This is a genomic window from Pseudoalteromonas sp. 1181_04 (assembly GCF_052850545.1).
In genome coordinates, this window is the sequence record NZ_VXCS01000014.1 from 115,344 (window position 1) to 156,721 (window position 41,378).

Here is a 41,378-nt window from a genome sequence, read left to right on the forward strand (position 1 = left end):
GTCCCCGCAGGGATTGATTTTATGCTTTTGGATGGCGCAGTACAGCACGGCTCACCCGCCATGACCCAATTAACCCAGCGACTAGTGAACTCAAAGCCTGATGGCCGCATGGGACCAAAAACCTTAGCCGCTATCCTACAGCTCCCAGCGCTTAGCCTGACTGTATTATTCAGCGTAAACCGTGGTCGTAAGTACGCCCGTATTTGCGCGAATGACCCAAGCCAAAAACCAAACTTAGAGGGCTGGTATAACCGCTTGGCTCACGCCTCTGAATACGCTGTTAAACAGCTGTTAGAGGTGAATTAAATGGGCAGCAATTGGGAGTGGTCATATCGCAAAGGCCGCGATGACCGTATGAAACAAGAGGTTGATGCACGTATGCACAACATGCCATTCGATCCGAGCAAAATCCCCCTGCATAGCCACTGCGGCACTATGCAAAGCAACTTTAACAAAGGCTGGCAATCAGTTAGAGCCATCGATGTTCAGCTGCGTGTAGATGGTCAGCAAAGTTACAACAATGCCCGTGCAGCGCTTAAGCAACGTTTTGGAGAATCCAATGGCAATTAGCAACTGGTTTAACGTGGTCGAGCCTGTCACCAACTTAATTGATGATCTGTTTACCAGCGACGAAGAACGCCAAACCGTTACCAACGAACTTAAGCGAATTGAAAACACAGCGCAAAGCCAAGTACTAGAGCTTGAGGGCAAAATAGTAGAGCTACAAGGCAAAGTGCTAGAGGCGCAATCGCAAATTATTACAGCCGAGGCCAAAGGCGAAAGCTGGTTACAGCGTAATTGGCGGCCTATTACCATGCTGACTTTTTTGATTTTGATTTGCCTTGATTCCTTTGGTGTGCTGGCGTTTCGCTTATCTGAGCAAGCTTGGGACTTACTGCAATTAGGCATCGGTGGCTATGTCATTGGCCGCAGCGTTGAAAAAGCTGCACCAGGCGTTAAGCAAGGCATTAAAAACGTTATCGAAAAAGTAAGGAAACCAAATTGAGCAAATTTGACGACGCGCAAAGAATAGAACAACACCTGCTAGATGCTGCGCTATCCATGCATCGAGAAAAATCAAACAAACCAGGTGCAGAGTTTATGCACTGCCAAGAGTGCGGCATTGACATACCCGCAGCACGGCGTAAAGCGGTTAAAAACTGTAGTACCTGTGTTGAGTGCCAATCACTTATTGAAATACAACAACAGCATTACAGGGCTTAGCATGGATTTTATTTTGGAGTGGTACAAAGCCATTTTAACGGTAGGTATTGCCATAGTTGGGGCCGCTGCATTGGCTTGGCTGCGCAGTACCTTTGTTACTAAGAAAGCACATGAAGATATTTCAAAAGCGTTAGAAACCCGTTTAAGCGCTGTCGAGAAAACCATCGAAGACTTGCCCAACTCAGAAGATCTACACGAGCTAGATAAACGCTTGATCGAAGTCAGCGGCAAAATTGACGGCTTAAATCCACAGCTAACCGACCTAAAACGCCTAACTGATCTACTAATGGAAAACGAACTTAGAGGCGCGCGCAGCAGCGATAGCTAAGCCAACAATAATTTACTACAGGAAAAAACCATCATGGCAATGTTACAAGTTCAAGCCGAACATCAACGAATTAGCATTTTAATTGCCCTTAAAGAATCCGCCGATTACGGCGCTAACAGCAGTATGTTAGCTGATGTGCTACAGCGCTATGCGTTGGGTTGTAGTCGTGATCAGCTTAAAACCTTACTTAATTGGTTAGAGCAAAATGGCTATATAACACTCGATAAACTCACAGAAAACACATGGGTTGCCCGTATTACGCAATCAGGCATAGACGTAGCTGAGGGTATAAGTGTAGTGCCAGGCATTAAACGCCCAGGGCCACGAGGTTAACTATGAGTGAGTCAATCCGTAGAGGCCAACCCAGCAAAGTTGATTTACTGCCCGAGGATATTAAAAAGCAGCTCGATTCAATGCTGCGCGACAAACGCTTTAGCCAAGGCGAAATTCTTGACGCGGTAAATACCTTGATCATCGAGTCAGGCTTAGACGAGGGCGCAACCATTAGCCGCAGTGGCCTTAGTCGCCACGCCCAAAAAACCGAAGCCATAGGCCAAAAGCTACGCGATTTACGCGAGTCAACCAAAGCACTTACCGCCGAGCTTGGCGATAAGCCCACAGGCGATACCACCAAGCTTATTTTAGAAATGGGCCGTTCTCAGCTGTTCCGCGCTATGCAGCAGCAAATGATGAACCCCGACGAAGATGCAGCGGTAGACATCGACACCATAAAAGACGCCATGCTCGCAGCTCAGCGCCTAGAGCAAACCGCTATGGCCGCCCACAAACGCCAGCAAGAAATAGAAAAAGCCTATGCGCAAAAGCTCGCTAAAGACCTAGACCAAAAGGTTAAAAACGAAAACTTACCGCAAACCGCAGACGACATGCTGGCCTTTTTCAAACGCGATATATTAGGGCTAAAGCATGACTAGCACCGCGCAAAGTATTACCCAAACTAACGAACTACCGCTTAGCAAAGTCGCAGGTTCTTTAGCGGTTGCCATGGGCACAGACATACTTTTTGGTTATCAAAAAGCATGGATGGAAGACGATGCAATAGTAAAAATTGCCGAAAAGTCTCGCCGTACTGGGTTAACCTTTGCCGAAGCGCTAGACGACGTATTAAGCGCAGCTGCACCCGCAAACGCACAAAACACCTATTACCTTGGCTCAGATAAAGAAATGGCTAAGGAGTTTATAGATGCCTGTGCATTTTGGGCGCAAAAGCTCAACATGGTTATGGGGGAAGTCGAAGAGGGCATATTTGAAGAAAAAGACCCAGACGGCACCAAGCGATCAATCAACACCTTTGAAATTAAATTCCCAAGTACCGGTAAAAAAATAGTAGCGCTAAGCTCAAACCCGCGCAACTTACGTGGTCGCCAAGGTAACGTAGTAATAGACGAAGCCGCATTCCACGACAAGCTAGATGAAGTACTAAAAGCCGCGATGGCGCTTACAATGTGGGGCGGGCGAGTACGTATTATTTCGACCCATAACGGCGTAGATAACCTATTTAACACCCTAATAACCCAAGCTCGGCGCGGTCTTAAAAAGTATTCCGTGCATCATATTCCTATTGATAAAGCGCTTAGGCATGGGCTTTATAAACGTATTTGTTTAGTGAGTGGGCAAGAGTGGACGCAAGCAAAAGAAGACGCATGGCTCGCTAATCAAGTTGATTTTTACCCAACCCAAGATGCCGCTAACGAGGAGCTTTACTGTGTACCAAGCCAAGGCGCAGGCCAATACCTAAGCCGCCGTCTGCGCGAACGTGCCTTAAGTGATGACTGCAAAGTACTACGTTATGAAGCGCCCACCGACTTTGAAAGCTGGACCGAAGAGCAGCGCGTAAAAGACGTAGCGACTTGGTGTAAGCAAAATATTGATGATTTAATCAGTGGGTTAAACCCTGATCTAACCCACGCATTTGGTGAGGATTTCGCCCGTAAAGGCGATTTAACCGTGTTCAGCATCGGTGAGATAAACCAAGACACCAGCCTAACCGTGCCGTTTATAGTAGAGCTGCGTAACGTTACTTACGAACAGCAAAAGCAAATCATGCTGTATATTTGTGACCGTTTACCAAAATTACGTGGCCTTGCCTTTGACGCCACAGGTAACGGTGGTTACTTAGCGGAAGCTGCCAGCCTTAAATACGGCACAGAGTTAGTTGATAGCGTGCATTTATCACAAGCCTGGTATCGCGAGTGGATGCCAAAACTAAAAGACTATTTTGAAACCGACAATATAACGCTACCAAAAGACCAGGACGTATTAGACGACTTAGGCCAAATCAAACTTAAAAATGGTATTGCTCAAGTTGATAAAGGTAAAAACACCGGTAGCGATGGCAATAAACGCCACGGCGATAGCGCGGTATCAATCGCTATGCTAATACGCGCCGCTGAAATGGACGGCAGCGCAATCGAATTTACACCACTACCCAGCAAAGCTGAGCAAAGCGTAAATTGCATGCGGCCAGACCACAGCAGTGATACAGCAAGCGCGCGTAAAGCAGCATGGTAGCGCAGCGCTTTAGGGTGTTTTATCAAGAGATATTCACCGCCCAAACACAGCAATTAGATATAACTGCCGCCAGTTTAGCCAAGGCCCACCAACACACATTAACGCTTGATATATATGTACTAAGCATTAAGCCCATCATTACAGTTAGAGTAAAACCATGACCCAAATAGTAGATATTCACGGCAACCCGATTAAATCAACCGACTTTAAGCAAACTCAAACCGAGCAAGATAGCCGCGTGGGCATGCTAATGCGTCAATTTGCGGAGCATCCAAGCGAGGCGCTCACCCCAGCAAAGTTAGCGCAATTACTAAAAGATGCCGACGCAGGTAACTTAGCGGCCATGGCCGACTTAGCCAAAGACATGGAAGACAAAGACGGCCACTTGTTCAGTGAGCTTACCAAACGCCGCCGAGGCTGGCTTAAATACGATTGGTCAGTAGAACCGCCACGCAATGCTACTGAGCAAGAAGAAAAAGACGCCGCTGCAATCCAAGAAATATTAGAAGATGCCACTTGGTTAGAGGATCTACTTTTTGATTGTAGCGACGCAATACTAAAATCGTTTTCGTGTAATGAGCTGAGTTGGGCGTTTGATGGCGGCGAGCATATTATTACCGGTTATGAATTTCGTGATCAAAACCTTTTCCAAACTCATCCAGATAACCGAAACCAGTTAATGCTGCGCGACAACAGCTACACAGGCCAAGCACTAAACCCGTTTGGCTGGTGCGCGCATATTCACCGCAGTAAATCGGGTTATATTCACCGCACTGGGTTAACCTCAACGGTGGCATGGCCGTACTTATTTAAAAACTATTCAATCCGTGACCTTGCTGAGTTCCTAGAGATTTACGGCTTACCACTGCGTTTAGGTAAGTACCCCAATGGCGCAAGTGATGATGAAAAAGCCACATTGTTACGTGCTGTGCTTAGCATCGGCCATAACGCAGGCGGCATTATCCCGAAGGGCATGGAGATTGAATTTCAAAATGCCGCTAATGGTCAATCAGATCCATTTGAAGCTATGATCAAGTGGTGCGAGACCACTCAAAGCAAAGCGGTATTAGGCGCAACGCTTACCAGCCAAGCGGACGGTAAAACCAGTACAAACGCGCTTGGTAACGTACACATGGACGTACTAAATGACATAACCGAAAGCGATTTAAAGCAAGTAGCGAACACCATTACGCGCGATATAATTTACCCAATGCACGCGCTTAACTCTAAAAGTTACTCAGGCGCACGCCGTATACCGCGCTTTAAATTCGACACCAGCGAAGCCGAAGACATTGCCCAGTTAGCCCCAGCTCTTAAAATACTCACCGAAGTTAATTACCCAATTCCTGCAAAATGGGTGAGCGAAAAAACCCAAATCCCACTCCCTGAAAAGGGAGAGGCGATACTCAGCCTTACCCCAACTGAACCACAAACCGCTTTAAAAGGCTTTGCCGCACTCAAATCAGTACCGCAAAAAGACAACGCCGACTTAGTGGCCGAGCAGCTTGCCGCACAAGCACAAACACACTTAAATAGCATGAGCGATGCGGTAACTGAGCTGGTCAAAAATGCCAGCAGCTTAGAAGAAATACGCGACGGCATACTTGAATTAGAGCCACAAATAAGCACAGAGGGCCTTACTGAGATAATGGCAAAGGCAATGGCAGCAAGTGAGTTGTTAGGCGCACTAGAAGTGGATGAGGGCCGTTAGATGGCTGTTAGATATGGCTCACTGCCATTTGACGATGGCATAAACTTTTTTCGGCAAAAGCTAAACACACCTAGCAGCAGCTGGGATGATGTATGGCAAAGCGCTCACAACCGCGCGTTTATGGTTGCAGGCGTAACCAAAGCCGACATGCTAAATGACTTTTACACCTCGGTTGATAAAGCCATAAGCGAAGGTAAAAGCCTGGGCTGGTTTCAAAAAGAGTTTGATAATATCAAAGCGCGTTACGGTTGGGAGCACAACGGCCAGAGCGCATGGCGTAGCCAATTAATATACGAAACCAATATACGCCAAGCTTACAACGCAGGGCGTGAAGGGCAAATTCAAGCGCTTAAAGCCACACGCCCTTATGCGTTATACAAGCACGGCGATAGCGAAACCCCGCGCATAATACATTTAAAATGGAATAACATGGTGCTACCGGTTGATGATCCATGGTGGGACACCCACAGCCCCAGTAATGGCTGGGGCTGCAAATGTAAAAAATACAGCTTAAGCGAGCGGGAGCTAAAACGCCGAGGCCTAACCGTAGGCACAGCGCCCGATAACGGTAGTTACAGCTGGACTAATAAAAAAACGGGTGAAGAGTTTGAGCTACCATTGGGAATTGATCCAGGCTTTGACTACACCCCCAAGAATACCGCCCAACTTACCAGCCAAGTTAAAAAACAAGTAGCCGAAAAGCCACCGCTTGCTAAGCGTATAGAGGATTACCAAGTAACCCGCATTGTACCATCGGCTTATAGCAGTGCTAAAAACGTCACAGCGCTAAAGCTTGATCCGCTATTAGCCCAGTTAGACAGTGAAGTACTCGAAGGCTTAAACAGCTTTTTAACAGCCAAACAAACCAAAACCGTATTTGTCAATCAAACCCAAATGAGCGCAGGCTCTAAAGCAAATGCAGCAATTCGTAGCGAAGTGGGGGAGTACTTAGGCGTAGATGAATTTTACGCGCGCATGCAATACAGCATTCGTGGCGCTAAAAACTGCGGGGGTTTTACTTCTGTAGGGTATGAGCACATAGTTGTAAAAGTGAAAAGCGCCCAAAACTTAGCTAAAGTTGATATGCAAGCGCTAAAAGACAGTGCTGCACTTACCGTGCAGCGCTCAGCAAACAACAAAGGTGAATACCCGTATAATTGGCACGGTGAAACAATAAAACGTGATCACACTATTTCGCATAATGCAGATTCACTAGATAAACACCAAGCACATAGTTTAGTGTCAACTTGGCTGCACGAACTCGGCCACCAAGTACACTATTACGCAGGCGCACCAGAGCTATTAAAAAATGCGTTGCCTGTTACCTATTACGGTGCAGTGAATAAGTACGAGCAATTTGCGGAGGCATTCACCGCCTGGGCGCTTGCTCGTAAAGAGCTTAAAAAATGGCAACCAGAGCTTGTAAGCTGGATAGACCAACTAGTAAAAGATGCCGCTAAATCACAGGATAAAAGACGATGACATTATTAACCCAAGCACAGCAGCTGCTACAGCAAACCCCGTACACACTACAAACATGCCGTGAATTTGCAAAGCTAGAGCAACAAGCAAAAGGGCAAGAGGCTAACCAAATTGCTGATCTACTGCCCGCACTAATTGCAGGGCTGGACCAGCAAACTCACATGCAAGCATTTGACGAAGGGCTAGTGTAATGGCTGGTGCGCGTATTGAAATAAGCACAGAGGGCGCAACCGCTGTAAGCGATGTGCTCACCCAGTTGGTAAAGAACCTAGATAACTTAGCCCCCGCACTTGGCAATGTAGGCGAACATTTAATGTTGACCCATCGTGATCACTTTGATGAGCAACGCAGCCCAGATGGCGACCCGTGGCAGCCACTAAGCCCAGACTACGCCAAGAGTAAAAAAAAGAACAAAGATAAAATACTCAGGCTAAATGACATATTACGCGACACGCTCGCTTATAACGTAGGTGACGAATCGTTAGAATTTGGTACAAACATGGAATACGGCGCTATTCATCAATTTGGCGGCACTAGCGATATGATCCCGCGTTTAGCTGCTATACCCGCAAGACCGTTTTTGGGATTGTCGGGGGATGATGAAAAAGAAGTGATTGAGATATTAGGTGAATTTTTAATTATTTAGAGTATATATTTGTGTAGAATGAAAAAGTATTTATAGGTTATTTGGAAGGGAATCATGTTAGTAGAAGAAGCTTTTGAAATAATAAAATCAATTAATAAAAACTTTTCTGAAATAAAAGAAGGGCTTAATGAAATAGAGGCTTACGATAAATTAGGAAAAGGGACAAAGCTAATAGCCCAGATTGAAGATTGTTTGAGGGATATTGATATTGAAGTTTCTGAGTTAATCAACGCTATAGGGGACTCATTTTTAACTCAGTATGAAGTGGGCACTTATCGCACTGAAAATTCTTTAATTCAGCCTGATTTAGGCTTATCTAAAATTTCTAACTGTTTTCATAATTTAGATGTTATTTATGAAGATTTTTTTCACTATTACCAGAGTTTTCCTGAAATATCTAAGCGGGATAAAAAGCTTGTTGAATTAGTTTATAAAGAGATAGCTATACTTATTAAGGCTTTCAATTCAACACATGTAGAACTGATTAAGTCTGGTGACCCAGAGACATCTAATTACTCTAAATTACAAAAAAAACTAATAACAGAATCCATGAACATTATTGGTAAAAAATTGGATTCCCAACTAAGTGAACATAAAAAAGTTGTAGATAAATCATTTTTACAATTTGAAAAGGATATGAACAATGTAGATGCCGCAGCTGAGCGTGAATTTAAAGAGTTAAACGCTAAGCTTCAAACTATTAAAAAATCATACGAAGACACTTTAGCTTACCTTGAAGAAAAGAAAGAGCAAATGGATGAAGTTCTAGGACAGACAGCCAATAGAGTAATGGCTCAAGATTATGATTTAAGCGCAGTTGCTGAAAAAAAGGCTGCTAATTGGTTACGGGGGGGCTCTATAACGTGCATGGCTATTATTGTGAGTATTGTTTGCTATTCATTTTATGACTCAACTCACTCTGGCTTTGATTGGGAAAGCTCAATTTTCAGAACAGTGCTAGTGTTTATTCTATCAATACCAGCTGCATACCTTTCCAGAGAATCCACAAAACACCGCGAACAGCAATATAACTATCACCACACAGCGTTAGATTTAAAAGCAATTACACCTTACATTGCATCGCTCCCCGAAACAGATCAAAATCGTATTAAAATTTCAATTGCAGAGAGAATTTTTGCTTCAAGGCAAACCAATGTATCCCGGCAAGAAAGCTTCCCATTAAATACGCAAGACTTGATGATGGAATTAATTAAAAAAGTGAATATTAGCTCTAAAGATGAAGAGCAATCGAAATCAAAAGGTCAAAACTAAATGTTAAGAAAAATAGATAAATATTTAGATGATGTTGTCTCTCCATATTGGGAGTTTCTTCTTTATTTGTTGTTAGGGCTTTTCATGGTTACAGGGCTGATTGTTATTTTCTTTTGTGATAAATCGTTAGCAGATAAGTTTTCTAGTTTTGGAAGCTTTGCAGGTTTATTTGTCGCAACAGCTGCTTTCATATATGCAAGAAGAGAATACTTAAGACAAAGGGGTTTGAATGAGCGAATAGGAATGCAAACAGCATCTCTACCAAAGTTAAGGAATTATTTGGCGAGTAACTTTGTTATGATTGCATCAAACTATCACTCAGTTACAACAGGGTTTAAGGACGAAAATGGTAAGCTATCAGGAGGCCTCAATGAATTGGATGAGTTAGAAAAAAGTGAAATAAGATTTGAAAATGATAGATTAGAAAAAGAATTAGATGAAATCTGGCAAGAATTTGTGGCTCAAAGAGAAAAAGCCTTTTTTCATGAAGCTAAATTCAAATCTAGTTTTGCAGATAAAAACAAAGAACTAGAGAATTTGATATCCAGTCTCCAAGAAGTTTTATTCTTAATTACTTTCAAACTCAAGAAATTGAAATATCGGAGTAACCAAACTGAACTTTTAGCTGAACGTTTAATTGAAAATACATATTATAAGTTATTCATTGAAGATAAATTCAATGTTTGGAGCCAGTTAGATAAATCAGATTATGATACACTACAGATAAATCTCCGTACTATTGTTAATGACGTTATAGAGGCTCTTAAATTTTAGTCATCCTCTTGGTCAAGGCTCTTCTGAAAAGCCTTTAAAGCCGTTTTTAAACAGCGTTTAAACAGAGTTTCATTGCTAATATTGACTCGTGTTTTACTGTGATAAACCAAAATCCTCATTTTAAACTGTAAATACCCCTTATAAATTCCCGAAACACCGCACGGCCAACAATTCCAAATCTAAATTCATACTGAGCACAGATTATTCAAACTGTGCTCAGCCATGAAAAAACCATTTACCAAACAAAGCTTACTTGAAACCACCATAGGATTAGCTGTTTTATCAGCAAACCAGCCGGCTGATTTAGGTTTTGCTGCGTGCCGCTTTGCAAGCGAAATAAACGAGCAGGGTATCAGTGAACGCGTAATGGTGATGCCAGATGGTTATTTTAAATCACACGATGGCCGCCCATTCGATGTGCCAGCCAATGCCTGGTTACTTGACCAAGCCGCATTTGAGCTACTTAAAAGTACAGCCAGCACCCGCACTAACGATTACCATTTTGATTACGAGCACCAAACCCTACACGCCGAAGAAAACGGCAAGCCAGCCCCAGCCAGCGGTTGGTTTAATCCTGCTGATTTAGAGTATGTACCAGGCGAGGGGCTTTATGCTCTTAACGTTCGTTGGACACCCAACGCACGCGCACACCTAAAAAGCGACGAATATCGATTTATCAGCCCTGTTTTTCATTACGACAAACAAACAGGCCGCCCAACCAAATTACGCCATTTTGCCCTTACCAACGACCCAGCGGTAGACGGTATGGACAAAGTAGCCGTTTTGAAGACTTCTAAAACCCATGTTAACAATGGAGATACACCCATGAACGCAGCTCAAAAATTGCTGAGCTTGCTAGGTGTCACTGTGGATGGTGATAACGTCACCGATGCAGATTACACCCAAGCAACAACAGCACTCGCCGCTTTAAAGGCCAAGGCCGACGAAGCCGACACGCTCACCACCCAATTAAGTAACGCTAATGACGCCGTTGCAGCACTTAAAGCCAATAGCCCTAATGCTGAGGTTAATTTAGCTAAGTACGTGCCTGTAGAAACTTACAACGCTTTGCACACTGAAATGGTGGCTCTTAAAAGCAGCAGCGCCACGCAATCGGTTGAACAAGAAGTAAATAAAGCCAAGCAAGACGGCCGCATTATTGCGTCAGAAGTTGAATATTTAACATCGTTAGGTAATCAGCAGGGCGTTGCAGCGTTAAAAGCGGTGTTAGATGCGCGTTCACCCATTGCCAGCCTTACAGCTCAGCAAACCACCAATACACCTAAGCCAGAGCAAGACAAAGACGGCTTAGCAGCACTCACAGCAGAAGATAAGTATGCAGCAGACCAATTAGGTCTAAGCCATGCTGCCTTTGCAAAAGCTAAACAGGAGCAAAACTAATGGCTTTAGTGACCCCAGCAATTTTACAAGCGTTATTTACTGGTTATAAAAAAGAATTTGAAGACGGTAAATCAGAAGCCGAGCCGCAGTATCAAAAAATAGCAACTGTGATCCCCTCAACCTCAGCAAGCAATACCTATGGCTGGTTGGGTAAGTTTCCAACCTTAGCGAAATGGGTTGGTGATCGTAACGTACAAAGTATGAAATCACATGTTTACACCATCACCAATGACGATTACGAGTCAACCGTAGGGGTTGAACGTAACGATATTGAAGACGATAACCTCGGTGTATATGCACCTATTTTTAAAGAGATGGGCAGTGCGGCCGAGATTCACCCCGATGAAATGTGCTTTCCACTGTTAGCTGCGGGATTCACTACCCCATGTTATGACGGCCAATATTTCTTTGATACCGACCACCCAGTTGCAGAAAATGCAGACGGCACTGGTGCAGTCGAATCAGTTTCAAACATGACAGAAGATGCAGGCTACACAGGTGAGGCTTGGTATGTACTTGATTGCAAAAAGGCCCTCAAGCCTCTTATTTTCCAAGTACGCAAAAAGCCAACTCTAGTCGCTATGACCAAGATTGACGATGAGGCCGTGTTTACCCGTAAAGAATATCGCTACGGTGTTGATTGTCGTGATGCAGCTGGCTTTGGTTTCTGGCAGTTAGCTTATGGCAATAAGCGTGAACTTAATGCAGACAATCTATGGGACAGCATTGAAAAAATGCGTGGTTTTAAAGCCGATGGTGGCCGTAAGCTTGGTGTGAAACCTACTTTACTAGTTGTTCCTAGCGGTATGGAAAAGAAAGCTACTCGCTTGTTAGAGCGTGAGCTTGACGCGAATAGTACAAACGAACTTAAAGGCCGCGTAGAGCTGTTAGTCGCTGATTACCTTTAATCCCATCAATAGTTAAACCCTACTAAGTATGGGGCGTTATAGCCCCATACTTTGAAACCAGGAGTAATAATGAAATGGCTAAAACGCTTAAACTCAGCCTTATCTCTGCTGTCATTGTCAGTTGCATGCAGCCAACAGGCTACCGCCGAGCTGGTCTCAGTTTCAACCAAGGTAAAAATGAAATCCCCGCCGATGGTCTTGATCAAGAGCAGCTTGATGCAATTGAAAATGATCCACGCTTATCGGTGCAAGCTATACCGCTCGATGCGAGTACTACGCCGCAATCACAGCTGGACGCAAATAACCTGGGTGCAGATTTAGACAAACCTTTGCTCTATGCAAACGTTGATTACACCCAAGCCCCAATTGAGCTACAACCCGTTATTGCATTGATGATTGATGCACAAATGGAACGTATCCCCGCTTGTATTGACTTGACCTACGAAGCGCCAGGCGAAAACGAAGGTGAAGTTATTAAGGTTAAGGTATCAGCTGCTGATCGTGATGCTGCTTGGTATTGGTTACAAGATGAATTAGCCAAAGCAGGCGAGGGCGAGTAAATGGCTTACGCAACAATAACCGCAATGCAACAGCGCTTTGGCGAGCGTGATCTTATCTATTTAAGTGAGCGCGAAGATGGCCCCGTTGGTGTAATTAATACCGCAGTTATTGAGCAGGCTATAAACGATGCAAGCGACGTGATTAATGGCTATTTAGCTGGGCGTTATGAGCTGCCGCTTGTCACCGTTCCGAACCTACTTGAGCAGTTTTGTTGTGATATTGCTCGCTACAAGCTCGGCACTAACGATGTACCTGAGCATGTAGAAACCCGTTACAAGGACGCAATTAAATTTTTAATGTCAGTAGCAAAAGGTGAGCTAAGTATAGGCGTTGACGCACTAGGCCAAGACGCCAAAGTGCAAGACACCGCCACAATACAAAGTGCTGGCTCAGTATTTGCGCGTGAAAAAACAAAGGGATTTATCTGATGTTTGAAATTACCACTGACTACTTTGCAGCTCAGCACCCGCTTAAACAGGCGCTTGAACAAGTGCCAGGCATTAAGCGCGTTTACTTGAGTGATGAACTAGCAGACATCAAGGAAGACCGCCAAACAACACCCAGCCTTCACTTAATGTATTACGGCGATAATTTACCAGAGAGTAAAAACGCCGGCTATTTAATGAAGCTAACGCAAACATGGATAGTTGTATTAGTTGTTCGTAAGCAAGATAACGCAGGCGAGCACTTAACAAATATTATTCGCGCTATGGCGGGCAAAGTACTTAACGGTACGGGGCCATGGCTTAGAGTAAACACCCCAGCTAAACCTCAATTCACCAGTGGCCACGCGTACTACCCGCTGGCTTTTACATGTCAAATGACTCTTAAAGGAGCGCTTTAATATGAGCGACGGTATTTTATTAGCGGGCAATATTTTTGTTGATCGCTTAAACGAACAAGGCGTAAGCACAGGCCAAATTTTTGGCCCAATTAACACCACTAAGCTTGGTATTAAAACTGAGGCTGATTCAGTAGTCCGTACATCAAATAAAAAGGCCAGCAAAGGCCAAGTGCTAGACAATGTGACAATTGCAAAGCCAGCGGCCATTACATGGGAGTTTGATGATCAACCAGCCGAAATGGTGGCTTTAGCACTAATGGGCGAAGTTGCAGCTATTAACGATGCGGCGGGTACGTTAACAGATAAAGAAGTGATATTACCTGATAATCAGTCGTGGGTTGCCGTTGGTGGTAAAAACTTTACTAATGACGTAGTTGTTAAGCAAGCCACTGAAACCAAAGTCGCAGGCGTTGATTACGAGTTTAATTATGCCCTTGGCATGATCCGTTCAATCAAAGGTGGTTCATTAGCCGCTGGTGGCAGTATTACCATTACGGGCAGTTATAACGCGCGCAGTGGTAAGCGCATTAAAGGCGGTACTAAGTCACAAACACGTTTACGTATTTTTGGTGAAGGCACCAACTTAGCCAATGGTAAGCAAGTCAATTTTGAAATTTACGACACCTCAATGATGCCAACTAAAGAGCTTGATTTAGCCGGCAGTGAGTTTGTAAGTGCCGCACTTGAAGGCACAGCAAAGCTTGTAAATGGCAAAGACGAACCATTTTACATTGACGAGCTAGACGCTTAATCAATTACCTCGTACCAAAAGGCTCAGCCCCTGAGCCTTTTATCCCCCATTTAAACACTGTTTAAACTGAGTTGAACCCATGGCAGATAAAAACCTCGAACTAGCCCTACGCATCGTTGCTGAAGCCACAGGCAAGCAAAATATTGAGCAGCTGGTAACAGAGCTTAAAAATATTGAGCAAAGCGCCGATGCCGCTAATCCTGCTGCTGATAAACTCAGTGAATCACTAGACCAAACCGATAACAGCGCCAAGAAAACCAGCCAAACCGCTGGCAAGCTTGCCAACGAATTAGACGGGTTAGCTAATCAAGCTGATCTAATACGTGCATTTGAGCAGTCAAAACAAAAACTAGAACAACAAGAAATAGCCACAGCGGCGGCAGCTCAAGCCCTCGAGCAATTACAAACCGAAGCCAAAAACACTGATAAGCCATTTGTGCAACTCGCGCGCTCATTAGAAGCCGCTGAGAAAGATTTAACCCAAATGCGCACCGGGCTTACCCAGCAAACCAGTAAGCACGCAGCACTACAAACAGCCCTTAAACGCTCTGATGTTGATACTAATAACCTACGTGCGGCCAAGCGTGATTTAGCAGCCCAGTTTGATAAATCTGGCCGCTCTGTCGATAAGTTTAGTAATGAGCTGCGCACTGGCACTACAGTACAACGCGCTCAAGCACAAAGCCTTGACGGCGTAATTGGCAAAGTTACCGCACTGGCTGCCGCTTATGTGGGGTTTGATCGGGTAGCCCAAGCAGTAAGCCAAGTATTTAGCACCGGTGATAAATTTGAAAAGCTTGGCGTGCAAATGCAGGCGCTTATGGGCGGCATTGCAGGCGGTGAAAAAGCCACAGCATGGGTAAAAGAATTTACTAAAAACACCCCGTTACAAATGGGTGAAGTAAGCCAGGCGTTTGTAAAACTCAAAGCTTTTGGCCTTGATCCAATGGATGGCACCATGCAGGCCATTACCGACCAAGCATTAAAGCTCGGCGGCGGGTTTCAAGAGGTTGAAGGTATCAGCCTGGCGCTCGGCCAAGCGTGGGCAAAACAAAAGCTCCAGGGCGAAGAAATCCTACAAATGGTGGAGCGCGGTATACCTGTGTGGGATTTACTTGAAAAAGTCACGGGTAAAAACACCGTTGAGCTGCAAAAGCTATCAAGCGCAGGTAAGTTAGGCCGTGATGTAATTAAAGGCTTAATAGATGAAATGGGCCGCGCAAGTGCTGGCTCTGCTGCTGCACAAATGGCGCTTTTTAGCGGTCAAGTGTCTAACGCTAAAGACAATATGGAGCAGTTTTATAACCTTATAGCGCAAAGCGGCGCTATGGATTGGTTAAAAGCCAATATTACCGCGCTTAATACTGAATTTGCAGCAATGGCGAAAGATGGCCGTTTGCAAGAGTGGGCGCAAAAAATTAGTGACACAATCGTAAGCACAGGTAATGCAATTAAAGGCGCAGCCACCACGCTTTATGAATACCGCGAAGAAATAGCCACTGTTGCTAAAGTGTGGCTGGCGCTTAAAGTGGGTAACTATTTTAGTAGTGTGATCAGCGGCGCAACCACGGCCATTGCATCATTAAGAACCTACACCGCAGCTATTGGCTCTACCACAGTTGCAACTAACGCCGCAGGCATTGCAGCAACTAAATGGAGTACTGCACTTAAAGCCGTGGGTAAAGCAGGTTTATATACTTGGCTAATTACCGAGTTAATCGACGTTGGTTTACTGTATAAAGATTTACTCGTGGCTGAGGAATCACTCAGGAAGTCGCAACAAGCAAGTGCAATACAAGCCAAAGCATTAGCAGATGAATTACAAATGCTGGCTAACTCAACGGGTTTGATCATCCGTAATTCAGCCGAATTAGACGCATTGATAGAAAGCGGTAAGCTAGTTTGGGACGAAGCCACCCAGCGCTATATAAACCTAGACTACCAACAACGTAAATTAGCCGAATCCACAGCAGCTGCAACAGAGGCCGAGCGCCAGCGCCAAGAACTGCTTACGCTCTCACTGCCCGAAGCTCTTAAAACGATTCAATCATTAGAGCAGCAGGCCACAAGCTTAGATGGTGTAAAAGTCGGCGTTGATGGCTTTATTCAAAGCATAGAATCTGCCCGTGTTGCAATTGCCGGCGCTGGTGAACAGTACCAGGGCCAGTTAGCCATTTTAGATGCGCTAAAAGTAAAGTTTGAAGAACACGGCGCATTACTCGAGCGTCAAAAAATATTTGCTGGTGATGTAGAAAAAGCCTATGCCGAACTAGGCTTAACATCATCAAAAGCGCTCGATGATACCGCTAATAAGTTACGTGCAGCCTATGAGCTAATGCAAGAATCAGAGCAACCATTAGCCGTACAACGCCAAGCCTATTTAAAATGGGCTGAGGCTGCCATTGCCGCCGCAGACGCAACAGATCAAACTGTGCCCTCAAGCATTCAAGCCGCCGCTGCTGCACTGGGTTTAACTAAAGAACTCGATAAACTCATTGAAAAAGCAAATGCTTTAAAGCCAGTTACTGACACAAACAGTGACGCAGTAAACCGCTTTACCCGCGAGTTAGAGAAAACCCGCGACGCAATAAAAACCAATCAGCAAGTAATGGCGAGCAGTACCGCCACCGCTGAGCAAAAAGCCCAAGCGCAAGCCGCGCTGAACATTCAACAACAGCGCTTAACTAACCAAACAAGTGATTTAACATGCGTTCAGCAGCTAGAGCTTGCAAGCTTAGGTGAATTACAACGCGAACATAGCCGTTTAACAGATGAACTTGAGCGCTTAAATGATCGCTATCAAGCAGGCAATTTAACAGCGCAGCAATACAACTATGAAAAGCAACGCTTAGGCGATGTGTTAAGTGTTGTAAATAATCTACTAGGTGATTTTAAAGGCGCACAAGATGCGGCCACTGCTTCCACTCGAGCTGGTACGCAAGCCACTAATGATCAAGTTAAAGCGAACGAATCAGCATCAAAAAGCCTACGTGAGCAAAAAGAAGAATTAGAACGTGTTGCAGCCTCTGCAAATCGCGCATCAAGCAGTGTAAATAAATACAATCAATCGCAACGTGCCAGCGTAAGTGACGTAGTAGATTATCAGGAAGAGAACGGCCGCAGCCCTTACGATTTAGACTCAAAAGAGATCAACGAAGAGCGCGAACGCCGCGCTTATGCTGACACCCAAAATACCCAATTTAATAAGTTTAGCGGCCAAATTGATAACGCCAGCAGTAGCAAAGCGCTGACTGAGTTATACAACAAAATCAATAAGCAGCTTACATACCTAACCCGTGAGCAAAAGAGCACATTAAACGCAGCTATTAGCGCACAACAGCAAGCGATAAAAGCGCAAAGCACAACTCAAAAAGCTGTTGAACAAGTGCAGACGTATACGCCTGCATCAACGCCAAGTTATACGCCGTCAACAAACAATTATACGCCCAGTAATAACGCATCTAACGCCGATTTAAACAGCCTTACAGCTGCTGTGCGTGAATTGATCACCGTGCTTAAAAGCCAGCAGACTTTTACTAGTAACACCAATGGCAAAACCGTCCGGTTAGAACTTGCATTGCCTGGCGGCCAATCCGCCAATTTATTAGCTCAGTTTGAAGAGCAATTTTTACAAAAACTTGAACAGTTGAGTAACACCCAATGATTTTAATAAATGCACAAAGCCTGGATAACTTTGTTTGGCTCAATGAGTTTGATTATTTGCCAGTAGCCGAGCAAACCGAACGCGCATTAAACGGCGCTCAGCACATTGAAAAAACACCGATACCCGCAGGCCGCCCAATCTATTTATACAGTGATTTTGAAGACGCTAGCATATTTACACCATTGCATGAGCATGCACAAACAACCCTTACAGCGTTTGAAATAACCATACGCGGCACTGTGTTTAATGTGGTGTGGGACCACAGCCAAAAAGCCGTAGAAGCCGTGCCGCATACGCATTTTGCAGATGCCGGCCCAGCCCACTTTCAAAACATTAATTTACGTTTAAAAACCGTTTAAAGGTCCGATAATGAAAAGAACCGATTTAAAAATATTTGAACCGCAGCGCATTGGCAACGAGCCACACGCAGGCGGCCACCGCACAAGCAATGCAATTGTTAGCGGTAAATTAAACGCTGTGTTTAGCTCAATCAGTGACATTGACCATGCGCGATCATCATTTGATCTCGTTAAATTATATCCAGCGCTTAGCACAGACGATTCAAGCCGCTTGCAAGACGCGCATATATTTCTAAGCGATCAACCAGATGACCCGCTTGTAAACGTGCTACTGGTAGAAGCTAAAGACCTAAAAGACACCGACACAGTTGCAGAAATGCTGCCGTATTTGGGGCTTGCTAGCACTAAATTTCACGGCACTAGCTTAATGACTGGTGCAGTTGACGCACAAGGGCAAGAGCTAACAGTAGAGTCAATCACACGTACGCTAACGCCAAGTATTACCACAGTTAATACAAAGATAGGACTTAAACCAGATTCAGAGCCATTTAGTATTTACCGTACCCAGCGCATTTTAAGCTACGGTGAAATTACAGAAATAAACCTGAGCGTTGAGGACTTCTTAGAAGCTGAGCCTACATTTTATGGTGAGTATCAATACACCTGGTATTACGATACAAGCTACTTGGATCAGCCAAGCAACGTGATAAGAGGTGTTAAAACACTTAAAATTAATGCTGGCACTGGCGAACTTAATTCACTGCTTTATAAAAATGGTACATTCTCTTGTGCAAAATTGAACCCCGCCGTGGCTAAAGACCAATACTTCACGCTTTACTATGTATCAAATCAAGATTTTAGGTTTCATTCATTTACAACGAGTACAGTAATCACCTTGGGCGCTGGTGAAACCGTTTTAAAAGGCTCGGCTAAGCTCAAAAAAACGGGTGACGAAACAGTCTATAAAGACGATAGCCAAGGCCGTTTTATCTCAGGCGGTTATGTGTTTGCGACAATTGATTATGATACTGGCGTAATCACAGAAATTGATAGCGTTGATTATAACGGCACAGTAACCGAAAACCTTGGCGCATTAATTCAAAAAGGTGCGTTAACAATCAATGCTAAGCGCTGGCAGTTACCGAGCAGTAACTTTGCGCGTGACTCGGTTTATATTACGTTTGAAACCGCAGCGGGTGCCACGTTCTCAGCGTCTAGCGATTTAAGTGGTAATATCACAGGCACTAACTGCACGGGTACAGTAAGCGCAACGGGCTATGTAGATTTAGCATTTAGTGAAGATGTTAAGCCAGACTCAATTCGCTTTGACTATGACGAAATTGAAGTAACCACAGTACCCGCGCCGCCGGGTGGCTTTGATACATCAACGCTACCGAATAACGGCACGGTGCGTATATTCCATACGTTCAACCCAATCAGCGTACAAAACCGCGAGCGCACAGCCGTTGCAACGTTATCAAGCGGCCAAACGATTAACGTTTTAGCTGATGCTGATTTTATCGATATTGTTGACAGCTTAGGTGCTAGTTTGTGGTCTGTAACTGATGATAACTACAGCTACGATGCTGCAACAGGTGACATCACAATAAACGCGGGAATAAGCGCATTTTCACCGCCGTTTATTATCACTGCAATACAATCAGAATTAGCGCTAATTGACGCAATCGACAGCAACACATTAAGCCTACTAACACCGTTAAACCGCGCTTATCCCGCAGGCGCAACGGTTAGCAGTGTGCAAGTGCTTGGTGACTTTCAAGCCCAAACCAAAGACGAGCGCACATTAGCCGCTTGGCAAAACAATTTTGGTGATTTTGGCGCAGCTGCATCAAGCGCAATAAACACCACTCAATACCCAATCGAGCTTACAAATATTGGCGCAATAGCCCAGCGTTGGGCAATCGTTTTTACGTCAACCACTGCGTATAACGTGATCGGCGAATCAGTCGGTAACATTTACAGCGGCGACACGCTAAACGACTGTGCGCCGATTAACTCATTCGCAGGCGCGCCGTATTTTATATTACGCGCCGATGCGTTTGGCGCAGGACTAAACCCGGGTGAAGCGTTTTTATTCGAGACTCTAGCGGCTAGTAAACCAACCATGGTTACACGCTCAGTATCACCTGGTCACTCTGAAATAGTGCGTGACAATTCAACACTCAGTTTTCGTGGAAATAAGGACTAAATAATGGCAACACCAGTAACAGTATATCGTTGGGATGATGTGGGCGCACCGCAAATAGTCGATGGCAAACCTAGTGAATACATGAATGTATTAAAAAAATGCTTAGTTGAAGGTTACGGCACGAAAGCAGGGCTTGGTTGGAGTGTAGTTGAGGAAGTTGCCAGCCCACCATATTTGGCTGTAAAAAATGACATTAATGTTGGCAGCGGTGGTGTTGCTATATTATCTGCATCCAATGATGCCGCTGGTCAAAGCACAAAAGTATATGGGGTTCAAGATTACATTGATCAAAATACACAATATAGAAGCAGCCCATTTTCAGGATTTGACCGTAATTCGACTAGCATATATATGATAAATAAATGGATCTTAATTGGTACCGGCAGAGCGTTTTACTTTTTTGTATATTCAGAATATACAATGGGTTCAAACGCAACGGGTGCACGTTCTGTAATCTCATTTTTTATGGGGGATTTTGATTCATTATACCCTAATGATCCCGCTACATTTACTCATATTGCAGGGGCAATAGATTCAACATCGAACCAGTGGAATTATTCATTAAATAATAAAATTTCAGAGTCCAACCTGTCATCAATATCCCGAATTCACCCAATTGATGGTACAGAACAACCCTTAACGTTATCTTTAGTTAGCTTATTTGGCACATCTGCGCATGTAAATGGTGCATATAATAATCAACCTAATATAACCATCTTATCACCTTGCTATCTTATGATGGGAAATGGTTCTATCAATAGCTCTGCTTCTTATCAAAATAACATTAAGCCCTATGTTAGAGGTATATTACCCGGTTTGAACATAGCAAATTCGGCCGGTTATAGGTCAGATGCTCAGCCAGTTATTAAGATCCTGAATAATGCTAATCACTATTTAATACCGTCGACTCAGTCTTACACTGGATGCGCATGGATTAACTTGGAAGAATGGTAATGCATAAACCTAGTTTCATACTACTCATACCCGACAGTTTACCCCTATCATTTATTGATATTGATTGTGATCCAAGTGCTGAACGTATAATTATTGTTAACAGAAAAAATTTTGAACTGATTGCACATAAACGTATAGAGCAAAGCCGCTTTACAGCAATTCTTAAGTTTGAATATTCGATATCTAACGATTTAATGTGCATCATGTTAGATGATAATAACGAATTTAGCGCAGCTATAGCAGATAACGTACAGCCAATGTTGATAAACTTAATCACATTTGACCCAACTAACCCATTACCCTACGAGCCGCCACCCGCATGATTGAATTACGTTTTATTAATCCATATCAGGTTAATAAATCGCCACTAAAAATGCGTTTTGGTGATGACACTGGGCCAGTTGATCCACCGCTACCAATCTTACAAGCTAACATTGGCATCGAATCAAGTTTAAGCTGGTTAAACCCACCATTAATCACGCAAGTTAAAAATTTAGCATGGCAAACACTTTCAGTTAAAACAGAGTTTGAAACTACGTTTACCAATGCTGAATTAACCCTTATTAAATTTAGTCTGGACTGGCAAACCACCGCATTAGTTACAGCACAAAATAGCGTTACATGGGGCAACAGCGGCTATGTATCAAACCACATTCAAATGCCGTATAAAATCATCACAGCAATTGAATATAACGAAAAGGATTTTAACTGGTTAACTCAGCTAGACGTTGAACATACCGAGCTTAAACAACAGTGGAACAGTTCAGAGCTATTAAAAACAGCTCGCGAACTGCATTGGCATGTTAAGTCACTTTTAGAGTCGCGTGAGCTGGTAATACACTACGGTGAAACTGATAAAGAATACATTTGTTATTGGCGTAACCATCCGTTTAAAGGCTATGTCAATTTAGAGTTCACAGAGCCAGCAGCGGTACACAATGGCCGCTTAGTCATGCGCTTTAACAACCCCGACAAAGTTTGCTATTGGGGCCTGCCCGGCGGCTTAGTGCGCGGTGATGATGACGTACCAACCATTGATCGCAAAATCCCCATAGAACCCCAGCTAAGGAATACATATATCATGCAGCCAACCATTAATTGTGTGCGTGTTTCAGACGATTTAAAAATACTGATCAACAGCGTTAATTACTCTGTATCTCGCGGTCAATTTAGCGCAACAGCTAATATTAAATTTTGCTCACGCATCGACTTTGAACGCGCACTGGGCCACGAACTTAAAATCTCGTTAAATGGCTATGACTTTTATGTGATTTGTGAACAACCAAGCACTAGCAACCGCTTTGCTAATCAAAGCTATAGCGCAAGTTGTCGCAGTCGTTTTGCGTTACTATCTAACCCGTATGCCCGCGCTACAAACTACGCTAACCCAACCGCTAAAACATTAGCGGGGATCATGTCTGACATACTCGTTAATACGGGGTGGTCACTCGATAATAAAATGATTGATTATCCAATCCCTACTGGCGCGTTTACCTACACCAATTTAACCCCAGCAGCGGCAATGTTAAGCGTTGCTAAATCAGTCGGCGCAATACTCGATATTAACGACGCAACTAAAACTGTCTCAGTCGTCCCCGCATGGCCCGTAATGCCATGGGACACAGCCAATGCAATATGTGATGTCATTTTAAATGATTCAATCATACTTGAGCACAGCACTAGCCAAACAATAAACCAAGAGCATAACGCGGTATTTGTGCGAGGTGAACAGCAAGGCGTAGCGTGTAAAATCAAACGTGCAGGTACGCTTGGCGATCAGTTTGCTAATGATGTTGTAGACACGCTAATCACCCACAATCAAGCTGCACGCCAACGTGGAACGTGTGAGATGGCTAACAGTGGTAAGAAACAAAATACAACGATAAGAACCAAGCTTTTAGATGACTTACCGCCAATTCGCCCAGGTATGTTGGTGGGCATTACATACGCAGATTCAGTATTTAAAGCCACATGCGACAGCATGACTATTAATGCAAATATCAGCGACCAAGGCGCTATTACAGTTAGCCAAACAATACAGGTGGTAAGTAATGTCTAATACATTAAACCGACTCGGCTCAGTACTCGATAAAACCCAGCGCACCATAGCAACAATAGTCACAGTTAACACAAACGGCACAACACTAGTCGAATACAGCGACAGCAGCCAAAGCGTTGTACTAGGTGATAGTGTTCAAACAGGTGCGGTATACGTAGAAAATGGGCGCATAGTAGGCGCTGCACCTCTACTACCTTTTACTGAAATTGAAGTGTAAGTTTGCGAGGTTGTTGTAAAAATAGAAACGTTAATGTAGATTTTGCGCGCGTATTTAATAATAAAGGAGTTTAAATATGAAAATAGATAATTCAATCAACCTATCTAATGCGAAAGAACTAAATCAGAATAATAAACCACAGCAAAAACCAGCTATGGATCAGAAGGTGGATTTTGCCGCAGTCCTAGAGTCAGAACAAAAACTGATGAATGGCGGCGGTGGACACCCAGTCAAAGATAAAAAACCTCAATAATGGAGCTGCCAACTATTGGTGTGATTTTAAGTTATTCATTCAATAAACTTGAGTTAATCGCTTTTATAGTTGCGTTTATATTGGCGTTCTATCGAAAACCTAAAAGTTATTCTATTGCTATTTCAGCGGGAGTTATGTCTGCTGGATTGGCATTAGGTGATTACCTGCACAGCAATGTATTAAGTCTGTTAGTTATTGATGACCAAATTTACTATTGGTACTTAGTATGGGCAGTATTCTCGCTTTTTCAGGCTTTTACGGTAATAGGTTTTCATTGGTTGTTTGGTGTAATGTTTAACGAACTGGTTAAACTGGTGTTTATTACTATGGCCATAAACGCATTTTTAAACACTTTAATGTTTATTGATCGCAACATTATGGGATTGAATCTTAGTGGTAGGCCAAATGAATACAGTGACGATAGTTGGTTACTTTGGGATGTTTACAGCATAGGGATTAACGCAAATCTTTTGTTTCTTGCACTAGCGTTGCTATCCCGAGGCGAGTTGAAAGGTAAGTTAGTATGGATGTTCTTATTGTATTGTTGTTGCTTTGCGGCATTGTCGCTTTAGGCGTTTTTTCTTATCGTTTCTATATGCTAGAGGCGATGGTAAAAATACCCGAGAGGCATTTGCAAAAAATTACTGATGAATCGTTATCAGAGTTATGCAGTTTATTAAGTCAAGAAGGTGTGCCAAAGGATATTGTAGATTTAGTACGTAATCGTAAGCTAGCGAGCCGTACGTCCCATTTAAAGCACTTTACTAATAACCCTCACGGTGAGTTCATCGAGTTGATTAGAGGTGCTGAGGAGCTCATAGACAGGCAATATGAGACAGGTGAAGACCTATCACAACCTATCTCTGCACTTCTCAAGTTGGCCAAGACAAATACCGAATAAAAAAGCAGCGAAAGCTGCTTTTTTATTGTCCGCCTTTTATCGCCTAGCCCCGCGCGGCGTATATGATAAAAAAAGGTTTATCATTTTAACCCGTGTTAATTATCAGTTTAGGTCGGCGGCTACAGCTATTGTAACTAACAGATCTAAATGATAAACAGGGAATAGATAGGAATAGATGGGAAAACGCGGGAGAAATAAGGGTTTAAGCCCAGTTTAAGTAAAATTAAGTGCGATCTTAAAAAGTGCGAAAAAGTGATAAACGAAAGTGCGAAAAAATGATAAACACGGCTTAACATGAGTAAATAAATAACTGATAAATCTTGCCATTAAATCCTAGAGCAGGCTTACAGAGTACGTTTGCAAAGCCTTTTAATGTAATTAAAACAGCTTTAAAAGCCTTGTTTTTTAAAGTGCGATCATTCGCAGTTTAAAGCGCGAAGTGCGATCAAAAAAATAAAGTGTAAAATTTAATGTTAACCCTTTTCAAATCAATTGTTTAAATTTAATTTATCTGTTTTTATTTATAATTGGATGCATACATAATTATGCATGCAAAATAATTATGTATGCACTTAATTTCGCGCTTTAAATAGGTACACTACAAGCGCTTAAACTCCCCATAAATACAAATTTGTATGCTTAATTATGTATTTATTTATTGACAAGTATTAGAGCTTACCACCATACTATAAGTCTCTCAAAATCCAAAAGCGGTTTCCGCACCCGTTACATAAGCGGTTTTTTTATGTCTAAAATTTGGCATAGATCTAATTAAATTATGACGGGATGACAGCTGAAAATACAATACCCTCGTGGGAATATTGGCGGCGGTATCTTTTGGAACCGAGAGTGAGTCCCGTCACTCCTCATGTAATGGTGGCACCTCTTAAAAACCAAAAGGAACTACCATCATGTCAAAGTCAACAACATTACCATTTGAAATAAAATCTTTTGATCCAATTCAGGATGTAATTCAAAATTCGTTAGGGTCATACTCAACTCCGCCTGATTTAATGCAGTTAAATCAAGATGTAACAAAGCTATCAATGGCTTTGTCTGAGAAGTTACCCGAGTTTTCAAGTGAAGAAGTATACACACTAATGCTAGCTATAAACTTAGTAAGAGATGTTACTTTTGCTAAGGCTATCTCTCTCTCAAGCCACTAAAAACAAACCCCGCGAGGTTTCGTGCTTTCTGGAAACCTCGCGTATTACATACATTCCATCTAATCAGTAATATCACATTAAAATACAAACAAGTGATATTTTATTGTGAATCAAATACAACTTTCCTCAGAGATTAAACTATCTCAAAATACATTGCCTTTATGGGTTCAGTTACTCCCAATTGGGCCAGAAATAAGCACCGCTGATGGTCGTGAATTCACATTAAGTGAACCCGAATTAGTTATACAAAACTCTATGCGTGAAAACGTTGAAATGAGCGTAGATTATGAGCACAGCATTAGAGATGAAAACCAGCATATAAAGCCTGCTGCTGGTTGGGTTAAGGCGTTAGAGCTACGTGACGATGGTATCTGGGGTAAGGTCGAATGGACAAAGCCAGCTACGCAATTGATTGAAAATAAAGAGTATCGTTACCTTTCTCCTTTGCTTAGCCTTTCAAGTGACACTGCTGGTAATAAAGTTATTACTAAAATTGTAAACGTTGGCCTTACTAATACCCCCGCGCTCGAAATGGCTGCATTTTGTAGCACTAAAACAGAAAAACTAAAGGTAGATACCTCTACTTTTGCACATGAAATTGCAAGTTTAATGTCTTTAGATACAAACAATCCGAATGAAATATTAGCTGCTTTACGGCAAAAAAATGAAGCAAGCGAGTTAGCTAGTTGTTCGCTGGATGTTGAGGAAGCAATTGGTAAATACGTATTTCCTCGCTCTTGTGAACTTGAATTTCTCTCAATGAGAAAAGTGCTAGGTAAACAATGCTTTGAATCAATCGTAAGCAAACTTAGCTTAAATGGTTTTGGCTTTGTCCATTTAAACTCGCACCAAACAAAATCCCTTCCCAAGCTACAACATACAAATAACTTAGGCCTATCAAATGGCGAGCTTGAAGCTTGTAAATTGGTAGGTGTAGAGCCTGAACTTTATAAAAAAATTAAGGAACAAAAATGATTGCTGGTACAAACTTAAAAGAAGCATCTACAGCCTTTGCATCACGATTCGATAAAGGGCTTTCACACAATGAAGAGCCATTTTATATGAAGGTGGCAACGGTTGTTCCGTCAAAGTCATCATCAACAGGCTACGGCTTTTTAGGCCAAATTCCCGCAATTAAAGAGTGGGTAGGTGACCGTCAATTAGCAAAGCTTAATGAATATGAATACGAAATTAAGAACAAGCTATTTGAAACATCAATAGCAGTTAAACGTACTGATTTTGAAGATAATGACTACGGCAAATACGGTATCTTATTTGAAGACTTAGGGCGTGAAGCGTCAGAGTTCCCAGATGATCATGTCTTTGCATTATTAAAAGATGGGCACACCAGATTGTGTTTAGATGGTCAGAATTTCTTTGATACCGATCATACAACTGGAGAACAAGTAAACGTATCTAACTACGATCATCCTACTGAGCCTAGTGAAGTGTTTGAAGCGTGGTATTTACTTGATACAACAAGAGTTTTAAAACCTTTTTTATGGCAAGAGCGCATTAAACCTGAAATACAAAATGCAGGTAATCATTTTGATTCACATGTGTTTTTAAAAGATGAATACTTATACGGTATTCGCGCTCGTGGTAATGCTGGTTATGGTTTTTGGCAACTGGCCTCTAAATCAAATGAAGCATTAACACCTGAAAATTTCAATAAAGTTTACCAAAGAATGCTAGGGCTGAAAGGTGATTCAGGGCGCACTTTGAGAATCAAACCTAATGTATTGGTTGTGCCTCCATCATTACGCCAGCTCGCCCATGATGTGGTAAAAAAAGAACGCTTAGAAAATGGTGAAAGTAACATTAACTTTGACTCTGTTGAAATTCTTGTTTGTCCTTACCTTTAATTTAAATTAGGTGTGTAATGCAAAATTCACAAAGAATCGACATCAAACAATCGGCTACTAATTTAGGTGAATTACCTGAACAGCATCGCGCAGCTTGCATGAGTAAGTGGCCTGCAAATTTACTAGCGTTTCACTGTGTTATTGATGAAGCATTGAAGGGCTTTAATCTGAATGAACAGGCTAGTGTAGTAAATGCTGTATTGCTTAGTTTAAGTCATTATATGGGCGGCAGAGACTATTATTTACCGCAGCCAACACGATTAACTATTCCTTTGCGTAATATAGCGATATGGAAAAATTTTGACGGCTCGAATACTAATGCTTTAGCGTTAGAGCACGGACTTTCCACTCGCAGAGTTCAGGAAATTATAAGTAATCAACGAGAGTTACATCGAATGTTGCGGAAGCAAGGTGTAGAAATTAGTTGATACTCATAAATTTAATTAATTTTTTTATTGTTTACAAAGCGTTTTTATAATGAAAATATGCAATTGAAATATAATTAATTAAAGGGATATAAAATGAGTGACGTTAATTCAGATATTAAACTATTAATTGACAAATTGGAGTTGCAACGAGGTGAGATAATTGAATCACTAAAGGTATCCATTAAAGCTCAGACTGAAAGTTGGATGAGGGGGGCAATATCAAGAAACCCTGAGAAAGTTTCTAGTCTTGGAGTTGAGGGGTTAAAGCCAATCAAGGAAAAGTTCAACGACCTTTTGGCTTCACTTGATTCTGAATGTGAGACTATATTACAAGATGATTCGATTTGGTGTTACGGGGATGAATTTCTAGATGGCGATGATTCCCCTTCATTCTTTATGTCTGGTAATCGTGTACCAGACCCTTTGAGTAATGCGGTTAAAAAGCTTTTCCATCCACTAGGCTCGCTACTTTTAGAATACGATTTAGATGATACTGATACTTGGAGTCGAGAGGGTGGTATTGTTAAATATAGATATGCAACCCCAATAGATGGAGAGCCCCTTGCTTTAATAAAAGGCTTTTCTAAAACACACGGGGTTTATGAGAAGAAAGTAAGGGAAATCAAAGAAGCGAATAAAGCATTAGTCAAAAAAGGTGCTCTTAATTTGTGGGATGAAGCTTAGGCATTAGCTCTGACTTATGCACTCGAATGTGTGCATAAGTTGTTTTTTTATGCTATGTATAATTACACATATGTGATTAATTTAAAGTGTTTCTATGTCTAGCTACATTGTAATTTCTGGGTTTAATATTCCAACAGATAAGAACGATTATATTAGTCTCAATGCGTTATATAATCTTAGTAGTGCTGCAAAGCACAAAGCCCCTAATAGATGGCTAGAACAAGAAACAGCTAAAGCCTTAGTTAAACAGTTATCTAATGACCTTAACTCTAAAAAGGGTCAAGATTATGACCTTAAAAATAATCATGATGTCATCGTTCAATATAGAACAGGCATTGATAGAGGTACTTATGGGCATCAGCTAATTGCTATCAGCTATGCTGGTTGGATAAGCCCGAGTTTCCAACTTGAAGTTAATCAAGCGTTTTTGAATACAAAGATATTACTTAGCGCGGAACGTGAGAAAATCAATGTTGATAAGCACTCATATATGAGTTTGATTCATGAAAATCTTGCCTATGAAAAAGTTATTAATGAGTACAAAGATAAACTTATAAGCTCTTTAACACATAATAACGAACTACTTAGCTCTTATTTTACAATTACCTCTAAAGAATCAGACTTTGATCTTGATACTGTAAAATTAATAATATCTCTCCACAATAAAGGGCTAAGTGATAAAGAAATTTATAAAATAGTTTTCGAAAAGTCTCTAAATTAATAGCTTTGCGTATTTTTTGTGCATAGCGTGATGAATTTGGAACTGTATGAGATTTTAAGCTCTTTGTTTATTTAGCCTTAACATTGCTTGTAATTAAGGAAATATTAGCTCTTAGAGTGTTTTTAGGTTGTTTAAATGTAATTTAAGAACTGTTTATCTGGTTTGGGAAACTAGAAACAAAAAGCGCCTTTTGAGCTGGCGCTTTTTTATTGACCACCTTTTATCATCCTACTTCGCGCGGGGTAAATGATAAAAAAGGGTTTATCATTTAAATCCGTGTTAATTATCAGTTTAGGTCGGCGGCTACAGCTATTTAACTCAAATTGTCTAAAGTTAGTATTTGCCAACATTGCCGTTAGCGTGTTTAAGCCGTCCCTTTGCACGCCTTTATTAACGTGGCTTTGCAAGAGTTATCCACGGTTTCTGTGGATAACTCTGTTTATGAAACTTTAAGAACGTTGGCAGAGCCATATTTTTAGGGCACTGTGAGGATATCAAGCATTTAAAACAGTTTTTTTATCTCATTTTAAAACAATGACTTGAAAAAATAAGCTGAAAAGAGCTTCGTTGATGAGTAAATTTATTCGTAACGATTCGATTAGCGCAATTTTTGTGTAAAAATGCAGCACCAGTCGCGATGTTTTTGTGATAAAGGTTATAAAAATGTATTTTTATTGTTTTTAGTAGAGGTTCGAAGTGAAATCGTCGCTAAACACGTAAAAAGAACACTTTTCTATGCTTTTTTAGGCGTTTTTGTAATCAATTTATAATCACTTGATAAATGCGTGGCTTGAAAAGCCCTGATGCTTTAAAATACCACGCTTAATAAAAGAGGTTTATTTATTCCCATGCGCGCAACTTTGCAGAGCAGCTCAGCTCCCGATTTATTAAACGATCCAATAGTACCGACCTTGAAGAAAATGACTGTGCCGATGATTTTCGGCATGATCACGTTAATGATGTTCAATATTGTCGATACATTTTTTATTAGCTTATTGGGAACTGAGCCATTAGCTGCTGTCAGTTTTACTTTTCCGGTAACCTTTACCGTGATCAGCCTAGCTATTGGTTTGGGTATCGGTACGTCAGCGGTTATTGCCAAGGCATTGGGTAGTAATAATATTGAAGAAGCACGCTTTGATGCCAGCATCGCATTATTAATTGCAGTGGTGATGGTGGTATGTTTATCGCTATTTGGTTATCTGTTTATTTCCCCGATATTTAAATTGCTGGGAGCAGGGGAGCAAGTGTTGCCGCTGATCCATGAGTATATGAGTGTGTGGTTTTTAGGCAGTGTATTTTTAATTACCCCTATGGTTGGTAACTCAGTGTTACGTGCCAGCGGTGACACCAAAACACCTAGCATAGTGATGGGTGGAGCGGGGCTTATCAATGCCGTACTCGACCCAGTATTGATTTTTGGCTTTGGGCCAATTCCTGCATTTGGCATTAAAGGCGCTGCGATTGCCAGCGTCATCGCATGGTCGGTAGCCGTTGTCATTATTTTATATTTGCTAGCAGTAAAAAAAGGCTTGCTGAGCCTAAATGCAAATAACCAAACCCCATTAAGCTCTATTCGAAAAATTCTTAAAATTGGTTTGCCAGCGGCAGGTGCAAATATGTTAACACCAGTTGCAATGGCGGTGATGATTGCCATGGTTGCTCATCATGGACCTGAGGCTGTTGCTGCTTTTGGCGTAGGCAGTCGTATTGAATCAATTGCCAGTCTGGTGGTGTTAGCTTTATCGATGACGTTACCGCCGTTTATTAGTCAAAACTTTGGTGCTGGTAAACTTAACCGTGTTAAAGAGGCGTACACCACAACATTAAAATTTGTGATGATTTGGCAGTTTATTATTTATTTACTGCTCATTGCATTTTCAGGAGTGATCAGTGAGTTGTTTGGTAAAGAGCAGATGGTTATCGATGTGATCAAATTATTTATTTTTACCTTGCCGTTAAGTTACGGTTTGCAAGGGATAATTATTTTGTCTAATTCATCGTTCAATGCCTTACACAAACCAATGAATGCATTAATTCTAAGTGTGATCCGATTATTTATTTTTTATATTCCATTTGCTTATGTCGGTAATTTATATGCCGGTTTACCAGGCTTGCTGATCGGCGCAGCGCTGGGTAATTTATTTACTGCAATAATAGCTTATAAATGGTTTATCAAAGAGCTGAATATGATCAGTAACCAAGCTGTACAGGAGTGCCAAGCATGAGCGACCATTTTCAACTGGTATCTAAATTTAAACCTGCGGGGGATCAACCCACCGCGATTGCGCAGTTATGTGAAGGGTTAGAAGCCGGACTTGCTCATCAAACATTATTAGGGGCAACAGGTACTGGTAAAACATTTACCATGGCTAATATTATCAATGATTTAAATCGCCCAACGATTATTATGGCGCATAATAAAACCTTAGCAGCGCAGTTATATGGCGAAATGAAAGAGTTTTTTCCGCACAACGCGGTTGAATATTTTGTTTCGTATTATGATTACTATCAGCCAGAAGCGTATGTTGTTGCAAGCGATACCTTTATTGAAAAAGATGCCTCGATAAACGAACACATAGAGCAGATGCGCCTAAGTGCTACCAAAGCGCTATTAGAGCGTAGGGATACAATTATAGTGGCATCAGTATCAGCCATATATGGTTTGGGCGATCCAAAATCATACATGAAGATGATGCTGTTGTTAAAAGTGGGCGAAAAAGTTGATCAACGCGATATGCTGCGCCGACTAGCCGAAATTCAATATACGCGAAATGACATTGATTTTAGCCGCGGTACGTATCGGGTTCGCGGTGAAGTTGTGGATATATTCCCTGCTGAGTCAGACACTTTTGCAGTGCGTGTAGAAATGTTTGATGACGAAATAGAACGGCTAAGTATTTTTGACCCGCTTACCGGCGCGGTTGAAAAACACATAGTCCGCGCAACTATCTACCCTAAAACGCACTATGTGACACCCAGAGATAAAATTCTTGATGCGGTTGAGCATATTAAAGCTGAATTAAAAGACCGTCGTGCGCAGTTACTCAGTGCTAATAAACTGGTCGAAGAGCAACGCGTGGCACAACGTACACAATACGATATTGAAATGATGACCGAGCTTGGTTATTGCTCTGGCATCGAAAACTACAGCCGATATTTATCTGGTCGCACGCCGGGCGATCCACCGCCAACCTTGCTTGATTATCTTCCTGAAGATGCGTTAATGATTATTGACGAATCTCACGTTACGGTATCGCAAATCGGCGCTATGTATAAAGGCGATCGTAGCCGTAAAGAAAATCTCGTGGAATACGGTTTTCGTATGCCGTCGGCGATGGATAACCGGCCACTACGCTTTGAAGAATTTGAAGCCATAGCACCGCAAACAATTTATGTATCAGCAACCCCGGGTGATTTTGAACTTGAACGTTGTGGAGATGATATTGCCGAGCAGGTTATTCGCCCCACAGGATTACTCGATCCACAAATTGAAGTACGCCCAGTGGCAACTCAAGTTGATGACTTATTGTCAGAGATATATAAGCGCGTAGCAATTGATGAACGCGTGCTAGTAACCACACTTACTAAGCGCATGGCTGAAGATTTAACGGATTACTTATCTGAACATGATGTAAAAGTGCGTTACCTGCATTCGGATATCGATACCGTTGAACGGGTCGAAATTATTCGTGATTTTCGCGCTGGGGTGTTTGATGTGTTAGTGGGTATTAACTTACTGCGTGAAGGTTTAGATATGCCAGAAGTATCGCTAGTTGCAATACTCGATGCTGATAAAGAGGGCTTTTTACGTTCAGCTCGCGCATTAATTCAAACCATTGGTCGTGCGGCTCGTCACTTAAATGGTCGGGCAATTTTATACGGTGATCGAGTCACTAAATCAATGGCCAAAGCTATTGATGAAACTCAGCGTCGCCGCGATATTCAACACGCTTACAACATTAAGCATGGCCTTGAACCACAAGCCTTATTGAAGAAAATTACTGACATTATGGATGTTGGTGAGCGAGCCGGCCCACAAGATAATTTACAGCTGATCCGAAAACAAAGTAAGCAAGTGCTCAGTGCAAAAGAGATCGCAGTGCAAATTAAGCAACTCGAAACCAAAATGCATGCATACGCTAGTGATTTAGAATTTGAAAAAGCCGCATCCGTTCGTGATGAAATCCATGAATTACAACAACAGTTAATTAAAAATGCATAATTTTACGCCCCTTATTACAGCACTTGAAAGTGCGCCCTTAGCAGACAATGAACTTTGTCGTGTGTTTCATGGCCGCGGTCACACTACCGAGCATTTGAGTCATCTAAATATCGACTTTTACCCACCGTGTTTATTTTTAGTGTCGTACGACGAAGTTGACGCACAAACGCTAACGCAATTAAGTGAGCAGCTTTGGCAATGGGCACAACAACACGCTAAAGAATTAATCACCTCGTTGGTATTTCAACAACGCGCCGGACAACAAACTGAAAATAAACTGTTATTTGGTCAACTACCGAGCCCGCATAGTGTTAAAGAAGGTGACAGTGAGTTTTTAGTGGATTTAATGAGCCGTCAAAATACCGGTATATTCCCGGATATGCGCCGTGGTCGGGAGTTTGTGCAAGCCCATAGTAAACACGCTAAGGTATTGAATTTATTTTCATATACCTGTGGTTTTTCGGTTGCTGCAATGCGTGGCGGTGCCGATAGTGTGATCAACATGGATATGAACAAAGGGGTACTGCGCACCGGTAAGCAAAATCATCAACTTAATGGCTTTGACCGTAGTGTGAGCTTTTTACCGCACGATATATTAAAGTCGTTTGGTAAACTTAAAAAGGCTGGCCCTTTTGATTTAATTATTGTTGATCCGCCAAGCTTTCAAAAAGGCAGTTTCATTTTAACTAAAGATTATCAAAAAGTGCTGCGCCGCTTACCTGAACTGCTCAATGACCATACTCAATTGCTGTTATGTGCTAACAGTCCAGAGCTAAGTGAAGCGTCATTTAAAGCGCTGATAGACGAACACACTCAAGGTGCGATTGAATTTGTAGAGCGCCTAGCGCCGACCCATGGTTTTGTTGATGTTGATAGCGACCGTAGCTTAAAAGCATTGATCTATAAAACGGCTCAAGTTTAGCTTTAAATGAAACTAAGTAGCCGCCTCAGTGCAATCGATTCGTTGATCTGCGCGCCGTATGATGTAATTTGGGACTGTTGTTGTGACCACGGTTTGCTTGGTATGGCGCTTTTAAAGCGGGCAGCCGCCAAGCAAATAAACTTTGTTGATATAGTGCCTACGTTAATGGACGAGCTTGAACACACGCTTACGCGTTTTAGTGATCAGCAAGCAGCTTGCCAATGGCAAGTATTATGTCAGGATGTAGCTACAATTGAGCTGCAGCCATCAGCCAAACAGCTGATCATTATCGCCGGAGTCGGTGGAGAATTACTGCTGAGGCTAGTACAAAAAATGGTTGCTAATTGTCCTGAAAAGCTTCGTGAACAACTCAGTTTTATTGTTTGTCCGGTGCATCATACCTATACCTTACGACAAGGTTTACAGGCGTTAGGTTTAGGACTTATCAAAGAGCAACTGGTGCAAGAAAACAACCGTTTTTACGAAGTGATACAGCTAAGTTTTACCAGTAACACTGCATTGAGTGTTACTGGCAGTCTGATGTGGGACAATGCTGAGCAAATGCACGAATTGTATCTGCAACAATTAGTTGCGCACTATACTCGGATGTTGAACAAAGACCGTACATATTTTCAACATGTGCTCGATGATTATCAAAAAATATCGCTAAATTAAACGCAGCACTGTGATCTATCGACTAGCGTTACAGCGTAAATAACTCATCTTTAGCGCTTTGTGTTAGCGAGTTTACTTGGTTTAGTTATGTCAGATAAAAATAACCACTTTACATCAGTCAAATATACTCATAATGAGCTGCTATATAATTGTGAGCAGCCAATTGCTTATGCACCCATCGTGCAATTGAGTAACGCGAGCTGGGTAGTGCCGCAACATTTTTTACGTTATCAACATACCCTCGAAAGCGTGAACGAAACCCTTGATAAAATTGAGTTTTCAACTCACTTTCGGGTGCTCGCCGCAAAGCAGAATGAGCAAATTTATTTACAAGTGGCCATTCTTAGTCCAGATAATTACCGCAGCACCAAGGCAAAAAAGTTATTATTTGGCCGGCGCTGGTTTGTGGAAGAAAACTTACCTACCTCGGAATTGATCCAAACCGCTTTTTTAGCGTTAAAAATAGCCCGTGAACACGAAGTAAGAGAACTATTTCAACTCAATAGTGAGCAGGGCAGCAGCACGCCGTTTAATAACCATCATGATTTACCTTTATTAGCACAAAACCCGCAATTAACCATGGCTGCTGATCATCAACCGCAAAGTGTCATAAAGTTACTTGCTAGATGTTTATTTGCTGGAGCCGCACTGACTTTAATTGCACAACAAAAAATTGCCGATGAGCACATACTTTACACTCTGCGACTCAATTGTACTGACTGTCAGTTAAGCGAATTTAACGCAAAAAAAGTGATTTTTTTAGCCGCAGATACATCTGCAAATGCTTTTTTGCATGGCTTGATGACCGCGTTGGTAGCGATCAGTAATGATTATGTGAATGAGCAATTTAAATATGCAGGTTTTGCGCGCTTTAGTAAAAACGTTAATGTAGAGCAAATCGGGGCATTGAGTATTGTGTTGCGTTCGCAGCATGCGTTGCAATTATGCGAACTTGGCAAACAACATGCCGATCAATTAAATTTTGAAATTGACAGCTCTCGTGCTCCACAAGGGTGCGGGCAAGTGATCTGTGGGTTTTTAGCCGCTCATGGAATTGAGCAGCCAGAAAACGCGCATTTATATCCAGATTACTTGCAAGCGCTTTAAACGCGGCAAATTTACAGTTTATTGATTTCCTGTTTTACGCTGTAACTTGGATCAGTCACGATAGCTTCTAATGTTTGTACACGCTCTTTTAACGCAAGCATTTCAGCATTAACAGCAGCAATTTGATTATTCGACTCTTTATTATCGGTGAGTGTGCGATGTTTAAACTCTAAATGTTTTTTATACATATCGTACATTACCCCAAACCCAACAGAGATAAATACGATCATGACTACCATAGTAGTTCCTGACATGGTGTATTCCTTATTATTTTATATAGTGTGTAAAGTATAACCAGAATGCGCAAATGATGAAGCTGACAATTGTAACTTTATTTGTATCAACATGACCCTCTGCGGTATATTCATCAGCGATACAGTGTGATGAGTGTTTAATTGCATCAACTAATTTTAACAACAACAGTGAGTTACTATGCTAAATAATAAAATCCCTCCGATTATTATAGTGCTTTTTTTTGCTGTGCTGATGGCGGTAATTGCCCATTACAGTGTGATTGATTTCACCACATTTATTTTTTATGTTGCGGTTATTTTACTCACCACAGGCTGTATTTTTTGTATTGCTGGGGTGGTTAGTTTTCGCTTAGCAAAAACCACTGTAAACCCAAATAAACCAGATCAAGCGTCAGCACTGGTTACCACGGGTGTGTACAAAATTTCACGTAATCCAATGTATGTTGGTTTTGCTTTTATACTGGCAGGTTGGGGAGTGTGGTTAACATCACTGTGGGCGTTATTGTGTGTGCTGGGCTTTATTTGTTACTTAACTTGGTTTCAAATTATTCCAGAGGAGCGGGCTCTATTAAAAATATTTGGTCAAGGGTACAGCGATTACAAGTCTCGGGTAAAACGTTGGCTGTAAACTTATTTCAGTTAATAATAAAAAGGCTATCGCGATGATAGCCTTTTTTAATGTGGGTTATTCGTACTCGATTGGATCGGTAATGTTATTAAGGCTAAATGCCTCTAAGCGCTCTTGGCAGGCACCACATTTACCACAGGCTTTTTCACGGCCATTATAGCAAGTCCACGTTTGGCTGTAGTCCAAGCCCATTTTTAAACCATCAGTAAGAATGTCAATTTTGGTGTCATTTAAATACGGGCTGAAAATTTCCACCGCGTCGTAATTAGCAATACGACATAAATCATCCATCTTTTGCACAAATTCAGGACGGCAATCAGGGTAAATAGCATGATCCCCAGAGTGAGCACCGTAATAAACTTGGCTTGCTTTGAGTGATACAGCGTAACCCACAGCCAGTGATAGCAAAATCATGTTGCGATTAGGCACTATGGTGCTTTTCATGTTTTCGGCTTCGTAGTGGCCTTCTGGGACATCAATATCATCAGTTAACGATGAGCCACCAATTAACTGATTGATCGCAGAAATATCAACTATCTTATGCGGTACGCCAAGCTTTTCACACACACTGGCTGCAACTTTAAGCTCTTTTACATGACGCTGACCATAGTCAAATGACAGGGCATATACCTCGCGGCCTTGCTGCAGGGCTTTATTTAATACGGTAAATGAATCCATACCGCCGGAGTAAATCACAACTACTTTTTGCGTCATAACTGTTTTGCTCTTAGTTTTAATAGAGGTTTATATCAGGGCGCGATATACTACACGGCTGGGGCATAAATAACAATTTTCGACCGTGTTTTTTGATTTTTTAAACTATGTTTATGCTCGTAATTAATGCCAAGTAGTGAGTGAGACTCTTTTGTACAAAATTAATGAAATATTTGAAACCATTCAAGGCGAAGCGAGCTTTACCGGCACGCCTTCAATATTTTTACGTTTACAAGGCTGCCCCGTAGGTTGCGCTTGGTGTGACACTAAGCAAACGTGGGAAGTTGATAATGTGTATAAAGTATCACTGGACGACACGGTTGAGAAAAAGGCTGATTCAGATCACTGGGCGGACGCATCAGCTGAGCAAATATTTAACTTGTTTGTCGATCGTGCTTATCGTGCCAAGCATGTAGTGATCACCGGCGGTGAGCCATGCATGTACGACTTAAACCCGGTGTGCGAATTACTTCATGCTAACGGCTACAGCACACAAATAGAAACCAGCGGCACTTTTGAGATTTTAGCCCCAGCACAAACGTGGGTGACGGTATCACCGAAAATTAATATGCGTGGCGGCTACGACGTACTTACTTCAGCCATGCAACGCGCCGATGAAATAAAACACCCAATCGCGATGCAAAAACACGTTGTAGAGCTTGAAGAGTTATTTGCAAAAACAGGCGTTACCCCCAAGCTTGTTTACCTGCAACCAATTAGCCAAAAAGTCTCTGCAACTAAGTTGGCTATTGAAACCTGTATTGAAAAAAACTGGCGCTTATCAGTGCAAGTACATAAGTATTTAGGGATAAACTAAAGTAAAGCTCAGTGGTAAGCTTTAAGTAATTTGCCATTTAAATTGAACGTTGGGTTGAGTAAAACAAAACCCAACAAACCTCTTACTTTCATATCTGCTTCGTTAATGGTGATAATTAGTTTATTATGCGCGACTTAAAATACTCTACTCCAAACCACTAGGCTGATATGTCCGCGAACGCTCTATACACAGACCTTTCTGATTACTATGACTTAATGTGCGCAGATATAGATTATCAAGCCCAAAGCTATTTTATTCACAGGCTACAGCAAATCTTTGGTAATAAGGGAAATACGCATCTTGATTTAGCGTGCGGCACGGGCCCACATGTTCGTCATTTTATTGATTATGGTTATCAAAGTAGTGGGCTTGATATAAATCAACCCATGCTAGATAGAGCAACCATTCGTTGCCCAGAAGCGCAATTTTCATTGCAGAATATGAGTGAGTTTGTGATCCCTGAGCAAGTTGATTTAATTACCTGCTTTTTGTATTCAATCCATTACTGCGATGGCATTAATAAATTAACAGACTGTATTAAAAGCGTACACCATGCACTAAAAGCCGGTGGTATATTTTGCTTTAACGTTGTTGATAAAAATCACATCGATAACGATTCATTTGTAGAGCATAGCGCTGAAAACGCGGGCAGCCTATTCACATTCCGCTCTGGTTGGAATTACAGTGGCAGTGGCGAAAAACAGTCATTAAAGCTCAGTATAAATAAAGCAACAGCAGACGAAACATTCATATGGCACGACGAGCACCCAATGGTCGCTGTTAGTTTTGCCCAGTTAAAAGAAGCCCTAAAACCTTATTTTGAAATACATGTATTTGAACATGACTACGAAAAAATAACCCCATGGGGTGAAAGCTCTGGCAATGCCGTTTTTGTGTGCGTAAAAATTTAAATTAGAAAGTTAAGACAATGATTCACAAAAAGATTAAGGGTTAAGAGACGCCGCGTTTTAGAAAAATTCATATAAAGCAAGGAGCTTACAAATAAGCATTGTCCTGTTGAGTGACTCGCTCGTGAGACTGATCAGGCAGCTGATATATATCCCTAGCTAAACAATCAGGGAGTGCTCTGCGGTCTATTTTTTTGCCCTTTTAACAGCAGCAATTCCACATAAGATTATTATCGGGTTTTTTGTATTCCCCAAACGCGATATTCCAATAGATAATAAGAACCTAAAGTAGCTGCGACAACGGGCTTTTTACGCCACTGGCACCACTGTTAAGTACATGCGTATAAATTTGCGTGGTGCGAACATCGCTATGGCCGAGTTGTTCTTGCACGGTGCGTATATCTGCACCGGATTCAAGTAAGTGGGTAGCGAACGAGTGCCGTAGTGTATGGCAGGTAACATTTTTTTGAATTTTTGCCAGCTTTGCTGCCTGCTTAATTGCTTTACGAACCGTTGTTTCATCAATATGGTGGCGTCGCAGCTTTTTACTTTCTGGGTCCATGCTTAACTGGGCAGAAGGAAACAAGTATTGCCAGCTCATTTCATAAGGAGCCGCTGGGTATTTTCTAGCTAGTGCATTCGCAAGCCAGACACCGGCATAGTCTGTTGCTTGTTTGTCTCGTTGCCAGTAGTCATTTACCAAGTGACTTTGGCTGCGCAACAACGGCAGTAGTTCGAGTGCTAATGTTACTCTGCGGTTTTTATTGCCTTTGCCCTGCCAAATCATTAATGAGACATAGTCATAATCGACATCTTTTACCCGTAGCCTTACAGCTTCCATTAAACGTAGACCACTACTGTAAAGTAACTGAGCGATAAGTTTATACTTTGGATCCATTGCCAATAATAAACGCTGCATTTCTTCACGGGTCAGTACTACAGGTAATTTAGGTGGCACGAGTGATTTATTAAAATTCATCTCAAGTGATAACGGCCGCTGAATAATATGACGGTATAAAAATACTAAAGCATTTAAAGCCGTTGCCTGAGTTTTCATTGCAACATTACGCTGATTACTTAAATAAGATAAGAATTGCTCAACCTCCGACTCTGCCAATTGCGCTGGATGTTTTTTAGCATGGTATAAAATATAAAATTTTATCCAATATTGGTAAGTGTCTATAGTGCGTTTGGCATAACGACGCGTTGTCATAAAGTCACGGATGGATTCTAAAAATACAGAAGCCATGATCTGCTCCAGTTCTGGCTGTATATAT

Annotated in this window: 47 protein-coding genes (1 of these 47 only partly in view); 44 read left to right on the plus strand and 3 right to left on the minus strand. The window is 42.0% G+C overall.

Annotated features, from left to right (window positions below):
• From FW757_RS13345 to FW757_RS13545, 41 genes are all read left to right on the plus strand, one after another.
• Nucleotides 1–306 carry the 3' portion of a glycoside hydrolase family 108 protein gene (locus tag FW757_RS13345; RefSeq protein ID WP_446441298.1) on the plus strand. The gene continues 282 nt to the left of window position 1, outside the view, so only the last 306 of its 588 coding nucleotides appear in the window; the start codon falls outside the window, past its left edge; its stop codon occupies nucleotides 304–306.
• On the plus strand, nucleotides 307–570 hold the full coding sequence (locus FW757_RS13350; RefSeq protein WP_446441299.1) for a hypothetical protein: 264 nt from the start codon (nucleotides 307–309) through the stop codon (nucleotides 568–570).
• Nucleotides 560–1,006, plus strand: a complete 447-nt coding sequence (locus FW757_RS13355; protein WP_446441300.1) for a 3TM-type holin — start codon at nucleotides 560–562, stop codon at nucleotides 1,004–1,006. Before FW757_RS13350 ends, FW757_RS13355 begins: the two co-directional genes overlap by 11 nt.
• Complete coding sequence (locus FW757_RS13360) at nucleotides 1,003–1,224, plus strand: TraR/DksA family transcriptional regulator (protein WP_446441301.1); 222 nt, start codon at nucleotides 1,003–1,005, stop codon at nucleotides 1,222–1,224. Before FW757_RS13355 ends, FW757_RS13360 begins: the two co-directional genes overlap by 4 nt.
• A 1-nt stretch (nucleotide 1,225) precedes the next feature.
• Nucleotides 1,226–1,552: a DUF2730 family protein gene (locus tag FW757_RS13365; protein WP_064668437.1), complete on the plus strand. Its 327-nt coding sequence runs from the start codon at nucleotides 1,226–1,228 to the stop codon at nucleotides 1,550–1,552.
• 33 nt (nucleotides 1,553–1,585) lie between these two features.
• The gene (locus tag FW757_RS13370) at nucleotides 1,586–1,885 is read left to right on the plus strand and encodes a VpaChn25_0724 family phage protein (RefSeq protein ID WP_064668436.1); all 300 of its coding nucleotides are present in this window, start codon (nucleotides 1,586–1,588) and stop codon (nucleotides 1,883–1,885) included.
• Between the two features lie 2 nt (nucleotides 1,886–1,887).
• Nucleotides 1,888–2,484, plus strand: a complete 597-nt coding sequence (locus tag FW757_RS13375) for a DUF3486 family protein (protein ID WP_064668435.1) — start codon at nucleotides 1,888–1,890, stop codon at nucleotides 2,482–2,484.
• Nucleotides 2,477–4,081 carry a terminase large subunit domain-containing protein gene (locus FW757_RS13380; protein WP_446441302.1) on the plus strand — a complete coding sequence of 535 codons (1,605 nt, stop codon included), beginning with the start codon at nucleotides 2,477–2,479 and terminating at the stop codon, nucleotides 4,079–4,081. Before FW757_RS13375 ends, FW757_RS13380 begins: the two co-directional genes overlap by 8 nt.
• Before the next feature lie 157 nt (nucleotides 4,082–4,238).
• Nucleotides 4,239–5,792: a DUF935 domain-containing protein gene (locus FW757_RS13385; protein WP_446441303.1), complete on the plus strand. Its 1,554-nt coding sequence runs from the start codon at nucleotides 4,239–4,241 to the stop codon at nucleotides 5,790–5,792.
• Nucleotides 5,793–7,274, plus strand: coding sequence for a phage minor head protein (locus FW757_RS13390; RefSeq protein WP_446441304.1), 1,482 nt, complete (start codon nucleotides 5,793–5,795; stop codon nucleotides 7,272–7,274). It abuts the gene before it with no gap.
• On the plus strand, nucleotides 7,271–7,465 hold the full coding sequence (locus FW757_RS13395) for a hypothetical protein (RefSeq protein WP_446441305.1): 195 nt from the start codon (nucleotides 7,271–7,273) through the stop codon (nucleotides 7,463–7,465). Before FW757_RS13390 ends, FW757_RS13395 begins: the two co-directional genes overlap by 4 nt.
• Complete coding sequence (locus FW757_RS13400; RefSeq protein ID WP_446441306.1) at nucleotides 7,465–7,920, plus strand: phage virion morphogenesis protein; 456 nt, start codon at nucleotides 7,465–7,467, stop codon at nucleotides 7,918–7,920. The genes FW757_RS13395 and FW757_RS13400 overlap by 1 nt, the downstream gene beginning before the upstream one ends.
• A 54-nt stretch (nucleotides 7,921–7,974) precedes the next feature.
• A complete protein-coding gene (locus tag FW757_RS13405; protein WP_446441307.1) occupies nucleotides 7,975–9,192 on the plus strand; it encodes a hypothetical protein in 1,218 nt (405 codons plus the stop codon).
• A complete protein-coding gene (locus FW757_RS13410) occupies nucleotides 9,193–9,966 on the plus strand; it encodes a hypothetical protein (protein WP_446441308.1) in 774 nt (257 codons plus the stop codon).
• 222 nt (nucleotides 9,967–10,188) lie between these two features.
• Complete coding sequence (locus FW757_RS13415; protein WP_446441309.1) at nucleotides 10,189–11,367, plus strand: phage protease; 1,179 nt, start codon at nucleotides 10,189–10,191, stop codon at nucleotides 11,365–11,367.
• Nucleotides 11,367–12,275 (plus strand): Mu-like prophage major head subunit gpT family protein, encoded by a 909-nt coding sequence (locus FW757_RS13420; RefSeq protein ID WP_170174360.1) that lies wholly within the window; start codon nucleotides 11,367–11,369, stop codon nucleotides 12,273–12,275. Before FW757_RS13415 ends, FW757_RS13420 begins: the two co-directional genes overlap by 1 nt.
• A 74-nt stretch (nucleotides 12,276–12,349) precedes the next feature.
• The gene (locus FW757_RS13425; protein WP_446441310.1) at nucleotides 12,350–12,835 is read left to right on the plus strand and encodes an HI1506-related protein; all 486 of its coding nucleotides are present in this window, start codon (nucleotides 12,350–12,352) and stop codon (nucleotides 12,833–12,835) included.
• Nucleotides 12,836–13,264 (plus strand): gp436 family protein, encoded by a 429-nt coding sequence (locus FW757_RS13430; protein ID WP_446441311.1) that lies wholly within the window; start codon nucleotides 12,836–12,838, stop codon nucleotides 13,262–13,264.
• Complete coding sequence (locus FW757_RS13435) at nucleotides 13,264–13,680, plus strand: phage tail terminator protein (protein ID WP_446441312.1); 417 nt, start codon at nucleotides 13,264–13,266, stop codon at nucleotides 13,678–13,680. Before FW757_RS13430 ends, FW757_RS13435 begins: the two co-directional genes overlap by 1 nt.
• Before the next feature lies 1 nt (nucleotide 13,681).
• A complete protein-coding gene (locus FW757_RS13440) occupies nucleotides 13,682–14,431 on the plus strand; it encodes a phage tail tube protein (protein WP_446441313.1) in 750 nt (249 codons plus the stop codon).
• Nucleotides 14,432–14,510: 79 nt separating this feature from the next.
• On the plus strand, nucleotides 14,511–18,095 hold the full coding sequence (locus FW757_RS13445) for a tape measure protein (protein ID WP_446441314.1): 3,585 nt from the start codon (nucleotides 14,511–14,513) through the stop codon (nucleotides 18,093–18,095).
• Nucleotides 18,092–18,454, plus strand: a complete 363-nt coding sequence (locus tag FW757_RS13450) for a hypothetical protein (RefSeq protein WP_446441315.1) — start codon at nucleotides 18,092–18,094, stop codon at nucleotides 18,452–18,454. The genes FW757_RS13445 and FW757_RS13450 overlap by 4 nt, the downstream gene beginning before the upstream one ends.
• A gap of 10 nt (nucleotides 18,455–18,464) precedes the next feature.
• The gene (locus FW757_RS13455; RefSeq protein ID WP_446441316.1) at nucleotides 18,465–20,603 is read left to right on the plus strand and encodes a hypothetical protein; all 2,139 of its coding nucleotides are present in this window, start codon (nucleotides 18,465–18,467) and stop codon (nucleotides 20,601–20,603) included.
• Nucleotides 20,604–20,606: 3 nt separating this feature from the next.
• Entirely contained in the window at nucleotides 20,607–21,557 is a 951-nt protein-coding gene (locus FW757_RS13460) for a hypothetical protein (RefSeq protein ID WP_446441317.1), read from the plus strand.
• Nucleotides 21,557–21,880: a hypothetical protein gene (locus FW757_RS13465; protein WP_404699121.1), complete on the plus strand. Its 324-nt coding sequence runs from the start codon at nucleotides 21,557–21,559 to the stop codon at nucleotides 21,878–21,880. Before FW757_RS13460 ends, FW757_RS13465 begins: the two co-directional genes overlap by 1 nt.
• Complete coding sequence (locus tag FW757_RS13470) at nucleotides 21,877–23,616, plus strand: hypothetical protein (protein ID WP_446441318.1); 1,740 nt, start codon at nucleotides 21,877–21,879, stop codon at nucleotides 23,614–23,616. The genes FW757_RS13465 and FW757_RS13470 overlap by 4 nt, the downstream gene beginning before the upstream one ends.
• Entirely contained in the window at nucleotides 23,609–23,833 is a 225-nt protein-coding gene (locus FW757_RS13475) for a hypothetical protein (protein ID WP_182740215.1), read from the plus strand. Before FW757_RS13470 ends, FW757_RS13475 begins: the two co-directional genes overlap by 8 nt.
• A gap of 76 nt (nucleotides 23,834–23,909) precedes the next feature.
• Nucleotides 23,910–24,086, plus strand: a complete 177-nt coding sequence (locus FW757_RS13480) for a hypothetical protein (protein ID WP_446441319.1) — start codon at nucleotides 23,910–23,912, stop codon at nucleotides 24,084–24,086.
• Nucleotides 24,086–24,658, plus strand: a complete 573-nt coding sequence (locus tag FW757_RS13485) for a hypothetical protein (protein ID WP_446441320.1) — start codon at nucleotides 24,086–24,088, stop codon at nucleotides 24,656–24,658. The genes FW757_RS13480 and FW757_RS13485 overlap by 1 nt, the downstream gene beginning before the upstream one ends.
• Complete coding sequence (locus tag FW757_RS13490) at nucleotides 24,610–24,987, plus strand: hypothetical protein (protein WP_404699115.1); 378 nt, start codon at nucleotides 24,610–24,612, stop codon at nucleotides 24,985–24,987. The genes FW757_RS13485 and FW757_RS13490 overlap by 49 nt, the downstream gene beginning before the upstream one ends.
• Before the next feature lie 911 nt (nucleotides 24,988–25,898).
• On the plus strand, nucleotides 25,899–26,153 hold the full coding sequence (locus FW757_RS13495) for a hypothetical protein (RefSeq protein WP_446441321.1): 255 nt from the start codon (nucleotides 25,899–25,901) through the stop codon (nucleotides 26,151–26,153).
• Nucleotides 26,154–26,258: 105 nt separating this feature from the next.
• A complete protein-coding gene (locus FW757_RS13500) occupies nucleotides 26,259–27,128 on the plus strand; it encodes a phage protease (protein ID WP_446441322.1) in 870 nt (289 codons plus the stop codon).
• A complete protein-coding gene (locus tag FW757_RS13505) occupies nucleotides 27,125–28,018 on the plus strand; it encodes a Mu-like prophage major head subunit gpT family protein (RefSeq protein WP_446441323.1) in 894 nt (297 codons plus the stop codon). The genes FW757_RS13500 and FW757_RS13505 overlap by 4 nt, the downstream gene beginning before the upstream one ends.
• A gap of 17 nt (nucleotides 28,019–28,035) precedes the next feature.
• Nucleotides 28,036–28,446 carry a Mor transcription activator family protein gene (locus FW757_RS13510; protein WP_446441324.1) on the plus strand — a complete coding sequence of 137 codons (411 nt, stop codon included), beginning with the start codon at nucleotides 28,036–28,038 and terminating at the stop codon, nucleotides 28,444–28,446.
• A gap of 93 nt (nucleotides 28,447–28,539) precedes the next feature.
• Nucleotides 28,540–29,130, plus strand: coding sequence for a hypothetical protein (locus FW757_RS13515; RefSeq protein ID WP_446441325.1), 591 nt, complete (start codon nucleotides 28,540–28,542; stop codon nucleotides 29,128–29,130).
• A gap of 94 nt (nucleotides 29,131–29,224) precedes the next feature.
• Nucleotides 29,225–29,851: a KilA-N domain-containing protein gene (locus FW757_RS13520; RefSeq protein WP_446441326.1), complete on the plus strand. Its 627-nt coding sequence runs from the start codon at nucleotides 29,225–29,227 to the stop codon at nucleotides 29,849–29,851.
• Nucleotides 29,852–30,699: 848 nt separating this feature from the next.
• The gene (locus FW757_RS13525) at nucleotides 30,700–32,079 is read left to right on the plus strand and encodes an MATE family efflux transporter (protein ID WP_446441327.1); all 1,380 of its coding nucleotides are present in this window, start codon (nucleotides 30,700–30,702) and stop codon (nucleotides 32,077–32,079) included.
• Nucleotides 32,076–34,076: an excinuclease ABC subunit UvrB gene (uvrB, locus tag FW757_RS13530; RefSeq protein WP_145240732.1), complete on the plus strand. Its 2,001-nt coding sequence runs from the start codon at nucleotides 32,076–32,078 to the stop codon at nucleotides 34,074–34,076. Before FW757_RS13525 ends, uvrB begins: the two co-directional genes overlap by 4 nt.
• Nucleotides 34,069–34,998, plus strand: coding sequence for a class I SAM-dependent methyltransferase (locus FW757_RS13535; protein ID WP_182758108.1), 930 nt, complete (start codon nucleotides 34,069–34,071; stop codon nucleotides 34,996–34,998). Before uvrB ends, FW757_RS13535 begins: the two co-directional genes overlap by 8 nt.
• Nucleotides 34,999–35,004: 6 nt before the next feature.
• The gene (locus tag FW757_RS13540) at nucleotides 35,005–35,673 is read left to right on the plus strand and encodes a tRNA (adenine(22)-N(1))-methyltransferase (protein ID WP_404699113.1); all 669 of its coding nucleotides are present in this window, start codon (nucleotides 35,005–35,007) and stop codon (nucleotides 35,671–35,673) included.
• An 87-nt stretch (nucleotides 35,674–35,760) separates the two neighbouring features.
• Nucleotides 35,761–36,780, plus strand: a complete 1,020-nt coding sequence (locus FW757_RS13545) for a hypothetical protein (RefSeq protein WP_446441328.1) — start codon at nucleotides 35,761–35,763, stop codon at nucleotides 36,778–36,780.
• A gap of 11 nt (nucleotides 36,781–36,791) precedes the next feature.
• Here the strand turns inward: FW757_RS13545 and FW757_RS13550 are convergent, their stop codons facing one another.
• Nucleotides 36,792–37,034, minus strand: a complete 243-nt coding sequence (locus tag FW757_RS13550; protein ID WP_182732466.1) for a hypothetical protein — start codon at nucleotides 37,032–37,034, stop codon at nucleotides 36,792–36,794.
• A gap of 178 nt (nucleotides 37,035–37,212) precedes the next feature.
• Between FW757_RS13550 and FW757_RS13555 the strand changes: the two genes are divergently transcribed.
• Nucleotides 37,213–37,662 (plus strand): methyltransferase family protein, encoded by a 450-nt coding sequence (locus tag FW757_RS13555; protein WP_182732465.1) that lies wholly within the window; start codon nucleotides 37,213–37,215, stop codon nucleotides 37,660–37,662.
• Nucleotides 37,663–37,719: 57 nt separating this feature from the next.
• Here FW757_RS13555 and queC read toward each other — a convergent pair whose 3' ends face one another.
• Nucleotides 37,720–38,400 (minus strand): 7-cyano-7-deazaguanine synthase QueC, encoded by a 681-nt coding sequence (gene queC / locus FW757_RS13560; protein WP_257326361.1) that lies wholly within the window; start codon nucleotides 38,398–38,400, stop codon nucleotides 37,720–37,722.
• A gap of 127 nt (nucleotides 38,401–38,527) precedes the next feature.
• Between queC and queE the strand changes: the two genes are divergently transcribed.
• On the plus strand, nucleotides 38,528–39,193 hold the full coding sequence (gene queE / locus FW757_RS13565) for a 7-carboxy-7-deazaguanine synthase QueE (protein WP_145240771.1): 666 nt from the start codon (nucleotides 38,528–38,530) through the stop codon (nucleotides 39,191–39,193).
• 167 nt (nucleotides 39,194–39,360) lie between these two features.
• Nucleotides 39,361–40,104, plus strand: coding sequence for a class I SAM-dependent DNA methyltransferase (locus tag FW757_RS13570; protein WP_182719352.1), 744 nt, complete (start codon nucleotides 39,361–39,363; stop codon nucleotides 40,102–40,104).
• Between the two features lie 280 nt (nucleotides 40,105–40,384).
• Here FW757_RS13570 and FW757_RS13575 read toward each other — a convergent pair whose 3' ends face one another.
• Nucleotides 40,385–41,350, minus strand: coding sequence for an integron integrase (locus tag FW757_RS13575; RefSeq protein ID WP_446441330.1), 966 nt, complete (start codon nucleotides 41,348–41,350; stop codon nucleotides 40,385–40,387).
• Between the last annotated feature and the right edge of the window lie 28 nt (nucleotides 41,351–41,378).

What these genes read in the sequence shown, in the direction of transcription:
- FW757_RS13350 (WP_446441299.1), top strand. Translation starts at nt 307, where the DNA reads ATGGGCAGCAATTGGGAGTGGTCATATCGCAAAGGCCGCGATGACCGT.
- FW757_RS13355 (WP_446441300.1), top strand. Translation starts at nt 560, where the DNA reads ATGGCAATTAGCAACTGGTTTAACGTGGTCGAGCCTGTCACCAACTTA.
- FW757_RS13365 (WP_064668437.1), top strand. Translation starts at nt 1,226, where the DNA reads ATGGATTTTATTTTGGAGTGGTACAAAGCCATTTTAACGGTAGGTATT.
- FW757_RS13370 (WP_064668436.1), top strand. Translation starts at nt 1,586, where the DNA reads ATGGCAATGTTACAAGTTCAAGCCGAACATCAACGAATTAGCATTTTA.
- FW757_RS13375 (WP_064668435.1), top strand. Translation starts at nt 1,888, where the DNA reads ATGAGTGAGTCAATCCGTAGAGGCCAACCCAGCAAAGTTGATTTACTG.
- FW757_RS13380 (WP_446441302.1), top strand. Translation starts at nt 2,477, where the DNA reads ATGACTAGCACCGCGCAAAGTATTACCCAAACTAACGAACTACCGCTT.
- FW757_RS13385 (WP_446441303.1), top strand. Translation starts at nt 4,239, where the DNA reads ATGACCCAAATAGTAGATATTCACGGCAACCCGATTAAATCAACCGAC.
- FW757_RS13390 (WP_446441304.1), top strand. Translation starts at nt 5,793, where the DNA reads ATGGCTGTTAGATATGGCTCACTGCCATTTGACGATGGCATAAACTTT.
- FW757_RS13395 (WP_446441305.1), top strand. Translation starts at nt 7,271, where the DNA reads ATGACATTATTAACCCAAGCACAGCAGCTGCTACAGCAAACCCCGTAC.
- FW757_RS13400 (WP_446441306.1), top strand. Translation starts at nt 7,465, where the DNA reads ATGGCTGGTGCGCGTATTGAAATAAGCACAGAGGGCGCAACCGCTGTA.
- FW757_RS13405 (WP_446441307.1), top strand. Translation starts at nt 7,975, where the DNA reads ATGTTAGTAGAAGAAGCTTTTGAAATAATAAAATCAATTAATAAAAAC.
- FW757_RS13410 (WP_446441308.1), top strand. Translation starts at nt 9,193, where the DNA reads ATGTTAAGAAAAATAGATAAATATTTAGATGATGTTGTCTCTCCATAT.
- FW757_RS13415 (WP_446441309.1), top strand. Translation starts at nt 10,189, where the DNA reads ATGAAAAAACCATTTACCAAACAAAGCTTACTTGAAACCACCATAGGA.
- FW757_RS13420 (WP_170174360.1), top strand. Translation starts at nt 11,367, where the DNA reads ATGGCTTTAGTGACCCCAGCAATTTTACAAGCGTTATTTACTGGTTAT.
- FW757_RS13425 (WP_446441310.1), top strand. Translation starts at nt 12,350, where the DNA reads ATGGCTAAAACGCTTAAACTCAGCCTTATCTCTGCTGTCATTGTCAGT.
- FW757_RS13430 (WP_446441311.1), top strand. Translation starts at nt 12,836, where the DNA reads ATGGCTTACGCAACAATAACCGCAATGCAACAGCGCTTTGGCGAGCGT.
- FW757_RS13435 (WP_446441312.1), top strand. Translation starts at nt 13,264, where the DNA reads ATGTTTGAAATTACCACTGACTACTTTGCAGCTCAGCACCCGCTTAAA.
- FW757_RS13440 (WP_446441313.1), top strand. Translation starts at nt 13,682, where the DNA reads ATGAGCGACGGTATTTTATTAGCGGGCAATATTTTTGTTGATCGCTTA.
- FW757_RS13445 (WP_446441314.1), top strand. Translation starts at nt 14,511, where the DNA reads ATGGCAGATAAAAACCTCGAACTAGCCCTACGCATCGTTGCTGAAGCC.
- FW757_RS13450 (WP_446441315.1), top strand. Translation starts at nt 18,092, where the DNA reads ATGATTTTAATAAATGCACAAAGCCTGGATAACTTTGTTTGGCTCAAT.
- FW757_RS13455 (WP_446441316.1), top strand. Translation starts at nt 18,465, where the DNA reads ATGAAAAGAACCGATTTAAAAATATTTGAACCGCAGCGCATTGGCAAC.
- FW757_RS13460 (WP_446441317.1), top strand. Translation starts at nt 20,607, where the DNA reads ATGGCAACACCAGTAACAGTATATCGTTGGGATGATGTGGGCGCACCG.
- FW757_RS13465 (WP_404699121.1), top strand. Translation starts at nt 21,557, where the DNA reads ATGCATAAACCTAGTTTCATACTACTCATACCCGACAGTTTACCCCTA.
- FW757_RS13470 (WP_446441318.1), top strand. Translation starts at nt 21,877, where the DNA reads ATGATTGAATTACGTTTTATTAATCCATATCAGGTTAATAAATCGCCA.
- FW757_RS13475 (WP_182740215.1), top strand. Translation starts at nt 23,609, where the DNA reads ATGTCTAATACATTAAACCGACTCGGCTCAGTACTCGATAAAACCCAG.
- FW757_RS13480 (WP_446441319.1), top strand. Translation starts at nt 23,910, where the DNA reads ATGAAAATAGATAATTCAATCAACCTATCTAATGCGAAAGAACTAAAT.
- FW757_RS13485 (WP_446441320.1), top strand. Translation starts at nt 24,086, where the DNA reads ATGGAGCTGCCAACTATTGGTGTGATTTTAAGTTATTCATTCAATAAA.
- FW757_RS13490 (WP_404699115.1), top strand. Translation starts at nt 24,610, where the DNA reads ATGGATGTTCTTATTGTATTGTTGTTGCTTTGCGGCATTGTCGCTTTA.
- FW757_RS13495 (WP_446441321.1), top strand. Translation starts at nt 25,899, where the DNA reads ATGTCAAAGTCAACAACATTACCATTTGAAATAAAATCTTTTGATCCA.
- FW757_RS13505 (WP_446441323.1), top strand. Translation starts at nt 27,125, where the DNA reads ATGATTGCTGGTACAAACTTAAAAGAAGCATCTACAGCCTTTGCATCA.
- FW757_RS13510 (WP_446441324.1), top strand. Translation starts at nt 28,036, where the DNA reads ATGCAAAATTCACAAAGAATCGACATCAAACAATCGGCTACTAATTTA.
- FW757_RS13515 (WP_446441325.1), top strand. Translation starts at nt 28,540, where the DNA reads ATGAGTGACGTTAATTCAGATATTAAACTATTAATTGACAAATTGGAG.
- FW757_RS13520 (WP_446441326.1), top strand. Translation starts at nt 29,225, where the DNA reads ATGTCTAGCTACATTGTAATTTCTGGGTTTAATATTCCAACAGATAAG.
- FW757_RS13525 (WP_446441327.1), top strand. Translation starts at nt 30,700, where the DNA reads ATGCGCGCAACTTTGCAGAGCAGCTCAGCTCCCGATTTATTAAACGAT.
- uvrB (WP_145240732.1), top strand. Translation starts at nt 32,076, where the DNA reads ATGAGCGACCATTTTCAACTGGTATCTAAATTTAAACCTGCGGGGGAT.
- FW757_RS13535 (WP_182758108.1), top strand. Translation starts at nt 34,069, where the DNA reads ATGCATAATTTTACGCCCCTTATTACAGCACTTGAAAGTGCGCCCTTA.
- FW757_RS13540 (WP_404699113.1), top strand. Translation starts at nt 35,005, where the DNA reads ATGAAACTAAGTAGCCGCCTCAGTGCAATCGATTCGTTGATCTGCGCG.
- FW757_RS13545 (WP_446441328.1), top strand. Translation starts at nt 35,761, where the DNA reads ATGTCAGATAAAAATAACCACTTTACATCAGTCAAATATACTCATAAT.
- FW757_RS13550 (WP_182732466.1), bottom strand. Translation starts at nt 37,034, where the DNA reads ATGTCAGGAACTACTATGGTAGTCATGATCGTATTTATCTCTGTTGGG.
- FW757_RS13555 (WP_182732465.1), top strand. Translation starts at nt 37,213, where the DNA reads ATGCTAAATAATAAAATCCCTCCGATTATTATAGTGCTTTTTTTTGCT.
- FW757_RS13570 (WP_182719352.1), top strand. Translation starts at nt 39,361, where the DNA reads ATGTCCGCGAACGCTCTATACACAGACCTTTCTGATTACTATGACTTA.
- FW757_RS13575 (WP_446441330.1), bottom strand. Translation starts at nt 41,350, where the DNA reads ATGGCTTCTGTATTTTTAGAATCCATCCGTGACTTTATGACAACGCGT.